Here is a 57,377-nt window from a genome sequence, read left to right on the forward strand (position 1 = left end):
GCATTTCAACCTCTCTTACGAGCGGTACATGATGAATGCCGGCTTCGGTCTGAAGCCGATCGACCTTGCGCTCGGCGCCGCGATCACCGTCATTTCCATCGAGGCGGCCCGCCGCGCGCTCGGCCTCGCGATCCCGATCATCTCGGTGATCTTCCTCGCCTACATGTTCTTCGGCGATCTCGCGCCGGGGCCGCTGCGCCATCGCGGCTTTGGGATGGAGACGGTCGTCTCGAACCTTTATGCCTCGACCGAGGGGCTCTATGGCGTCATCACCTATACGCTCGCCTCGAACCTCTTCCTGTTCCTCGTCTTCGGCCAGTTCCTCGTCCGCTCCGGTGCGTCGGACTTCTTCAACGACCTCTCGCTCGCTTTTCTCGGCCATCGGGCCGGGGGCGCGGCGAAGGCGGCCGTCGCGTCGAGCGCGGTGATCGGCAGCGTCTCGGGCTCGGCGGCGGCGAATGTCGCCATCACCGGGGTGATCTCCATCCCGTTGATGAAGCGCTCCGGCTATAGCGCCCACGTCGCGGGCGCGACCGAGGCCGCCGCCTCCACCGGCGGGACGATCCTGCCGCCGATCATGGGCACGGCGGCCTTCATCATGGTGGCGCTGACCGGGATTCCGTATTCCCAGATCGCACTTTACGCGGCGATCCCGGCGGTTCTCTACTTCCTGAACGTCTATCTTCAGATCCACTTTTATGCCCGCCGGCGTGAGCTGCGTGGTCTGCCGAAGGCCGAGTGTCCGCGTTTTCGCGACGTGATGAAGAAGAGCTGGCCGCTTTTGTTGCCGCTCCTCACCGTCATCACGATGGTCTATCTCGGCTTCTCGCTCGCCCGAACCGCGTTTTTCGCGATCATCGCGAGCGTCATCTGCTCCTGGTGGAATCCGGCGACGCGGATGGGGCCGAAGGCGATCTTCTGGGCGCTCGTCGACGGGACCAAGAACAGCCTCAGCATCATCGCCGTCGCCGGCCCGGTCTCGGTGATGACCCTCGCGATCCTTTTGCCCGGTACCGGCTTCAAGATCACGTCGATGCTGATCGACTTTGCCGGCGGCAACCTTCCGGCGACCGTCGCGATGATCTTCGTCATCGGCTACGTTCTCGGGATGGGGCTCTCGGTGGTCCCGGCCTATATCATCCTCGCCACCCTCGCCGCGCCCGCCCTCATCCGGCTCGACGTTCCGGTCATGGCCGCGCACTTCCTGGTGCTGTGGTGGGGGCAGGCCTCGAACATCACGCCGCCGGTCGCCCTCGCCTCCTACGTGGCGGCGAACATCTCGGGCGCACCATTGTGGAAGACGGGGAACGCCGCCGTCATCAAGGGGGCGGGGCTCTTCTTCCTGCCGGTCCTCTTCGTCTTCCAGCCAGGCCTCCTCTTCGAAGGCACCGCCCTTTCCATCGCGATGACCCTCCTGTCGATCATCGTCGGCATCGTCCTCGTCGCAGGGGCGATCGAAGGCTACCTCTTCCGCCGCCTCGAGCTCGTGCCGCGCATTCTCTACGCCGTGCTCGGCGTCCTCTTCATCATTGCCCACGACGCTCTCGTGGTGGGCGCCCTCGCCGCCCTCACCGGCCTCGTCCATTACGGCGAATTACGGTGGGTGGCGCGCAATCCGGCTCGTGCCGGCAAACCGATTGTCCACGAAGGAGAAGCCTGATGACCATTCGTACGCTCCTTGCCACGCTGGTGGGCGCGACCTTGTGCGCGCCCGCGGCACTCGCCACCGACATCGTGATCGGTTCGAGTTCGCCGGGTGGCAGCTATAATCTCTATGCCGGTGGTCTCGCCGCCTACCTCACCGAGAATGTCGAAGGGGTCGACGCCACGGCGCGCACGACCCGCGGCTCGGTTGAGAATGTCCGCCTTCTCGATCGCGGCGATCTCGACTTCGCCTTCGCCAACGGCACCGTGCTCGCGCAGCAAAAGGCCGGCGAATTCCAGTTCTCCGACGCCCAGTCCGACAAAATCCGCGGCATCGCCCTCATCGACCTGTCGCCGACCCATTGGGTGACGTCGGCCGATAGCCCGATCGAGGCCCCGGTGGACCTCGCCGGCAAGCGCGTGTCGATCGGCGCGGCCGGGTCCGGTGGCGCGAACACCGCGATGATGGTGCTCGACACGCTCGAACTGCCCGAGCCCGTCCAGGTCCAGAATCTCGGCTTTTCCGAGAGCGCCAACAATCTGCGCGACGGCAATCTCGAAGCCTTCGCCGGCGGCTCGGCGCTGCCGATGCCCGCCGTCGTCGACCTGTCGACGACCCAGGACATCCGCCTCCTCACCTTCGACGAGGCCTTCCTCGAGAAGCTCCAAGAGCGCGCCCCAGCGATGGAGCGTGCGGTGATCCCCGCCGGCACCTATCGCGGCGTCGACACCGACATCATCACGATGGGCAACCCGTCCACCCTCATCACCCGCGAGGACATGGACGAGGAGATCGTCTACCAGCTCGCCAAGGCGCTGATCACGGACGAGAACAAGGAATATATGCGCGCCGTCTACAATGCTTGGGAGCCGGAGCCGGCGCCCGGCCTGTGGAAGCGGATCGGCGTGCCGCTCCACCCCGGTGCCGAGCGCGCCTATCGCGAAGCCGGCCTCATCGAATAAAGGCCCCGGCTCATAAGACCGGAGGACGCGGGCTCTCGGGCAAGGCGTCCTCCAAGATCTTGGCGACGCGCAGCATCTGCGCGTCGTCTTTCAGTGCCATCAGATGGAGGCCGGCCGGCACGCCGACTGTGTAGAGCCCCATCGGCAAGGTGAGCGCGACCGCGTCCACCGCGTTTCCGACACGAACGAAGCAGTTGCGGTGCGGGTCGATCGGAACGCGTTTCCCCTTCGCCTCGGCCTCCGTCGCATCGATCGCCGGCGCCGGGAACGGCCAGGTCGGCGTGATCACGGCGTCCGCCCCGCATCCGTCGAGCGCGGCGGCGAGCGCGTCCTTGAAGGTCGCACAGGCCGCGCGCGCGGCGTCGACCTCCGCCGGCTCGAGATTCGCGGCCGCGGCGGCGCGGGCCTTGATCCCATCGCTCGCGCGCGAGATGTCCATCGCGGCGAGCGCCCGCCCGCCTTCCGCCATCGAGACGATGCCGGCGGCCCGTTCGGCCGCGATCCATCCCTCGACATCGCGCTCGACGAGATCGAAACCGGCCGCCGATGCCCGCTTCAACGCCGCCTCGAAGAGCGCGAGCGTCTCGGCATCGCACATCGTCTCGATGAGGCGGCTCGGCACGATGAGGCGCTTTTTCAGCGGCGGCGCCGGCTCGTGCGGCTCGGCCGTCGCCGCGAAGGCGAGCGCGACATCGTCGACGGAGCGGGCGATGATGCCGAGCGTCGAAAGGCTCGGCGTGTGGTTCACCTTGCCGCCGAGCGGCAGCACCCCGATGCGCGGCATGAAGCCGACCACGCCGCAATGGCAGGCGGGATTGCGGATCGAGCCGCCACTGTCGGTCCCGATATTGATGTGGGCCATGCCGAGCGCGGCGGCGACGCCAGCGCCCGTGCTCGACCCGCCGGCCGTCCGCGTGACGTCATAGGGGTTGAGCCCCATCGGCTCGAACGGGTTGGTGACGCCGTACATCGCGAGTTCGGACAGTGTCGTGTGCCCGAGGATGACGGCGCCGGCCGCGCGCAAACGCGCGACGATCGCCGCATCCGCCGTCGCCCGCCGGTCGGCAAAGATCGCCGATCCTTCGGTGAGCGGCATCCCGGCGACCGGAATGTTGCCTTTGACGCTGACGGTGATGCCGCGCAACGGCCCGTCGGGCAGATTGGCGAGTTGCGCCTCGATGTCCTCGCAAAGGTGGGAGTAGGCGCGGAAACGGTCGTTGAACCGCGCGATCTCGGCCCCGCACGACGCCACGATCTCGGCCGGCTCGATCTCTTTTTCCTCAATGTCGGTCACGAGGTCGGCGATGGGCGTGAAGGCAGGCGTCACGGAACACTCCAAGTCAGTCGGGGATCAGAGGGCTTCGGCGGGAATGCCGAGGGCTTTCAGCCGTCGCGCGGTGTCGACGAAGGTGTGGCGGGTGTGGTTCACGAACTGGAGCGCGATCTTCGGCAGCGGCCGATTACGCGAAAAGAGCGCGAGCACGGTGATGCTGACGCCGGGCTCGAACGGGCGGATGACAAGGCCGGACGTGTCGGCATTGCGCACCAGCGGCATCGGGTCGACGATCGCGATCCCCACCCCCTCCATCACGAGTTCGACGGCGGCGGCGGCGCTGTTCGTGCCGATCGCGACGAAATCCTCCACACGGCGCCGGTTGAGTGCCTCCTGGAGAAGGAGGCCGGGCGGGATCTCCGTGCTGAGCGCGATCACCGTCTCGCCGTCGAGATCGGCCGCGGTGATCGCCTCTTTCTCGGCGAGGCGGTGCTCCTTGGGCAGGACGCAGGCGAGGATCGTCTCGAACAGCGGCTCCGCGCCGGCGAGCATCTCGTCGATCGGTGCGACCACGAAGCCGAGATCGACCCGCTCCTCCTTCACCATCTGGACGACGTCGCCGGTCGCAAGGCTGCGCAAGGTGAGGCGCGACATCGGCCGCTCGGTGCGCAGGGCGGCGATCGCCGCCGGAATGATACTCGTCGCGACCACGGGAATCGCCGCGATCGAGACGTGACCGGCGCGGGTGTTGCGCAAATCCTCCGCGCGGGCGGAAAGCGCGCTCACCTGGCCGAGAACGCGTTCGATGTCGCTGCGGATCGTCAACGCCTCTTCGCTCGGCCTGATGCGGCCGCCGCTGCGCAGGAAGAGGGTGAGGCCGAGCTGTCCCTCCAACTCCCTGAGCGCCTGGCTCACGGCCGGCTGCGAGATCCGCATGAGTCGCGCCGTTTCGGTGAGACTGCGGGTCTTCATCAGGAGTTGGAACATTTCGAGATGCCGCAGGTTCGGCTGGAACATGGAACTCCTCGGCTGCAAAGCGGGACGGTAACACGCGGTCGACCGGGGTGTGACCGCAGTTCCCCTTATCGATGTATAACCTCGACTGGAGTGGTGGGCGCTATTCCCGCTCGTTATGATTCCGCCTTTCCGCGCAAGGCGATGCGCTGCCCTCCAGAAGGCCGCCCCACGACATGAGCCACGCTTCGAACCGCCCCTCCCTCCCGATCTTGACCGAGGAGGAGGTCGCCCGGCTCGTGAGTGTCGAGGATGCGCTCGATACCGTGGAGCGTACCTTCGCCGCCTATGGACGCCACCGCAACGTCTTGTCGGATCCGCCGGCCATGTCGATCACGCCGGCGGGCGGACAGGCGGTCTTCAAACTCAAAGGGGCGCATCTTCCCGATATCGGCATCACCGGCTCGCGCATCATCGCCGATCGCCGGAGCCAGGGGGAAGAGCAGTCGATCGACTATTGCTGGGTCGCTGACGGTGCGACCGGCGCCCCGCTCGGCCTCGTCTCGGAAGGGTGGCTCCACCGCTTGCGCACGGCGGTGACGGGCGTCGTCGCCGCCCGCCTCCTCGCGCGGCCCGAGAGCGCCGTCGCCGTCATCGTCGGCGCGGGCCGGATCGCGGACGAGCTGCCGGCCGCCATCCGCGCCTCCTTTCCGATCACCGAACTTCGCGTCGTCGCCCGCCGGACCGCGTCGGCGGAGGCGTTCGCGGCGCGTCATGGCGCGGCGGGCCGCATTGTCCCGATGACCGACCTGGACGTGGCGGCCGACGGCGCCGACCTCATCTTCGGAATTTCCGCCGCCGAAACGCCGGTGATCGAGGCGCGCCACATGGCCCCCGGTCGCTTCGTCTGCGGTATGGGCGGCGGGGCCGAAATCGCGATGGCGGCGATGGAGACCGCCGATCGCTTCATCGTCGACGAGTTCGACTATGCGGCCATGATCGGCTCGGTGAAGGGCTGGATCGATGCCGGGGCCGACCCCGCGGCGATCGCCGCGCGGCTCGACGCCGATATCGGCGAGATCGCCGCTGGCACAAAACCCGGCCGCGGCACGCCCGAGGCCGCCATTCTCGCCATCATCCAAGGGATGGCGTGCTGCGACCTCGCCCTCGCCCACCTCGCCCTCACCCGGGCCGGCCTCGTCGAGGCGGTCGCGTGACGACGCGGCTTCACGTCTGGTCGCCCGCCTCGCCGGACGACATGAGCGGCCTCGAAGCGGCCTTGGCCGAACTCGACGGATCCGCCACCAATCTTTGCGTCTTCGGCAAGGTCGAAGGGCCTGCGACGCTCAACGACTATGCGCGCCATCTCGCCGTCGCCCGCTGCGAGGAGACGATCCGCGCGCATGGCGGGCCGGCGCTGCTTGCCCGCACCTTTCGCCTCTTCTCCACCGGCTGCGAGGGGATCGCGACCCCGGTGATGGCGCTCCTCGCCGACGTGCCGGATGACACGGGCGACATCGACGATGCCCCGCGCCTCGTGTTCGGCGCGGCGCGATCGGCGCCGGTTCCGCTCGCCGACCGGGCGGGCCTTGCCCATATCGAGGCGACCGCCGCCACTGTCGAAGAGGCGCTCGCCGCGGCCGGCCTCTCACCGGATGACGCGGCGCTCGTTCTCGTCAAATCGCCGGTGCTGCCGATCTCGGCGGAGACGCACCCGGAGCGGCGGCGTCATGCCGGCTCGACCGGGTCTTCGCGCGGTGCGGGCGCGCTCGGGGTCGCCCTCGCGCTCGGCGAGACGGAGATTGCGGCGCTCGGCGAGGATCCCGTCGGCCGCTCACCGGAATTTTCCCGTAGGGCGATGGTCTATTCCGGCACCGAGGCGGATTGTGTGGAGGTGCTGGTGCTCGGCGAACGGCCCGGCGCGGGCGGCGATCTGCGCATTGCGACCGCGCTGCTCGCCGATCTTCTCGATACACCCGCCGCCGCGGCGCTCGCTGCGGACACCGGCGCGGCGGAACTCGTCCTCTTCAAGGCCGGGATCGGATCGGACGGTCGCCTGCGCGGTCGGCGCACCACGGTGTTCGGCTCCGACCTCACGGCCGACAAGCAGCTTCGCGCGGCGGCGAGCGGCGCGATCGGTGCCTGGTTCGGCACCACTGCCGCATTCATCAGCGGTGGTGCGGAGCACCAGGGGCCGGACGGGGCGTGCCTCGCGGCGGCGATCTACTCCACCCTCACTCCGGCAGAGCGCTGATTCCGCCATGGGCCGCCGACCACCCCACGGGATCGTTCAAGAAGGCCTCCGCCTCGGCGAGCTTGCCGGGATCGAACCCGTAACCGTCTTTCGCGGCCTCCAGCACGTCGCGCCAGGTGGCGAGATAATGAAGGTTGAGACCGGCCGCCGCGAGGCGCTCCCGCGAGCCGGGGAAGATGTCGTAGAAGAACATCACGAACGTGTGGTCGACCTTCGCGCCCGCCCGGCGCAGCGCGTTGCAGAAGTTGATCTTGGAGCGCCCGTCCGTGGTCAGATCCTCGACGAGGAGGATGTTGTTGCCCATCGGAAGGCGCCCCTCGATCTGCGCCGCATTGCCGAAGCCGAGCGGCTTCTTGCGGACATAGACGAGCGGCAGGAAGAGGGATTCGGCGATCCACGAGGCGTAAGGAATGCCCGCCGTCTCACCGCCGGCGACGGCCTGCAAGGTCTCGAAGCCGATATTGCGGCAGATGGTGGCCGTCGCGAACTCGACCAGCGCGCGGCGCAAACGCGGATAGGAGATGAGCGCCCGTCCGTCGATATAAACGGGGCTCGCCCATCCCGAGGAGAAGACGAAGGGCTGCTCCGGCCGCACTTCGATCGCATCGACCTCGAGCAACATGCGCGCCGTGGTGGCGGCGATCGCGGCGTCGGGGGCAAAGGTCGGATCAGTGGGCACAGACGGACTCCTCGTCGAATGGCCCCATTGCGCGGCCAAATTCCGATCTTTAAACCACGCCCCCTGCACCTCACTCAAGACAAAATCGAATATATACAGAAATATTTTCAACAAACTCGATCAGAGATCCAGATCAGCGATAGAATATATAAACACAATACCTGCGTAATTTCGACATGACCACGATCACGCACGAAACGCTTCTGTCCTATCTGCAGTCGGGCGCCGAATCGGCCTTCCTCACGGCCATCTTCGACCTTTTGCGTGCGCGCGACACCGACGAGCCGGGCATCACGCGCGAGGCGTTCGGCGCGGGCGAGGATGCCGCGTTCGACCTCGTGGAGGCGCTCGCCGACGCGCTCGGCCTCGTGACGACGCGCGACGCCATCGGCAATCTCTCCGCCGTATGGGGCGCCGATCAGCCGGGGCCGCACGTCATTATCGGGTCGCATCTCGACAGCGTCCCGCACGGCGGCAACTTCGATGGCGCGGCCGGGATCGTGAGCGGGCTCATGGTTCTCGCGCGCCTCGTGCGCGCGGGCGAACGGCCGGCACAGCCCGTCGAGCTCCTCGTCCTGCGCTGCGAGGAAAGCGCGTGGTTCGGGCGGGCCTATGTGGGCTCCCTCACCCTTCTCGGCGGGCTCACCGCGAAGGATCTCACCCGCCGCCATCTTCGCTCCAAGACGACGCTCGGCGACTGCCTCGCCGCCCGCGGCGTCGATATCGCGAAGGTGAAGGCCGGCGAGCGACTGCGCGACCCGGCCGGGATCGCGGCCTATTATGAGGTCCATATCGAGCAGGGGCCGGTGATGACGGCGCGCGGCTTTCCCGTCGCCCCCGTCACCGGCATTCGCGGCAACCGTCGCTTCCTGATGAACAGCATCACCGGCGAGGCCGGCCATTCCGGCGCCGTTCCCCGCTGGCTGCGGCGCGATGCGGTGTTCGCCTATGCCGAGCTGATCTCCGCGCTCGATGCGCATTGGCAGGTTCTGATGGAGCGGGGCATCGATCTCGTCGTCACCTCCGGCATCGTCGGCACGGATCCGGAGCGGCACAGCATCACCGCCATCCCGGGCGAAATCCGGTTCTCGCTGGAATTCCGCAGTCAGAGCGAGGCGACGCTCGACGCCTTCGAGGGTCTCGTGCGCGCCGAATGCGAGGCGATCGGCACGCGCCGCAATGTCGACTTCGCGCTCGACGACGTGCTCGCCTCCGCCCCCGCTTCGCTCGACGCGGCGCTGACGCGGGGCCTCACCGAGGCGATCGCCGAGCTCGGCCTCACGAGCGAGGCGCTGCCGAGCGGTGCAGGTCACGACGCGGCCGTCTTCTCCAATGCCGGCATTCCGGCCGCGATGCTCTTCGTGCGCAACGAGAACGGATCGCACAATCCGGCCGAAACGATGGATCTCGACGATCTCGCCGTCGCCGTCGACGTGCTCCACAAAACCGTTCTCGCCCGTATCGGAGCGAAACAGCCCGCCTGACGCCCCTTCAGAACGGGAAGAAAAACGGGATCGCGAGGACCGCGGCGCCGCCGACGATCACGTTCATGGGCAGGCCGATGCGCAGGAAATCGGTGAAGCGATAATTGCCGGCGCCATAGACGAGCGTGTTCGTCTGATAGCCGATCGGTGTCGCAAAGCTCGCCGATGCGCCGAACATCACCGCAACGACGAGCGGGCGGGGATCGATGCCGATCTGCGTCGCGAGGCCGATCGCGAGCGGCGTGACGACGACCGCGACCGCGTTGTTCGTCACCGCCTCGGTGAGCAGCGAGGTCAGAATATAGATCGCGGCAAGGAGGACGATCGGCGGCAAGCCCTGGAGGAACGGGGCGAGATTGTCGACCACCAGCGAAATCGCGCCGGTGTGCTGGAGCCCGGCCCCGATGATCAGCATCGAGAAGATGAGGACGAGGATCCCCGCGTCGATCGCGCCCCAGGCTTCGTCATTGTCGATGCAGCGCATCACGAGGATCGCGGCGACGCCGACGAGCGCGAGAAGGCTGAGCGGAAGCACGCCGAAGGCGCCGAGACCGATCACGCAGACGAGCACCAACAGCGCGAGCGGCGCCTTTTGGCGCCGATAGGCGCGGCCGCTCGGCTCGGTGATCGAGGCGATCTCACGCGCTTCGTCGCGCAGCCGCGCGAGCCCTTCGGCCGTGCCCTCGAGGAGGAGCCGGTCGGCCGGGCGCAGCATCGCCATGCTGAGGCTCGGCCCGAGCTCGACGCCATGGCGGTGGGCGCCGAGGACGCGCATCCCATAGCGCCGTCCGATGCCGAGCCGCGCGAGGCGGATGCCCTCGCTGCGGCGGGACGGGGTCATGATCGCCTCGGCGACGATCCGCTCCTCATCCCCATTGTCCCGGAAGCGCGGCGCGTTGCGCAGGCCGACATCGACACCATCGAGGTCGCGAAGCGTGAGAAGCTCGGACGTGGTGGCGACGGCGACGAGACGGTTGCCGGCGGTGAGAACATGGGTCTCGAGCCCGTCGCGCTTGACGGTCGTGCCGTCGATCAGGCCGAGGATCTTGAGGCCGGGCTTCTCGAATTCGGAAATCTCGGCGATCGGCTTATCGATCCCGGCGAATTCGGAGCGGATGCTGAGCTCGGTCAAAAACTCCGACTCGTCGCCCTCCGCCGCCTGCCCCCGCTCGTGCCGATCGGGAAGGAGGCGCGGGCCGAGAAGAAGCAACGCGCCGACACCGACCACCGCCGCAACGATCCCGACCGGGGCGATCTCGAAGATCCCGAACGGAGCGAGCCCGTTTTGCCGCGCGACGCCGTCGACGAGGAGGTTCGTCGACGTGCCGATCAGGGTCCAGGTTCCGCCGAGGATGGCGACATAAGAGAGCGGGATCAGAAGACGTGTCGCGGCGATGTTGAGGCTGCGCGCCAAGCGCAGGACGATTGGAATGAGGATCAACACGACGGGCGTGTTGTTCATGAGACCGGATGCGATCAGCGTCGCCGCGAGGAAGAGGCCGAGCGTCAAGGCCGGCCGGTCCTCCGCGTGGGCGAGTAGCCGGTTCGCCAGCGCATCGAGGAGGCCGGTGCGCACGAGAGCGCCGCTGATCACGAACATTGCGGCAATGGTGATCGGCGCCGGATTGGAAAATACCATGAGCACGTCGTCCGCCGGGACCAACCCGAGGACGATGAAGGCCGCCGCGCCACCCGCCGCCGTCACGTCCGGCGGAAGGCGCTCCAACAGGAATGCCACGAACAGCGCGACCAGAAGCGCGAGCGCGATATAGGGCTGGAAGGGTTCGAGGGCATCCAACATGACCTTGCCTTTATGCCATGCAAATCGAATTCGTCGCGACAGGAAAGAGCGTCCAAACCGCGGCGACGAGGCCGGTCGCGGCGGTCGCGAGGCTGACGGTCCGCACGAAGGGGGACCGGGAGCCGAGCGGGGGACGCAGGAGGGCAAGGAGGATGGCGCCCGCCACCGCGATCGTCGCGAGCCAGGCGGCGAGGAGGACGACGCGCATCAAAGATAGGCCGAGCGCATCGACATCGTACCAGGCCTGCGAGCAGGCGATGCCGTGAAGCGCATAGGTCGCGGTGAACAGCGCAAGCCATACCAGCGGGCCGATCAGGATCCGCGCGACCTCGCTCATGCGACCCATCCCGGCAGGTTGACGAGGACGATGGTGATCGCGGCGACGGCGGCGACATAGTCCGCCCAGAGCCGCACCACGCCGAGTTCGGCCCGCCGGATCGGCGAGACGTAGCCCGCCCGAACCCGTGCGATCAGGAAGGCGATCATCAGCGCGATCAGGAGCGCGTGGAAGAGCGCGTAGCCGGCGAGCACGAGAAGCGTCGCGCCATAGGCGTGGCCGGTCGGATCAGGGATCCGCGCCATCAGGAGGCCGAGCGCGACGGCCGCCGCGAGCGCACCGATCAGCGCAACGGCGAGCGCCGGCACGCAGCCCGCGCCCTTGCGGTTCGCCACCGAGGCGGCGCGGATCGCAAGCGTTCCCGCGAGCGTTCCGCCGATCGCGACCACGGCCTCGAGGATCGACGGGACCAGCCATTCCGACGGTGGCCAGCCGGGGGCGATCGTCCACAAAAAGGCATAGCCGAAGATCAGCGAACCGAACAAAGTCGCGTTCGCCGTCAGCAGGAAGAGCGAGCCCCACCATCCCGGCGATCGATCCCGCTCGGTCGCGAGCGGCAAGGTGAGCCCCTGCCCCGCCGGCTGCGGTCCCGCATCGGTCCTGTCGCCGATGCTCCAGGTCCAGCGCCAGGCCATGACGGCCATCGCGGCGAGGGCGAGCGGCGTGATCCAATAGACCTTGATCAGGAGCGACAGGAAGAAGACGCCCGTGATCGCGGCGAAGACGATCGGAAGCGCCGTGTTGCGCGGGAATACGACGATCTCCCGCGGCTCGCCGCTCGCAATGTCGACGATCATCGTCTCGCGTCGATCGGTCGGCGGATCGCCGAGATAGCCCTCGCCCCGCACCAGACGGTTCGGCAACTCGGGATCGGTCCAGAGCGGCTCACGCGTCGAAACGCGCGGCAGGCTCGCGAAATTGTAGGCCGGTGGCGGCGTGATCATCGCCCATTCGAGCGTTCCGGCATGCCACGGATTGCGCCGGCCCCGCGCCGATAGGATGACATGAAGCACCACGTCGATGAGGACGAGCGCGAGCCCGATCAGGAGGACGAAGCTCCCGATCGACGAGGCGAGATTGATCGCCGTCCAGCCCGCATCGGCGTCATAGGTGTCGATCCGCCGCCGTTGGCCGAGAAGGCCGACCCAGTGCATCGCGAGAAAGGTGCCGTGAAAGCCGATGAAGACGAGGCCGAACGCCGTCTCCCCGAGGAAGAAATAGCGCGTCCGGCCGGTGAAGTGCGGCAGCCAATAATAGAGCCCGCCGAGCATCGGGAACACGAAGCCGCCGAAGAGGACATAATGAAGATGCGCGGTGATGAAGGCGGTGTCGTGCACCTGCCAGTCGAACGGCACGACGGCGACCATCACCCCGGTAAGCCCGCCGATCACGAAGGTCGCGAAGAAGGCGAGGATATAGAGCATCGGTAGTCTGAGGTCCGGCCGGCCGCGCCACATCGTCCCGATCCAGGCGAAGATCTGCACCGCCGTCGGCACCGCGACCAAGGTCGAGGCGGCCGAGAAGAAAGCGAGCGCCATATTGGGAATGCCGGTCGTGAACATGTGGTGGACCCAGAGCCCGAAGCTCAGAAAAGCGAGTCCCACCGCCGCCGCCACCACCCAGCCATAGCCAAGCAGCGAGGTGCGGCACATCACCGGCAGCACGGTCGAGATCACGCCCGCCGCCGGGAGGAAGATGATGTAGACCTCCGGATGGCCGAAGAGCCAGAAGAGATGCTGCCAGAGGAGGCTGTCGCCGCCGAGATCGGCCTGGAAGAAGGGAAGGCCGAAGGCGCGCTCGAGCTCGAGGAGGATCGAGCCCAGAATGAGCGGCGGAAAGCCCGTCAGGATCATCAAAGCCGTCACGAGGGCGTACCAGGCGAAGATCGGCATCTTGTCGAGCGACATGCCCGGCGCGCGATAGCGCAGGATGCTGACGGTGATCTCCACCGCCGCCGAGATCGCCGAAATCTCCACGAAGGTGATGCCGATCAGCCAAAAGTCGGTGTTGATGCCGGGCGAATAGATCGCCCCCGACAGTGGCGGATACATGAACCATCCGCTGTTCGGTGCGATGCCGAGGAGCAGCGAGACGATGAGCATCGAGCCGCCGAAAATATAGCACCAGAAGCCGTAGGCGGTGAGGCGCGGAAAGGCGAGATCGCGGGTGCCGAGAAGCTTCGGCAAAAGGTAGATCGCGAGCCCCTCGAAGGTCGGGATCGCGAACAGGAACATCATGATGGTGCCGTGCATCGTGAAGATCTGGTTGTAGATCTCCGGGCCGACGAAGGCGGAATGGGGCGTCGCGAGCTGAGCGCGGATCAGCATCCCGAGGATGCCACCGATCGCGAAGAAGACGAGCGCGGCAACGATGAACATCTTGCCGAGATCGGTGTGATTGACCGAGGAAAACCAGCCGCGAAAGCCTGGGCGCGAGGCCCAGATGCGCGTCAGACGGCGATGGCGTGCGAGCCCGCTCATTCGAGTTCTCCCGCGAGAAAGGCCTGCCAGTCCTCCGCGCCGTGCGCGATGACCTCGAAACCGAATTGCGTGTAGCCGGGGCCGCTGAATTCTGAACTGAGCCCGGCATAGCGCCCCGGCGCGTCCGCCTCGATGCGCAGCACGTTGACATAACCCGGCACCGCGTCGAGCTTACCGGCAAGGCGTGGAACCCAGAAACTATGAATGACGTCGCGTGTGGTGATCGCGACATCGACGGGACGTCCGGCCGGAATATGAAGGACATCCTCGCTGACGCGGTAACCCTCCGCCACACCCGGATAACCGAACCGCCAAGCCCACCGCCCCGCATCGGCGGTGACATAGAAGACCTCCGGCTCCCCCTTCGGCAGCAATTGCTCCCCCGCCGCGAGGCCGTAGCCGAGGAGCGCGGTCAATACGATCATCGGAAAGGCGAGCCCGAGGCCGACGAGAAACACCCGCTCCGAAGCATGGGCGAGGTTCCGTGCCGGACGGTAGGCGACGAAGAGGAGCCCCATCACGAGGGCGAAGATCGCGGCCGCGCCTATCAGCATGACCCACCAGATCTGTGCGATCGTGCGCGCCGCCGGCCCCGCCGGATCGACGGTCGACAATTCGCCCGCGCAACCCGCCAGCGCCAGCGGCGTTAGCCCAAGGACACAAAGCCGAAAGACCAGCCCGCGATGCATGAAGAAGCTCAGAAACAGGCGCACGACGAAACCCTGATCGACCCGATCGAAGCGATGCCGGGGTTTGAACAAACCGAATCGCGCATCGCGATCCACGGCCACCCGATCCACGCGATGAGTGTCGCCTTTCCGGTCGCCCTTACCTTCTGCACCTTCGGGGCGGACGTTTTGTATTGGTGGACGGGCGACCCCTTCTGGGCACGCGCGGGGCTGTGGGCGGCGGGAACGGGGTTCTTGTTCGGCATGGCGGCGGGCGTCTCCGGCACGGCGGAATTGTTGCTGGTTCCCGGCATCCGTGCACGGGCGGCGGCGTGGACTCACTTCATCATCGCGGTGCTGCTGCTGGCGATACTCGGCGCCAATTGGGGCTTTCGCCTCTACGGCTATCAATCGGCCGTCCTTCCCTACGGCCTCTTGCTGTCGAGCCTTGCCGTCGTGGTGGTCAGTTTTACGGGGTGGCATGGCGGCAAACTCGTCTTCGACTACCGGCTCGGGACGTCGAGGGGGAATTGACGCTCTTGCGGGTTGGTCAGCCAATCGGGAAAGGCGATCAGGATCTCCGGCTTCGCGAGAACGAGGACGAGGATCGCGAGCGCCGGCACGAGGATCAGCGTCATCGGACCGAACGGGTTCGGTGGCGTGTGCGTCCCCTTGGTTTCGGCGACCGACACGAGGATGTGGCCGATCCAGGCGTGTGCCCCGACGAGCAACGCCACGAAGGCGAGCTTGAGGAAGAGCCACGGCACGAACACCTCGCGCAGGAAGATCAGCCAGGTGCCGCTGATGACGGTGATCACCGCCGCCGGGGTGACGCCCACGGTATAAAGGAGGTGGGTGAAGCGGCGCACGCGGGTGAAATCGGCCTGCGTGACCGCGTGCTCGTGCCGGGCGAGCATCAAGGGCAGTGCGACGAGGCCGGCGCACCAGATCGACAGCGCCGCGATGTGGACCGCCTTGATCAGCGGCACGAGGCCCATGAGCCAGTCAATCACGCAGTGCGCTCCGCAAGGCCGCTCCAGCCGCGGCGCATCAAGATGGCGGCGATGACGGCATAAGGCAGCCCCGCCGGCACCCACATGATGAGCCCGCCGAGGCGCTGATCATCGAGCGGCGAGAGGCCCCAGGCGAAAGGCGCGCTCATGTGGGCGGCATAGAGCGGATCGGGCGCGAAGGTGAGGATCGCGCCGAGCATCCCCATCTGCGCAAAGCCCGCGATGACGAAGAGCATCGCCTCGACGAGGCTCGTCTCGCGCGCGAAGACGGCGCGCCAGAACCAGACGGCGCTCGCGATCAATGTGAGCTGCATCAGCCAGTAGATCGCGACGTTCGACAAAGCGAGATCGTAGGCCGCCGGCAGGTGCCACCCCCAAAGGACGAGCGTCGAGACGACGAAGGCGGACGCGAGCCGGCGCGGGCCGGCCGCCGGAAAGGCCACGGCCAGGAGCGGCGCGGCCACCGCGACGAGCAGGATGTGATGGACGACGCGCGCCGAAAAGAGTGCAGACGACAGGGCGCAGAGCGGCGACACGAACGCGATGACGAGCACGGCGACAGCCGCGAGCCCCGCAGGACGCCGCCACAAGACCAGCGTCATCACAGCGAGCGAAAGCAAGAGAACGGGATCACCGTTCCATGCGGTCCAGATCTGCGCCGGCGCCGGTGGCGGGCCGCAATAGATCTCGTTCATCGGGCGCTCTCCACCCCGTCCGCCGTCCCGAGATCGTCCCGCCGCATCGCGTCGATCGCCTCCTCGTTCGACCCAAGCGACCGCTACGGGCATCGAAGGGCAAACCGCCGACTCGACTGATCGTTCCGTACCGTTTCGCGTTCGATCAAACGCCGGAGAAAGTGGGATTAAAATGACACAACGAGACCCGCGCGGTCAGGTTTCGTGCGGGCATCGCGCGCCCGCTCGGCGAAGGGCCGGCGGTTTCACGCCCCGCCGGCCGCGCCCTGTCAGTGCTGAATATGGCTGAGGAACGCGCTGGTGCTCGCGTGCGCCGGATTGGCGAAGATCTCGCGCGCCGGCCCGATCTCGACGATATTGCCGGCGTCGAAATAAGCGACCCGCGTCGACACGTCCCGGGCAAAGGCCATCTCGTGGGTGACGGCGACGATCGTCATCCCATCCTCGGCGAGGAGCTTCATCGTCTCGAGGACCTCGCGCACGAGGCCCGGATCGAGCGCCGACGTCACCTCGTCGAACAGCATATAACTGGGCTCCATCGCGAGCGCGCGCGCGATGGCGAGGCGCTGTTGCTGGCCGCCGGAGAGCTGGGAGGGATAATGGTCGAGCTTATCGCCGAGCCCGACCTTTTCGAGTTGGACCCGCGCCCGCTCCACCGCCTCCTTTTTCGGCGCGCCGAGGACGCGCCGCGGCCCGAGCGCCGCGTTCTGGATCGCCGTCAGATGCGGGAAGGTGTTGAACTGCTGGAAGACGATGCCGATTTTCTGGCGCAGCGTGTTGAGGTTCGTCCCCTTGGCGTGGACCGACACCCCGTCGACGATGATCTCCCCGCCCTGGATCGGTTCGAGCCCGTTCATGCACTGCAGGATCGTCGACTTGCCGGACCCGCTCGGCCCGATGATCGACAAGACCTCCCCCGTCTCGACCGTGAAGGAGACGCCCTTCAGGACCTCGAGGCTGCCATACCGCTTTTCGACGTTGTTCAGGACGATCATCGTTGCATCGTCTCCACTCTTTTCGCGACGGCCGAGATCGCGAAGCACATGACAAAATAGATCCCCCCGGCGACCGCGAGGACGATCAGCGCCTCCTGCGTCTGCGTGATGACGATCTGGGAGGCGCGCAGGAGCTCGACATAGCCGATCACCGCGACGAGCGAGGTGTCCTTGAGGGAGCCGAGCACGACGTTGATCCAACCCGGAAAGGCGATCCGCCCGGCGATCGGTGCGATGATGAACACGAAGTTCTGCAGCCCGGTGAGACCGAGCGCCCTGCCCGCCCGCTTGGTGACGTCGGGCACCGCCTGAAGGCCGGAGCGGACCACCTCGCTGGTATAGGACGCGGTGTAGACGCCGAGCACCAGGACACCGACGACGAACGGACCCCAGAAGAAGCCGCTGATGCCGAGCGCGGAGTTGATCAGGACGATCTGGATGATCAGCGGCACCGAGCGCGTGATGTCGATCAGCGGCGCGAGCAGGATGGCGCCGACCCGCGAATAGGTTCGGATGCAGCCGAGGAGGATGCCGAGGATCGTGCCGAGCGCGATCGCCCAGATCCCGAGCCAGAGCGTCCGCCCCGCCCCCTCGAGCAGATACCACAGGCTCTGCGGCCCGAGTTCGACGAAATAGGGGCTCATCGGCGCTCCCCCTTCGTGGCGTTCGGCAACAGGACACGGCTGCCCCATGCGCCGAGCGCGGTCACGATCTTGACCATGACATAATAGAGTGCCGCGGTGACGATGAAGAACTCGAAGGTGCGGAAGGTGATCGACTGGAGCGAATAGGTGACGCCCGTCAATTCATTGAGGCCGACGATCATACCGAGCGAGGTGTTCAGCAAGGACCAGATGAACTGGTTCACCGACGGGAAGTAGATGACCGGGATCAGCTGCGGCACGATCACGAACAGATAGGCGCGCGGTGCCGTGAGGCCGAGCCCGCGGGCGGCGCGGGTCTGCGTCGGCGGGATCGCCTTGAGGCCGCCGCGGATGATCTCCGCCATGTAGCCGGCATTGTTGAAGGTGATCGCGAGGAACACCGAGGAATAGGAATCGAGGCTCGGCGCGATCGCCCCAAGGCCGAAATAGAGCATGTAGATCTGGAACAGGCAGGGCGTGTTCCGCGACACCTCGATCCACGCGTTCGCGGGCACGGACAGGATCGCGCGCCCGGAGTTTTTTGCCAGCGCCAAGAAAAACGCGATGGCGCTCCCGAGGAGGAATGTCAGCACCGCGATCTGCAGGCTGACATAGGCCCCGTAAAGGAGCTCCGGTGCGGCATTCCACACCGGAGTCCAATCGAATGTGTAGGAACCAAACATGCGATCCTGGCGGGTTCGAGCGGACCGTCAGGTCAACCCTGCGGCGCGAGAACCGCGTCCGCGGTCTCCGGCACATCCGGACCGTCGAGGCCGTACCATTTCTGGTAAAGCTCCTGATAGCGGCCGCTCTCGATCTGCTCGGCAACGAACGCGTTGGCCGCGTCGAGCATCGCCGGCTCGTTTTTGCGCACCATCATGCCGACGATGTCGGGATCGAAGGGCGCCTCGCAGCAGATTTCGAACTCTGAGAATTGCGGCAGGCTGACGGTGGCGGCCGCCGCCGTCGCAACGCCGACAAAGGCTTCGATCCGGCCCTGGTCGAGGGCAAGGTTCTTTTCCGAATCCGAGTTGTAGGAGAGGTACTTGTAACCCTCGCCGCTCCAGTTCTCGTCCGAATAGGCCTTCATCATGATCTCGGGCAACGTGCCGCGGACGCCGCCGACGGTGCGCGAGGCGAGATCCTCGAACGCGCCGATGCCGTTGGCCTCTTTCGTCACCACCACCCAGGGATAGGTCGCATAGGGGCGACTGAAATCGATCGTCTGGGCGCGCTCGGCGGTGATCGAGGCGCCGGCGACCGACACGTCGACACGGCCGGAGATGAGCGCCGGGATGCGGTCGGGCGACGGCGTCTCGACGACTTCGTATTCGACACCGAGCGTCTTGGCGAGGTCGCCGCAATAGTCGACATCGAAGCCGGCGGCCTCGCCGTCGGCATTGCGGAACCCGGCCGGCGGGAAGTCGAGCATGACGCCGCAGCGCAGCGTCCCGCGCGATTTCACGTCGTCGAGGAGATCGGCATGGGCGGGGGCGGCCGAGAGACCGGCGGTGGCCAACACCGTCATCGCGGAGACGACGGCGGCGGCTGAAGCACGCGTTTTATTCGACAAGACAAGTCCTCACATGGGTTGGTGTTAACAATGACCTCACGGACGGATATCGGCCGATGGCCCCTCCTCGCCCGCCGAAAGCCGTTGCGAACGGCAACGCCCGGTCAGGCGAGCTGGAAGCCGTGCCGGAGCGGATCCCGGGAATCGACGAAGATCGTGTTGTGCCCGGTGACACGCGCCCAGCCGGACACGCTCGGCAGGATCGCCGGACGCCCGCCGACCTCCGCCGAACCTTCGACACGGCAGCGAAACAAGGTGCCGATGATGGATTCGTGAACGAACGTGTCGCCCACCGCGAGGTGCCCTTTGGCGACCCGCTGCGCCATGCGCGCGGACGAGCCCGTCCCGCAAGGGGAACGATCGATGCCCTTTTCGCCGAAGAAGACCGCGTTGCGCGCGTCCGCCTCGGGATGAACCGGCGCATCCGCCCACATCACGTGGCTGACGCCTCGGATCGCCGGATCCTCCGGGTGGACGGGCGCGACCGCCTCCTCCACGATCCGGCGGATCACCGGGCTCAGCGCCAAAATCTCGCCCGGCGTCATCGACGAGAGGCCGGCCCAGTTCGCCTGCGGCTCGATGATCGCGTAATAGTTGCCGCCATAGGAGACATCGACCGTCAGCGCGCCGAGCCCCGGCACGTCGATCGCAACGTTCTCGGCATGGAGATAGGCCGGTACGTTGTAGAGGCGCACACTGTCGACGAAACGGCCGTCGCTCTCATAGGTGACGCGCACCTTTCCCGCCGGCACTTCAAGTGACAATTCACCCGGCACCTTCGGCCGCACGAGGCCCTGTTCGAGCGCGACCGTGACCGTGCCGATCGTGCCGTGCCCGCACATCGGAAGGCAGCCGGAGACCTCGATAAAGAGGCAACCGATATCGCAATCGTCACGCGTCGCGGGATAGAGGATCGAACCCGACATCAGATCGTGCCCGCGCGGCTCGAACATCAAAGCGCGCCGCACCCAGTCGTGATGGGCGAGGAAATCGGCCCGCATCTCGGACAGTGAGGCCCCTGCGAGGACCGGCGCCCCGCCGACGACGACGCGAACCGGATTGCCGCAGGTGTGCGCGTCGACACAGAAGAAGGTGCTGTTGTCCATCCGGTGCAGCTTCCCTTTATGCAAAGCGTGAGATCGAGAACGGGGCGGGATCGACATGGGGCGGCCGATCCGCGACGAGATCGGCGATCATGCGACCCGTCGTCGGCCCGAGCGTCAGGCCGACATGGCCGTGGCCGAACGCGTAGAAGACATCGGCGCGCCGCGGCGAAACGCCGATGACGGGAAGCGAGTCGGGCGTTGCCGGACGATGGCCCATCCAGTCCTGACCGCCGGTGCTGTCGAGATCCGGCAGATAGAGCTTCGCGAGCGAGGCGAGCGCCGCGCTCCGTCGATAATTGGGTGGCGCGCGGAGCCCGCGAAACTCGGCCGCCCCGCCGATCCGCAGACCGCATTGCATCGGCGTCGCCACGAAATGGCGCTCGGCGAAGATGATCTCCCGCGAGAGCGAGACGCCCGGCTCGGGGATCGTGGTGTTATAGCCCCGCTCGCTTTCGAGGAGCACCTGGTCGCCTACCGCGCGAGCGAGCGCGCCGGACCAGGCGCCCGCCGCGACGACGAGGCGCTCGAAGGGCAATGTGCGTCCGCATGTGAGCTTCAACGCCGCCCCGTCGACGCCGACAACCTCCCCGGCGACGAAGCCGACACCGGCGGTTTCGAGATGGCGACGCAGCGCATTCACGAGGGTCGCCGGGTCGTTCACGTGCGACCATTGCGGGGTGAAGACGGCGGCTGCGGTGCGCGGGCCGAGCGCGGGCTCCATGGCGCGCGCCTCGTCACCACCGATCTCTTCCATGACGATGCCGTGGGCACGGCGGGCCTTGCGATCGGCCGCGTCGGCCTCGAAGGCGGCTTTGGTTTCGTAGCACCAGAGCGCGCCGACCTCGTTCAGCTCCTCGCGTAGGCCCAGCGTGTCGAGAAGGGCCACGAAATCCCGCGGGGCCTCGGCAAGGGCGGACGCCAGAGCGGCGATCGCCGCCGCCCGCCGCGTGGGAGACGCGGTGCGAGCCATCGCGCGCATCCAGGGCAGCATCTTGACGGCCTGCGCGGCCCCGACGCTCACCGGACCGAGAGGATCGGCGAGCCATCGCGGCAATTTCCAGAGTGTCGCCGCGAAATCGAGCGGCATGATCTCGGTGACACCGAGCCCGCCGGCATTGCCCTTGGACGCACCGGGAATCGCGGCCTCACGGTCGACGATGGTGACGGCGTGACCGTCCGCGAGGAGCGCCTCGGCGGTCGCGAGACCGACAATGCCGGCGCCGAGAACGACGATATGGCTCATCGCGCGGCGTTCTCCCACGGCAACATCCGCCCGGTCGGGGCGCGCAGGGCGGGCGACGGCGCTGCGTCCCGCCTTGCTTCACAGAACCTCACCGCGGCGCTCACAGGGTCAGTCACCTCTGCTCGATCGCCACGCCCGCCAGGATGGGCGGGCATGGCGACTTGAAAACGTTTACTTCTTCGAGTTCTGCATCATGACGTCGCACTGTCAAGGCCCCGCTCGGGTCACGCCGGTGTTACCGAAGACCCCGCCAAACCTTTAGGCAATCTGGCAGGTTTCCGGGCACCGAAGACGACTTGCACGGTGAGCCTGAAGGCGGTCGGCATGGGAACGGAGTTGAAAACGATTACGCGATCAGCGAAAGTGGCGGCTCGTGGTGGCGCCTTCCTGTTTTTCGCGTACTCGTTCCCTCCCCCAGCCGCCCGAAGGTCAGCCCCAAACGTGACCCCGTCGAGACCGACCGACAATTCCACCCCGAAACGCACCAAGGCGACGGTGCACGACGTCGCCAAGCGCGCGGGCGTGTCGATCGCGACGGTCTCGCGCGCGCTCAACACCCCCGATGCGGTGCGGCCCGAGTTGCGCGAAGAGGTGCTCAAGGCCGCCAAGGCGCTCGGCTACACCACCAACTCGGTCGGCAAGGCGTTGAGACGCCGCCGCAGCCAGGTCATCGGGACCCTCCTGCCCCGCCTCGCCGACCCGCTGTTTTCGCTCGTTGCCAGCGGTGTGCAAGATGCGCTCGTTGAGCACGACTATGTCGGTTTTCTCGAAATCTCCGGCTTCGACAACCGAAACCTTTATACGCACGCCCATAAACTGATCCAAAAGGGCGCGGAAGGGCTCATCGTCTTCGGTCGGATCGACGATGATGATCTGCTCGACCTCGTCACCAAGCAGAATATTCCGACTTTGACGGTTTATTCCTACCTCGCCGCGTCCGAAATCCCGATGATCGGGATCGACAATTATGCGGCGACGCGCCAGCTCACCGAGCTCCTCCTCGATCTCGGCCACACCCGCATCGCGATGATTTCCGGCCCGCTCGCCGGCAACGATCGCCAGCAATCGCGCACCCAGGCCTTTCAGGACTGCCTCCACGAGCGTGGCCTCGAACCGTTGATCGAGCATGTCGACGTCGAGCATGAGAGGGCGAACGGGGCCGCGGCCCTGCAGCGCCTGATATCGCGGCGCTCGGACCTCACGGCGCTCCTGTGCAACCGCGACGTCATCGCCTTCAGCGCCATCGCCGAATGCCGGCGCATGGGCCTTTCGGTGCCGGACGACCTGTCGCTCACCGGGTTCGACGATGTCGAATACGCCTCCCTCCTCGACCCGCCGCTGACATCGCTGTCGGTGCCCGCGATCGAGATGGGCCGCCATGCCGCGACGACGATCATCCGCCACCTGGAATCCGGCGATGCGATGCACTCGGCCTGCTACGACACGGAGGTCATTTTGCGCCGCTCGACCGCGCGTCCCCGCCCCGCCCGTCGCGGCTAGACCCGACCGCAGGCCGCAAGAAACGCAGCGTTGAGAAAGGCTCACTGACACATGAGTCAAATGCCGATTGACAGGCTAAAGTAAACGTTTACAGAATGAGCGGTCAGCAGCAGCGAGGCCACCCGTGCGTTTTTCCAGAATGGTCAATGTCGTCAGCGCCCACGCCGCCGGCGAGCCGAACGACGTCATCACCGGCGGTGTTCTCGACGTCCCCGGCACGACGATGTTCGAGAAGATGACGTGGCTGCAGACAAACGGCGACGACCTGCGTCAATTCCTGCTCAACGACCCGCGCGGCAAGGTCACGCTCTGCATGAACCTCATTCTGCCGTCGGCCCATCCCGAAGCGCAATTCGGCTATGTGATCATGGAATCGGATTTTTACGTTCCGATGTCCGGCACCAACACGATCTGCACCGTCACCGCCGCGCTCGAAACCGGCATGGTGGCGATGACCGAGCCCACCACGCGCCTCCGCCTCGAGGCGCCCGCCGGCCTCATCGACGTGACCGCCACCTGCCGTGACGGGCGCTGCGAAAGCGTCACCTTCGACAACGTGCCCGCCTTCGTGATGGCGCGCGACCGCACGATCGACGTTCCGGGCCTCGGCCCCCTTACCGTCGATGTCGCCTATGGCGGCATGATCTACGTCATCGTCGACGCCGCGCGGGTCGGCTTCAGCGTGAAGCCCGACGAAGCGGCGGCGATGGTCGATCTCGGCGAGCGGATCAAGGCCGCCGCGGCCGAGCAGATTCCCGCGGTCCACCCGGAGAACCCGGACATCCATACGGTCAACCAGACCCTCTTCGCCGGCCCGCTCGAAGAAACCGCCACCGGCAAGCGCTCGCGCAACGGCGTCATCGTCTCGCCCGGCCGCCTCGACCGTTCCCCCTGCGGCACCGGCACCAGCGCCCGCCTCGCCCTCCTCCATGCGCGCGGCGAGATCGCGACCGGGGAGACGTTCGTGCACGAATCGATCATCGGCACCGAATTCACCGGCGTCGTCCGCGACACGGCGATGGTCGGCGACATTCCCGCCGTCCGCCCCTCGATCACGGGTTCGGCCTGGATCACCGGCTTTCACCAGCACGTCCTCGATCCGACGGACCCCTTCCCCACCGGCTACCGTCTCAACGACACCTGGCCGGGCTCCACCTTCGCCGGCGCCAAGGCCGGCTGACCTTTCGCGATAACGCGATCTCGGCCGGCCGCCCACGCGCCCGGCCTCCTCTCGCCCCGCTGCTTTGACATTTAGGAAGCATGCTATGAGCCTACGGCCCACCGCCTCCATCGCCCCCGACACGTCGGCCGAACTCGGCCAAGTCTTCGTCCTCGGCCCCGACGACGGCAAGACCTTCTGGCAGCCGGTTCCGGCGAACGGCCAGATCGACATTCGCATCGCGCCCGAGTTCGTCGACCAGCAGACCCCGTTCAGCATCGGCACGCAGACGCTGCCGCCGGGCGGCTATGTCCGTGAGCACGCGCATCCGCACCATGACGAGGCGCTGCATTTCATCTCCGGCACCGGCAAGGCCGTGGTCGACGGTGTCGAGTATGAGCTCAAGCCGGGCGTGACGATCTTTGTCGGCCGCAACCGCCGGCATATGTTCATCAACAATTCCGAGGGCGAACTGCACTGGCTCTGGTTCATCCAGCCGAACGGGCTCGAAACCTTCTTCGAGGAGGTCGGCCGGCCGGTCGTGCCGGGCGAGCCGGATCCGACGCCCTTCCCGCGCCCGGACAACGTGCTCGAGATCGAAGCCCGCACCGCCTTCGCCCCACCGCCCAAAGACAGCCGCAAGCCCGACTGAGCGACGCCCGCCTCGGCGTGAGCGTCAGGCCCCCACGGACAACGTGGGGGTCGTGCCCCGCTGCGCCGGGGTCCGCAACGCTCGCGCCGCCGACCGTTCGATCGGGCGGCCGATCCTCGTTTCAACCGTCCCCTGGAGACATCATCATGGACATGTTCCTCAAAGACAAAGTGGTCATCGTGACCGGCGCTGGCTCCGGGATCGGCGCCGCGACGGCGAAGACCTTCGCCGAAGAAGGCGCGAAGGTCGTCGTCGCCGACTATGTCGAGGAATCCGCACAGAGCGTCGCGGCCGAGATTGGCAGCAACGCCCGCCCCTTCACCGTCGATGTGCGCAAGGCGGCCGACGCCCGCGCGATGGCCGAATTCACCGTCACAACGTTCGGCGGGATCGACGTCCTCGTGAACAATGCCGGCCGCGGCATGTTCGGAACCGTCGAGAACGCCGAAGAGGACGACTGGAACGACATCGTCGCCGTCAGCCTCAACGGTACGTATCTCTGCTCGAAATTTGCGATCCCCGAGATGCGCAAGCGGGGCGGCGGGGCGATCGTCAACACCGCCTCCAATATCGCGATGGCGATGGCGATCAAGGACCGGGCGGCCTATGTCGCGGCGAAGGGCGCCGTCTCGGCCCTCACCCGGTCGATGGCGCTCGATTTCGCCGCCGACAATATCCGCGTCAACTCCGTCGCGCCCGGCGTGATTTGGTCGAACTATTTCGACAAGATGCTGTCGGAAGTGGACGATCCTGAGGCGTTCAAAGAGGGCCTGCGCGCCCGCGCCCCGACGCATCGCTGGGGCACCCCCCAGGAGATCGCGAACGCCATCGTCTGGCTCGCCTCGGAGCGGGCGTCCTATGCGACCGGTTCGATGATGACAGTCGACGGCGGCTCGTCCGTCTGGTGAAACCAGGCCGGCGCAGCCTTGCCGCTGCGCCGGTATCCCATCGACGGGCGGGTCTCGTCCCGTCGCGCCCGCTCTCGCCCGCTCTCGCGCGGGATCGTCAGTCGAGAAGAAGGGCCGCGATCCGCGCCGCCTCCGGCAGCGCCTCTTCCATCCGCACCCATTCATGGGCCGGCCCTTGCGCCACGTTGAGGAGCCCCAAACGGCGGGTCCCTCGCATCACCGGCATATTCGCAAGGCGGCAGGCCCCGAGGCCGAACACCGTTTCCGGATCAGGATAGGCCGCGCGGATCGTCGCCTCGTCGGCCGCGACGAAGAGCTTCGCCTTACCGTGCACGATGTCGAGCCACGGGCTCGCCGGCAGAAGCTTCGAGGCGCCCGTCGGATAGATGTCGGGCACCGTGGTGTAGACGCGCTGGCCGGCGAGCCCCTCGGCCGTCTCACTGAAGCGCAGAACCGTCGCATATTGCAGCCCGCCCCATCGCTCCAGCAGCGCGCAGAGCGACAGGAAGGCGTGTGTTCGATCGTCGTCCATCAGCATCTCACGACAGGCTCGGCAGGAAGAGCGCGATTTGCGGGAAGACCGTCAACAGCGCGACCGCCAGGCAGAGGAGGAGGAAGAACGGGATCGCGGCGAGCGCGATCTTGCTGATCGTCTCCCCGGTGATCCCGCGCAGGATGAAGAGATTGAAGCCGATCGGCGGCGTGATCAGGCCGAGCTCCATCGTCAGGACGAAATAGACGCCGAGCCAGATCGGATCGAAGCCCGCCGCGATCGCCATCGGCGCGGTGATCGGCAGTGTCATCACCATCATCGAGACCCCGTCGAGGACGCAGCCGAGAAGGAGGTAGAAGACGGTGAGGATGAAGATCAGCGTCATCGGCGACAGCTCTAGCGCCGCGATCGCCGCCCCCGCCTGCTGCGGGATATGCAACAGGCTCATCGCCGAGGACAGGAACCCCGAGGCGACGAGGAGGATACCGATCATGCACGAGACGCGCACCGTTCCCTGGAGTGTCTCGCGCAGCAGCCTCACGCTGATCTGGCCGCGGAACGCGATCAGGATCAACGTCGCCCCGAGCCCGAGCGCCGCCGCTTCCGAGGGTGTCGCAAGGCCGGTATAGATGCCGCCGATCACGGCGAGGATGATTGCCGCCAGCGGCATGATGTCGAGGACACGGCGCGCGCCGGAGCGCAACGTCTCGGGCGGCGTCACGGCCTTGTCGGTCCCGCGGATGAGCGAGATGGCCGCGATGTAGGTCATGAAGAGGGCCGCGACCATGAGGCCCGGCAGGAGACCGGCGAGGAAGAGATCGCCGATGGAGACCTGCGCGAGGACGCCGTAGACGATCAGCGGGATCGACGGCGGCACCAGAATGCCGATGCTGCCGGAGGCGGCCATCGAGCCGAGCGACAGGCGGCGCGGATAATTCTGTTCCTTGAGGGCGGGCAGCGTGATGCGCCCGATCGTGGCCGTCGTCGCGGCGGTCGAGCCGCTCACCGAGGCGAAGAGCGTCGAGCCCAACACGTTGGCGTGGACGAGACCGCCCGGAATGCGCCGGGTGATCGGCGCGATCGCCTCGAACACGGCCGAGGCGATATTGCTGCGAATGAGGAGCTCGCCCATCCAGATGAAGAGCGGGATCGCCGAAAGCTCCCAGGCCCGCGCGGCGCTCCAGGTCGTCGTCTGCAACAGGAGGCCGATCCGCATCAGCGAATAGCCCGCATCGAAATAGAGCGCGCCAATGCCGATCAGAAAGATCGCCACGAAGAGCCAAAGCCCCACCCCGATCATCGCGAGGAGAAGGCCGAAGAAGAGGGCGAAGGAGAGAGCGAAATCAGGCATCGTGCATCTCTTCGGCGAAGTCGTGGGCCTGAAGCTGTCCGGTGAGAATGAGCCCGAGGCGCGCGACGCCTTGGAGGACGAGATTGCCCGCGCCGAGCATCGCCATGCCGAGCGGGATCCAGAGCGGCACCTCGGCCACCGTCTGGCTCACCGTGCCGCGCGTCCAGGCGCGATCGGCGGCGGCGAAATAATACTGCGTGAGGAGCACCGCGACGAAGATCAGGGCGAGGAGCGCGAAACACTCCGCAACGGCGCGCGCCCGAAAGCCGAGCCGGTCGAGCAGCAGGCCGACCCGCAAGTGCGTCTTGGACCGCAAACAACCGCCGGCCGCGCCGAAGATCAGCGCGGCGACCATGTAGCCGACGAACTCGTCGAGCACGAAGGTCGAGGTCGCGAACACCGCGCGCATGACGATTTCGAGAACGATGTGGGCGAACATGCCGACGACGGCGATGGCGGCGAGGATCTCGCCGAGGACCGCTCCCAATGCGGCGATCCGGTCGAGCCCAAAGGCGAGACCCTTCATGATACCTCCTGCGGCTCGGGCATGACGCGCCACGAGCGCGTCATGCCCGTGACCCGTTTATTGCGTGGCGCTGCGATAGGCGTCGAGGAACTCGGTCCCGGATTCGCCCGACTTTGCGAGCCACTCGTCGACGATCGGCTGCGCCTTCTCGCGCAGGAATCCGATGAGCTCGGGCGAGAACTCGCTCACCACCGTACCGCCTTCGTCGGCGACGTGCTGTTCCTCGGAGGCGACGAGATCCGCGATCTGTGCGCGGTTCCAAGCCTCGGTCTCGGCGGCGGCCTCCATCACGGCGGCGCGCAGATCCTCGGGCAGCTCGTTCAGCGTGTCGAGATTGATCGCGGCGGCAGCCTGGCCGACATGCGTCCCGATATCGTTATAATAGGGCACGATATTGGTCGGCAGACCGAGCGAGATGCCGGAGATCGACGCGTGGACGGCCTCGATCGCGCCGACCTGAAGCTGCGGCACGACGTCGGACCACGAAATCTGCACAGGGCTCGCGCCGGCCGCGCGGAACAGCTCCATCGCGATCGGATGGTTGACGCGAATCTTGAGCCCGTCAAAGTCCTCCGGCGCCTCGATCGCCTCGGCCGACCAGACCCCGACCGCGGGCCAGATCACCATATAGAGGAGCGCGAGATTGTCCTCTTCCATCGCCGCCTCGACATAGGGGCGCGCGATCTCCTGCATCGTCTCGGCCTCGGCGAGGGTCTGACCGATGAGGGGCAGGTTCGTCACGAGATACATCGGATTGCGGCCCGCGCCGACCTCCAGCGGGAAGTTGCCCATCGGGAGCGCGCCGGCGCCGATCGCGTCGATCATGTCGGCGGATTTGAAGCCGGCGGATCCGCCGAGCTGGTTGACGACCTCGACCCGCCCGCCGGTCTTCTCCTTGACGAGTTCGGCGAAGTGGATGTCCGCGAGGCCCGGCGGCGTCGCACCGCTATACTCGTTCGCGAGGTCGAGCGTGTACTCTTGCGCCGTCGCGGCCGATGACAGAAGCACCGCCACCGGCAATGCCAACGCGAGGGATTTGAGCTGCATCGAGAATTCTCCGGTTCGTTTTAAGGCCCCCCGAGCCGGGCGGCATGTTGGGCCGGCGACCTCCGCCGGCGGGCGGTCAGACGGCTTCGCGGAAGACCCGGCCGTCCTTCATGATGAGCGCGAGCTTCTCGGGCGCCATCAGCACCTCGATATCCTCGAGCGGATTGCCGTCGAGCGCGATGAGGTCGGCGATATAGCCCTCCCGAACATGGCCGAGCCGGTCGGACATGTTGAAGAGGTCGGTCGCGTTGCACGTCGCGTGGCGGATCACCTCGGCCGCCGGGAGGACTTCGCGGCGGATGCGGAATTCGAGCGACTGATGCCGGTGGAGCGGACCGATCAGGTCCGTGCCATACACCATCGGCACGCCGTTGCGGGCGGCGATCTCGAGCTCCTGCGAGCCGACATCGAGCACCGGCTTGATCTTGGCGTGGAGCTCGGGCGGCATCCCGACCTCGATCCCCTCCTCCCACATCGTCGAATAGGCGACGAGCGTCGGGACGAGGACCGCATTGTGCTGTGCCATCAAAGCGGCCGTGTCGTCGGAGATGAAGTTGCCGTGCTCGATCGAGCGCACGCCGCATTCGACGGCGTGGCGGATGCACATATCGGTATAGGCGTGTGCCATCACGTAAGTGTGGGCGTGCTCGGCCTCCTCGACGGCGGCGCGGATCTCGTCCTTCGAGAATTGCACGAAGTGGATCGGGTCGGTGTAGGACGCGATGCCGCCCCCCACCATCAGCTTGACCTGCGAGGCGCCGCGGCGCAGCTCGTCACGCGCGGCGGCCCGTACGGCGTCCACCCCGTCGACCACGCGACCGAGGCTCGGCACATAATAATGCGCGTCATGCACCGTCTCCCCGACGCCGCGCATGTCGCCATGGCCGCCGGATTGGGAAAGCGCCTTGCCGGAATAGAGGATGCGCGGGCCGGGAATGAGCCCCTCCTCCACGGCGCGCGCGATGCCGAAATCGGCGCCGCCCGCATCGCGCACGGTCGTGAAGCCGCGCATCAACATGCCTTCGAGGATCGGCATCGCCCGGATCGCGACATAGGTCGGCGACCAGCGCGTCAACTGGGCGAAGCTGTTGATCGGCACGATGGCGTGGACATGAGCGTCACACAGGCCGGGCATCAGAACGCGCCCGTTGAGGTCGATCGTGCGGTCGGCGGAGGCCGTCGAAATCGATCGGCCCATCTCCGCGATCCGTCCGTCGACGATCAGCAGACCACAGGTCTCGGTCAGCTCGCCTTTTTCGACGTCAAGCACAGACGCGTTACGAATGCTGATTTTGTTCACGTATAGCCTATCATTTGGGCAAACAGTTCAGGACGAATCCAAATCGAGCGCAAAGCGATAGTGAGGAGATCCGTCCCACGGCCGCGTTCATTGGCGAAGTTGAGCGGCGCTCGTGGCCGTTGACAACAGACGCAAAATCGTAAACGCATGACTTCAAGTCATAGGGGTCGGGAGAGATCGCCGTGGACAGGATGCATGCCGGCGCCCCCAGCGCACCGCGCAACGTCATCGATCGGGAAGGCATGCTGCCGCCGATCAGCGCCCTTCGCGCCTTTCTGTTCTCGGCTCAATATCGCAGCTTCTCGAAAGCGGCCGACGAGCTCGGCATGACGCAGAGCGGCGTCAGTCGCGCGATCAAGAGCATCGAGGAGCTCGCCGGGGCGACCCTCTTCGAGCGCACCGGCCACGGGCTCATCCTCACCGAGCAGGGCCGCGTCTATCTCGACGATGTGCAGACGATCGTCGACGAGCTCGGCGCGGCGACCTTGCGCCTATCGACCTTCGCCGATGCCGACGAGACGCTCTCCATCGCCACCCTGCCGAGCCTCGGCGGGCGCTGGCTCGCCCCGCGGATCCGCCGCTTCATGGCGCAATATCCCCGCATCGAGGTCCGCATTACCGCGCAGATCGGCCATTTCGACCTCGCCAATAGCGGCATCGACGGGGTGATCCATTATGGCAACGATGTCTGGCCCGACAGCCTGTCCGAGTTTCTGATGGACGAGGTGACGGTGCCGGCCTGCTCCCCGGAGTTGCTTCCGGCCGACCCCGCCCCGATCGACGCGCTGCTGCGCGAGCTCACGCTGATCCAGCACCTCCACCGCCCGACCGCATGGCGCGACTGGTTCCGCATCGCCGGCCTTGCCCATCCGCACCCGATGGCCGGCCCCCGCTTCGAGCAATATATCATGGGCATCGAAGCCGCTTTGTCCGGCATGGGCGCCATCATGATGCCGCCCTTCATGATGCTGTCGGAATTGCGCGACAAACGTCTCGCGCTGCTCGACCGCACGGTCGTGCAATCCCCCTGGGGCTACCACTTCATCTATCCGAAGAGCCGCCGGTCGAAACCGGCGCTGATGCGGTTTCGCAGGTGGTTGCGGCATGAGGCGAAGCGGACCTGGGGGGAGACGCAATTGCTGCTCGACGAGAGTGGCGGCTGACCGCCTTATTTCGTGTTCGGCGCGCTCGCCCACAGGTTCGCGACCTGACGCACGAGCTGCGCCTGACGGTTGACGCCGAGCTTGCGAAAGACCTGTTTCAGAACGTTGCGCGCCGTGCCCTCCGTCACGCCGAGCCGATCGGCGGCGTCGTTGATCGCCATGCCGCTCCCGACGAGGGATGCGATCCGCGCCTCCCCCAGCGTTAGATCGAAGACTTCACGCAGGATGACCGGATCGATCATCCGGTCGCGCTCGATCGGGGTGGTGAAGAGTAACGTTTGCGGAACCCCCTTTCCCTCGAAATGAAGCTCGTCCCGGTCCACCACCGGCAGCGCCCAGATCGCGACGCGCCCGCCGTCCGTGCCCATCACGATGCAGGGCCGCGGGTCGGACCGCTCCGTGACCGGTTCCGACAGGCTTTCCAGAAGGCCGAAGAAGCGGGCCCGGTCCTCCTCCCGTTTCGGCAGGATGCGCCCGTCCGTCCGGTCGAATAACGTGTCGAAGAGTTTGGAGCCCACGGTGTTGGCGAACAGCACGCGCCGGTCCGCGCCGATCACGAAGATGCCGATATCGACCGCATCGAGCGCCTCCCGCAGCACGCTCGAAGTCGCATTGAGCTGCACGATCCGAACCGACAGGCGAAGCGCCTGCTCGACATGGCGGCCGATGTGCTGAAGCAAGGTTTTCTCGGCCTCGGTGAAGCGCCCCTTGTCCTCCGCACGCGGCACAGAGATCGCCACGAACATGTCCCATTTCGGCAGAATGACGCAGGACATCAAATAGCCGAAACCGACACGCTTGAAGAAATCAGTATAAATCGGGATCGTCCCGACCTGCTCTTCCGGCAAAACGGTGAAATCGTCGAAAACGTCGAATCCTTCGAGATTGAGCTCCAAAGCCTTCTGTGCGTGCGCATCATGCTGCCACCATCCCTCATCGAGATAGATTTGCACGGCATCCGTCAGAGTATGGGAATGGATAAACGCAGTGTCGGAGTCGCCACTGTAATAAATAATGACAGAGCCCGCCGCATCGAAATATTCGCCGATTTTTTCTAGCACTGACGGCCATCGCTCGGGAGACAGAGCGGCAGCGTTAATAGCATAAATGACATCGCTAAACGCCTTCATAGATCCCCCTGGTCGTTCGGGGCTAATCTACATATTTTTACATTCAGACAAGCCGACTCAACGCCAAGAGAACGGTCTCTCCACCAAAAAAACCGAGACGCCGCGAAATATATCCCATTTAGGATATTGAGCGGCCCACACGCCCAAGCGTAGCATTTTTCCATCGCTGTCCTGTCATCCCTCGGTGGTCGCGGGACGGTGAATGGTCGTTGCGCTGCGGCGCTCTGGCCGGTGTGCAGCGTACATTTGCGGCCATCGCGCAGCACGCGGCCGAAGGCGGCTCGTGCCCCTGAGGCGCGACACGAGAAAGGGGAAACCGGCTTGGCTATAGCGGTCATCAACGCTCATCCCGAAACCGTTCGCTATCCTCTGATGGAGAACCCGCGTGTCGGTTTTCTCCTCGCCTTCGTCGCAGGTCTTCTCAACGCCTGGACGCTCGCGAACGCCTCCACCTTTGCAACCGTACAATCGGGCAACGTCATCCAGAGTGGCTATCGTCTGATCCAGGGGGATTGGACTGCATTTTGGTTCTCGTTCATCTCCGTGATCTGCTTCGGGCTCGGCTCGGCAGCTTGCGGCGCTCTGATGACGAGCCTGCTGCGGCGCGGTCATGTCTTCACGCCGGTGGTCCTCATCTTCGAGTGCCTCGCCCTGCTCGGACTCGGTATCGCCTCGCGAATGGGCGTGGTCGACGCGCATCTCGTCGCCTATGCTGTGAGCTTCGTCGCCGGCGCGCAAGGCAACGCCTTTCACAAGGATCATGGCATGCTCTACGGCAACGTGGCCGTGACGTTTGTCGTCCAGATGGCGTTCAACTTCCTCGTGCAGAGCTTTTTCAAGAAGGAAGGGATCAACGGCGAGCCGAACCTGATGTGGGCGGGCCTGTTTTTCTTGATCCTTCTGGGGTTTGCCGCAGGTGGTGGCATCGGCTTCTATATCGATGCGTATCTGATCGCGCATGCGTCCCTCTTCATCGCCGCCGCGATCGTCTTCATCCTGGCGCTCGACGCCTTCGAGCGCACGAAGCGCGATCCCGATCCGACGCCGGGCGGCTCGATCGCCTGAGATCGCCTGCGCCTTTCCCAATCGAGCGGCGCCGATCGATGATCGGCGCCCTCGTCCTTGCGGGCGCCTCTGTCACCCCTATCGTAAAAGCCTCAACGAATCGAAACAGATATGCATACCAATTCTCTGAATTTCTTCCTCATGCCCTGATGCCGCACCCAAAGCACTTTTAATAACTTGACACATAAAACAATTCGGACAAGATCCACCCAATTCTGAAGGAGGGTTACTTGATGGCTGAGTTGCCACAACCGATCGTTGGAACACGGGGCGCCGACGTCGCCGGCCCGCGCAACCCGGAGGTCGAGGCTCAAAATCCCGACATTTTCGTGCCGCCCGCCACCGATTCCGGTGGGATCCCGAGCCTAAAGTTCCCCTTCGCGATGGCCCACAATCGTCTCGAAGACGGGGGTTGGGCGCGGGAAGTTACGATCCGCGAAATGCCGTCGCTGAAAGAGCTCGCGGCCGTCAACATGCGGCTCGGGCCGGGCGTCGTGCGCGAGCTTCATTGGCACAAAGAGGCCGAATGGGCCTACGTGATGTCGGGGCGGGTGCGCTTTTATCTCGTCGACGAGAACCGCCAGACGCTGGTCGAAGATCTCGGACCCGGCGACCTTTGGCTCGCGCCGGCCGGCTTCCCGCACGCGATCCAAGGGCTCGAAGAGGGCACGGAATTCTTGCTGGTCTTCAATGACGGCAATTTCTCCGAGAACGAAACACTCCTCATCACCGAGCTGTTCGCCCACCTTCCCCGCGAGGTTCTCGCCAAGAATTTCGGCGTGCCGGAAAGCGCGTTCGACGGCACGCCGGACGCTGAGAAGTATATTTTCCGGATGCCCGTCCCGGCCCCCCTCGACGAGGTGCGCAAGCAGCTCGGCGCCGCGGCGATGACGGGAAGCTACGTCTTCCGCGCCTCGGAAATCGAGCCCAACTCATTCCCCGGCGGTGCGACGAAGATCATCGATTCCAAGCTCTTTCCCGTCACCAACATGGCGGCGCTGATGATCCACCTCGAGCCGGGCGGAATGCGCGAGGTGCATTGGCACCCGGATGCCGACGAGATCCAATATTATCTCAGCGGCAAGGCCCGGATGACTGTATTCGACGCGGTCAAGAATGCGCGCACCTTCGACTTCGTCGCCGGTGACGTCGGTTACGTGCCGAAGACCTTGGCCCACTATATCGAGAACATCGGCGACGAGCCGGTGCACGTCCTCAACGTGTTCAGTAAGCCGGAATACAAGGATATCTCGCTGAACCAATGGATGGCCCTCACCCCGCCCGATCTGGTCAAAGGCCATCTCGACGTCGACGAACCGCTCATGTCCTCGCTCCGGCAGGGCTATCAACCCGTCGTCGGCAAATAATCCGCACGCGCCGGCCCGCACGATCGCGGGCCGGCATCGACGTCCACCATTCTCGGATTGCCGCGCGCGCCGCGTGAGCCGGCCCCATCCCCGCAGCCTCGCCGACCGGCGCATAACATGCCGATCGGCGAGGCTCGCGCCTATCGGGGGCCGACGGCACCGACATCTCATCATGACGGACCTTTGATGTTTGCGCACAATCGCTGGCTCGTGCTCATCGCGATGACCGGCTCCCTCGCGATGGTGCTCGTCGACCAGACCGTGGTCGCCGTCGCGCTGCCGACGATCGGCTCCGACCTCCACCTCAGCCCCATCGGGCAACAGTGGATCGTCAACGCCTATCTCCTGGCGATGGCGGCATTCGTCGCGATCGGCGGCCGATTAGGCGACAAGTTCGGCGGCGTCGTCCTCTTTCGCGCCGGCATCGTGATCTTCTTCCTCGCCTCCATCGGCTGCGGCTTCGCGCCCACGAATGCGTGGGGCGAGGCGTGGATGATCACCTTTCGCGCGCTCCAAGGGATCGGCGCCGCGCTGATGATGCCGGTGTCCGCCGCGATCGTGCTCAGCGTCTTCGACAAGTCGAGCGCCGGACGCGCGATGGCCGTCTATACCGGGATCGGCCAGATCTTTCTGGCGCTCGGCCCCCTCATCGGCGGCTTTCTCACCGAGTTCGTCACGTGGCGGGCGGTCTTCTGGCTGAACATTCCGCTCGGCATCGCCTCCCTCGTCCTCGTCGCGGTCTCGAAGCCACCGAACCATCCCGATCGCACGATCCCGATCTCGATCCGCAACGCGATCCTTCTGGTGGTGGGGATCGCGACGACGATCCTCGCCCTCCAGCAAGGCGCGAGCTGGGGCTGGACCTCCGGGGCGACGCTCGCCGCGGCGGCCGTCGGCATTGCATCGTGCACCCTCTTCGCGATGCGCTCACTGCACTTCAAACCGCCCCTCATCGACCTGCGGCTCCTTGCCGACAAAGAACTCTCGACCGACCTTTTCATTGCCTTCGTGCTGCGCTTCGCGATCCTCGGCGTCGCGCTCTATTTCTCGATGTATCTGCAGGACGTGCTCGGCATGGGCGCGACGCGCGCCGGCCTCGCGCTCCTGCCGATGGCCGCGGCGCAGCTCGTCGGGTCCCAGGTCGGCGGATGGGCTTACGACAAAAAGGGGTTGCGCCCTCCCGTCCTGATCGGGCTCGGGCTCTGCATCGTCGGTATGGGCTATTGGGCGTTCGCCCTCACCTTGCTCGACTATAGCCTGATCGTGCCCGCACTCGTCGTCTGCGGGTTCGCCTTCGGCCTGACGGTTCCGGCCCCCGGCACCGATGCCCTCGCCCATGAGGCCGACGTCAACCGCAATCAGGCCTCGGGCCTCCTCCTCACGGTGCGCCAGATCGGCGGCACGCTCGGTGTCGCGATGATGGGCGCGGTGATCCTGTCCGCCGACCCGCTCGCGACACGTTCGCCGGATCATCAAGCGAGCGCGGACGCCACCTCCATCGGCTTCGCCGCCGCCGCTTGCGTCTTCCTCGTCGCATGGATCGCCGCGTGGTGGCTTCTGCCGAACACGAAAGCCGCGGGCACCGGCCGGACCGGACGCCCGCAATGAGTGACGCCATTTGCCCCCGCGGCCCCTCGCGGCACGAGACCCGGACACCCGGCATCCCTTCCGGCGAACGATCCGCCCCATGATGAACGAGGCAAACGAAGCGTCCGTGTCACCTGCCCCGCATTCGGCCCAGGCTGCCGACCCCAGCCGCCGCAACGATACGACTTACTATCTGATCGCGCTCTTCGTCGGCGCGATGACGGGCCTCATCGGGACCGCCCTCCATCTCGGCGTCGACGCGATCCTCGAGTGGCCCAAATATCTGCATCGCGCGGTCGACCTCGATCTCGGGCATTTCCTGCTCCTCACCGGCGCGGTCTCCGCGACGCTCGTTGTCCTGTCGGTCGCGCTCGTGCGCAATCTCGCCCCGGAAGCGGGCGGATCGGGCGTTCAGGAGATCGAGGGGGCGATGGCCGGACTGCGCGAGGTGCGCTGGCGGCGCGTCCTCGTCGCGAAATTCTTCGGCGGCTTTCTCTCGCTGGGCTCCGGCCTCGTCGCGGGCCGCGAGGGGCCAACGATCCACATGGGCGCATCGATCGCACAGGGCGCGTCCGAACGGCTCGGCCTCGGACCGCGCGACACGCGCGGCCTTCTCGCGGCGGGCGCGGCGGCCGGGCTTGCCGCCGCATTCGGTGCGCCGCTCGCCTCGATCCTCTTCGTCATCGAGGAGACGCGCCGGCAATTTCCCTATTCTTTAAAAACCTACTCGGCAGTGATGATCGCCTCCGTCGCGAGCGGCGTCGTGACCGAGGCGCTGACCGGCCGGCGCCCGTTCATGATGATCGAGGTACCGGACATCGCGATCAGCAGCTTGCCCGCCTTCATCGGCCTCGGCATCCTGCTCGGCTTCGTCGGCGTCGCCTTCAACCACTGCCTCGTGCGGGCGATGGACCAGGCGCTCGCCTTCGGCAGTCGCGTGTCCTTCTATGTCCTGCCGGCAATCGTCGGTTTCGTCATCGGCGTTCTTCTGATCGTCGTGCCGGAGGCGACGCAGGGCGGCGAAGCGCTCGCCGTGACGCTCACCACCGAACACATGCCGCTGATCACGATCGCAGCCGTCGTCCTCATCCGCTTCGTCATGACGATGGCGAGCTATTCGATCGGCGCGCCGGGGGGTATCTTCGCGCCGATCCTCGCCCTCGCGACCGCGATCGGCCTCTTTTACGGCCTCGTCCTCGACGTCTATGTGCCGCTTCCAGATGGGATGTTGCCGGCGCTCGCAGTCGCGGCGATGGGCGGCTTGTTCTCGGCGACGGTTCGCGCTCCCCTCGTCGGCGTCGTGCTCCTCGCCGAGCTTACGGGGGCGTATTCGATCCTCGTACCGGGCATCATCACCTGCCTCGTCGCCAATATCGTGGCCGACCGGCTCGGCGGGCGGCCGATCTACGAAGTCCTCCTCGAACGCACGCTCCGCCTCTCCGGCACGCCGGTCCCGGACGAAGCCGCCACCGGAAAGACCGACGAGCAGAAGAACGCGATCGGAGGGTGGGACCAACGGTGACGCTTGAACCAAACTCGGCGTTGGTCACCGCAGAATTCGATAAGATGATCGAGCAGCTGATGGTAGAATAGGCGCACCGATGGCGCCATGCCCATGACTTGGCGTCAGCCTCGCCGAGGAAGGGGATGGCCATGACACTCGACACTGTGGCGCTCATCATTCTCGTCGTCATCACGCTCTTGTTGATCTACGGCATCGTCGGCGTTTACGGCGTGCCTTATGCGATCGCGAAGCGGCGCAACCATCCCCATCGCGAGGCGATCGGGGCGGCGACGTGGCTCAGCCTCTTCACGCTCGGTGTGCTGTGGCCCTTTTTGTGGATCTGGGCGCTGCTCTATCGGCCGGACACCGGCTGGGGCTTCGGCACATCGTCGGCATCGTCCACCGCGTCGCTCGATGCGCTCGAACAGCGCGTCGCCCGGCTCGAAAGCGAGCGGGGATAGTCCGATGGCCGTCCTCCTCCTTCTCGGCTACGCCGCGCTCTGCGTCGCGATCTTCAAGATCCTGCGGATTCCGCTCAACCAGTGGACGGTGACGACGGCATCGCTCGGGGCGGTCGTCATCGTCGGCGGGCTCATCCTCGCGCTCAACTTCAATCACCCGTTCAGCGCACGCGCGCGGCTTTATTTCTACACGACGCCGATCATTCCGACGGTGTCCGGTCAGATCGTCGACGTCGCCGTGACGCCCAACGAGCCCATCGAGACGGGGACGAGCCTCTTTCGGATCGATCCGCGGCCATTCCAGTATCAGCTCGATCAGCGCCGCGCCGCTCTCGCCGAGGCCGAACAGGGGGTGAAGGAGCTCGAAGCCAGCAAAAACCAGGCGGAGGCCGCCGCCGAAAAGGCGAAGGCGGAGGTCACGCTCGCCCAAGAGACCTACAGACGCCAGGCCGAACTTTTGTCACGCGACGTGGTCGCCCAGGCCGCGGTCGACACCGCGACCCGCAACCTCGAGGCCGCTCAGCAATCGCTCGCCGCCGCCGAGGCCGCGGCCGAACGTGCCCGCCTCGCCTTCGGCTCGGAGATCGGCGGCGTGAACACCAGCGTCGCCGCGCTGCAAGCGGACGTGCAATCGGCCGAGTTCAATCTCGAACAGAGCAACGTCAAGGCGCCGAGCAACGGGTATGTGCTTCAGCTCTTCCTGCGCAACGGGATGACGGTCGGGCCGGGCACCAACACGATGGTGTTCGTTGACACCGATCACCCCATCTTCGCCGCGGCCTTTCCGCAGAACGTGCTGTCGCGTCTCACCGTCGGCCAATCGGCGGAGGTGATCTTCCCGTCGCTGCCCGGACGGGTGTTCCCCGCCCGGATCGACGTGTTGCAGGCCGCGATCGCCCAAGGCCAGCTCTCGGCCTCCGGTACGCTCCTCGCCTATGACGCCGGGGGACCGAACGATGCGATCGTGCGCCTGGCCCTTGAAACCGATATTCCGGTAACGGAATTGCTTCCCGGATCGAGCGCGCAGGTCGCCGTCTACAGCGACCACCTCACCGCGATCGCCATCATCCGCAAGATCTTGCTGCGGATGAAGAGTTGGCTGAACTACATCGTGGCGTGAGATCCGCCGCGCGGATCACTTGATCTCGCCGAAAGACGCCGCCGCCTTCATGATGACGTCCGCCACCTCGTCGGGGTGCGAGAGGTAGACCGCATGGCTCGCCCCGGCGATGACGATCCAGTCGCTCTTCGCGCGCTCATAATAGAACCGTTCGAGCGCGGGGCTGATGATCTGATCGTCCCCGGCGACGATGCCCCAGCTCGGCTTGGTCTTCCACGCCGCTTCGGTGAGCGGTGTCGAGAAGACGGACGCGGCGGCATAGACCTGAGAGGCGGCGATGAACGCGGCCTCGGCCTCAGGAAGATCCGGCGCGAAGAGCTTCGGAAAAAGCGTCGGATCGAGATAGGTAAACCCGTCCGGCGTCTTGATGATCGCCCCTTTCGTCTTGCCGAGGACACTCGGCATTCGCGCACCGAGGGCGGCCTCGTCCTCCCCGATATCGGGCGCATGGGCGGCGACATAGACGAGACCGGCGACCTTCGGATGAACGCCCGCCTCGGTGATCACCGAGCCGCCATAGCTGTGCCCGACGAGTAAGGTCGGCCCGTCCTGCCGGTCGAGAACCCGTTTCGTCGCCGCGACGTCCTCGGCGAACGAGGTCTCCGGCTCCTCGACCATCGAGACGCGATAGCCTTCGCGGTTCAGGATCTCGTAGACCGGCCTCCAGCCGGACGCGTCCACCCAGGCGCCGTGGACGAGGACGATGTTCTTCAAGGGCGCCGCTTGGGCGAGCGCCAGCGTTGGGGCGAGAGAGACGAGCGTGGTGATCGCAAGAGCGACGGCGACAACGTTCATGATCCGGCTCCGGTTGACATGATCCCATGGACATGGCGGCACGGCCGCGTTCGCGCCGCCCCGTGCCTCGACACAAGCGCCTCACATTGTCGTCAGAACGCCGCGACGCGCTCGATGACCCAGAACGCCGCGACACTCCCGATCGCATAGCTTGCGATGCGCGACATCGTCCCCGCATGTCGCTGGACCGCCGGAGCGACATGCCGGACGGTGGCCCAGAGAAGCAACACGGCCACGATGAAGACGACCTGACCGAGTTCGACCCCCACATTGAACGCGAAGAGCGCGAGCGGAACATCGCCCGCGGGAAAGCCGATCTCGCGCAGCGCCCCGGCAAAGCCGAGCCCATGAATGAGGCCGAACCCGAAGGCGAGGATCCACGGATAACGGATCGCCAACGGGTCGCGCCGCTCCGGCGGCAAAGCGAGCTCGTAGGCGAGGAAGACGATGGACAGCGCGATCACGGCCTCGACCGGCGGCGGCGGCAGATCGAGCCACCCCAGCGAAGCAAGTCCCAATGTCAGGCTGTGCGCGAGGGTGAAGGCGGTGACGGCCCACAACAGCCGCGCCCGGTCTCGGATCAGGAGAACGAGCGCCAACACGAAGAGAAGATGATCGACGCCCTCCAGAATATGCGTGACACCGAGCCCGACATAGCTCGTGAAGACGCTGAGCGGACCAGCCTCCACCGGCACCACGAAACCAGGCTCCGAGGCGGTGAGACGGTGCACCACCCGCTCGCCCGGCACCGGTTCGTAACGAACGAGTGCATCCGTGCGGGTTCCGTCGAGGCCAATGATCGCGATCGGTCCACCGGCGAGACCACCCGGACAGGTCGCGATCCATCCCATCGTCCACGCCCGCCCGTCATCGGCGGGCGACGCCGGCGCGTCACCGTCGCAGTGGTCCGGTAGCCGAACGGCGAGCGGCATCGGCCGGCCGGCCACATCCGGTACGCGCCAGAGGATCCGCCAACGATCGTTACCGAGGGCCGACAGGTCCAGATAGGCGGGGTCGAGGGCGTGGGCGAACGCGCTCGCAGGAAACCAGAGCCAGAGGACGAGGAGCCATGTGAGCCGGCTTCTCATCGGGCGAGAACGTCGCCGGGGGACGGAATGGCGAGCACCGCGTCGGCGGCCGGAAGGTCGAGGGTGTAACGGCTGAGCAGTGCGGCGGTGAAGGCCTCCCGCATCTCGTCCGCCTGCTCGGCGCGCCAGGTTTGGGCGACGGTCTCGCGAATGTCGGCGAGAGGCGGCAGAGCCGGCTCCGAGCGATCGTTGACGCGGACGAGGTGCGCACCGTACCCGCTCTCGACCGGCCCGCCCCATGCACCGACCGGCTGCGCCGCGAGCGCTGCGGCGAACCCTTCGCCGAATGCCCTGTCGATGGCGGGCGCGGGCGTGAGGGAGAGCGAGGCCGGCAGCATCGTTCGCTCGCCGAGAGTGGCGGGATCGGTATCGCCGGCCATCTCGCGAATTGCGGCGATATCGGCCTCCGTCGCCCCATCGGGCAGCAAGATCTGCTCGAACGCGAACCGCGCGGGGCGCGTGAATTCCTCACGATTGTCGGCGAGATAGGCCGCGAGTGTCGCCTCGTCGGGCTCCATCGCCGCCGCGCCGGATTCGGCAAGAAATTGCATTTTCAGCGCGAGGCGTTGGCGGATCACCGCGTCGTCCTTGTCGAGACCGAGCGCGAGCGCTTCGCGGACGAAGGCCTCTTCACGCGCCCAGTCGGCGATCAGCCGATCGAGCTCCGCCTCGCTCGGCGGCCGGTTCCATATGGCGGTGAATTCGGCGGCGAGCCGCCGCGCCTGGTCGGCGGAAAGATCGATCCGGTCTGGAGGAGACGCGGCCGGTTCGCCGCTCACCACGGCGAAGCCGGCAAAGAGTATCGCACCGAGCGCAAAAAAGTGCAGAAGAGGCGACTTCCAAACCTTGCCGAAAACCATGACGCCTCCAACAAAGCGTGACGGGTCCGGGGATCATGACGCATTCACGCGGCCATGACGAGGTGCGCGGGCCGGGCTGCCCGCAGCGCCCCACCGACGGCCTCACCGCGCGGGCTGGTACCAGATCGGCGCGGTATAGGCGCGCTCCTGGATGGTCAGCGGCACGGACTCGGGGATGTCGAGATGGAATTTCACCGCGTCATAGGCGGTCCAGCGCGGCGTCGGGATCTCGATCACGCGGGCATAATAGAACGCCTTGAGGGACGGATCGAAATCCGGGTCGGTCCACACCGTGCCGAGTTCGGCCGCGCCGATGGTGTTCGTCCAGCTCGGAAGCGACAGATCGACCGTGTTGCCGACCGGCGGCAGCCGGCCGTCCGCATCGCGGCTGCGCCCGTCCGACCAGGCGACGTCATAAATGCGCTCCTGCGGCGTGCCGTCGGCATCGAGCCAGCCTTTGATCATCTGGATGCGATCGAGGTTCGCACCCATCGGATCACGCAAGGCATAGACGAGGAAGGTCGGCGCCCGGGCGCCCTCCGGCGCGGCGGGAAGGTCGGCGCCCATCGGCACGCCATTGTCGTATCCGAGTTGCGCGAGATCGCGCCGAACGGCGTCCTCCTCCTTGAAGGTCCAACCGCCGAAGAGGCGCACACGCATACGCGGCCCCGTCGTCGCGTAGGCCTCGCGCCGCTCCATCGCGTCGAAGATCGCGCCGCGCGTGTTCTCCTCGGCCCACACCGCGGTGAGGCCGGAGGCGGAATATTGCCAGGTGTAGATCTTGAAGCTGTCGTCGGCGCTTTTGCCGGAGACGTGCAACGCGCCATCCTTGATCACCCGGTCGGGTGACGGCTCGTAACTCGCGAACTTGCCGAAGAAGGAGTCCTCGTCCGGGCTCGAGAATGCCGTGTGCGTGTCGGACGCGCCGACCATACCGAACTTGAACGGATTGACGCCGATCTGGCTTTCGAGGGCAAGGCCCGATTTGAGGGCGGCGCGGGCGTAACTCCCCGGCAGCATCGCCGGCGTAACCGCCTGCGAGAAATCGAGATTGCCGACGTCCCACAACTCGAAATCGGCGAAGCGATCCTCCGGCGACAGCAGCGGATGGGCCTCGCCCGTGCCCTTCATCTGCGTCACCTCGTAAAGTCTCTCCCATTTTTGCCGCGCTTCGGCATATTCCGCGTCGAGCGGCGCGCCGTCGGCGAAATCATCCACCAGCGCGAACATCATCCCGTTCGACAGGTTGCCGTTGTGGGGGATCGCCGTCACATCGCCGCCGGTGGTCGCCTCGTAATTCTCCATCCAGGCCCACAGATCGCGCGGGTCGGGCGAGCCGAGCGGCGGCGTGGTGGTGTAGGGCACGACGCGGCCAGCCCGCTCCGCCCCGTCGCGAAAGATCACGTTCCGGTGGAGGTTGTTGCCCCTCACGGGAGAGGTCCACTCGAACCCGACGAACGTCGTGAACACGCCGGGATCGTTGAACTCCTCCGCGGCGGCGATGATGTCGTTCCAGGTCCGCGCATAAGCGGAATTGCCGGGTTGATAATTGAGCGCATCGCTGAGCTCACCCTGCGAGAACTGCCCGATCAGGCGGAACATCGCGCGGGCCGCCGTCTCGCCGCCGGCATTGAAGTCCTCGTGATAGGCGCGGCCTGTCGGGTCGGCCATGATGTTGGGCGCCCCATCGATGATGTCGCGGATCGCGCCGAGCGCGTCGGAATGATCGGTCACGACGTAAAAATCGAACGGGACGCGCACTTTGAGCGGCTGACCGGTGTTCGTCATGATCTGATCGCCGCGCGCGTAGCGATAGGCGTCGCGCGGCATCAAGGTCGTCCCGGAGCCCCCGGCATCGGCCGAAAGGCCGGTGTGGACATGGGTGTCGCCGAAATAGACGTTGGTCGGATAGGCGCGGTCGGCATATGGCGAATAGGGCCGGCCCTTGAGTGTGCCGGCGACGGTGTCGACCGGTGGTGTGGTCTGCGCCTGAGCCGCGACGGAAAAGGAAGCGGCGAGCCCGATGAGCGTTGCGATCCGAAACATGATTCCAGCCCCGCAATAATGTTGCCTCAGTCGTAACCCGAACCCGGACCGCGGTCCGCGCACCCATGGGGTCGGCCGAACCAACGCACCGACGCGTCGCCCCAGCCGGCGACGCGGCCGACGGCCCCGCCATCAGCCCCTCGGCATCCCGCTTGCCCGAATACTGTCACTCGCCTCGATATTCATGTGAAAATCGGGTCGCTATGCGATCATCGGCGCCCCGACTTGCACAAGAGCAACAACAAAACTCAATATACCGCAAGTATATCACACGTTCCCCGGCAAGACGAGCATCCACGCCCGGTCACGCGACACGGCGCGTTGCGGCGGCCTCGCTGCCGGCGCGTGCGCTCTCGGCCTGCGCGGGATAACGTTATCGGCAACACCGTCATGCCGGCGCGCCGCCGCGCCGACATGCGACGGTGGGCATGACGGTCGAGGGGGCCGAATGGACCGGATCTTTGCCAGCGAGGCGCTCCTACCGGGCGGCTGGGCACGCGATGTCGCGATCGTCATCGATGGCGGGCGCATCGCCTCCGTCACCCCGAACGCCGCGCCGGATGGGCTCCGCGTCGACGCTCTCCTTCCGGCACCCGCGAACCTTCACAGCCACGCCTTTCAGCGCGCGATGGCAGGGCTCACCGAGTTCCGCGGGCCGGATCCGGCCGACAGCTTCTGGACGTGGCGGCAGCTCATGTTCCGTTTTCTCGACCGCCTGACACCCGATCATGTGGAGGCGATCGCCGCCTTCGTGCAGATGGAGATGCTGGAGGCCGGGTACGGCGCCAGCGTCGAGTTCCATTATATCCACCACGCACCGGGCGGCGCGGCCTATGCCCGGCTCGGCGAGATGTCCGAGCGGATCGCCGCCGCCGCCGCTCAATCGGGGATCGGATTGACGCTGCTGCCCGTCCTCTACCAGCAGGGCGGCTGCGATGGGCGCCCCCTCACGGCCGGTCAAATCCGCTTCGGCAACACGCTCGACGCGTTCGCCCGCCTGATCGACGCCGCCAAGACCGCACTCGCCCCCCTCCCCGACGCGGGCCTCGGCCTCGCGATCCACTCTTTGCGCGCCGTCGCCCCGGCGTCGATGCGCGAGGCGCTCGGCCTCCTCGCGGACGGCCCGATCCATATGCACCTTGCCGAGCAGGTCGCCGAGGTGAAGGAGGTCGAAGCCGCGCTCGGAGCGCGCCCCGTCACCTGGGCGCTCGCCAATCTGCCGGTCGATCCGCGTTGGTGCCTCATCCATTCGACCCAGATGACCCCGGAGGAGACGGTCGCGCTCGCCGCCACGGGCGCGGTCGCCGGCCTCTGTCCGATCACCGAAAGCAATCTCGGTGACGGGATTTTCGATGGCGTCCGCTATCTCGGCGCGGGCGGACGCATCGGCGTCGGCTCCGATTCCAATATCCGCATCCGCCTCGCCGAGGAGCTGCGCACGCTGGAGCACACCCAGCGCCTCCATCATCGCGGCCGCGCGATGCTCGCCGAACGGGCCCGCTCGACCGGCCGCCGGCTCTGGGAGGCCGTCGCCGCCGGCGGAGCCCAGGCCGCTCGGCGCCAAAGCGGCCGCATCGAGGCGGGCGCGCTCGCCGATCTCGTCAGCCTTCGCGGCGACGATGTCGATCTCATGGGCCTTGCCGGCGACACGCGTCTCGATGCGTTCGTCTTCGCGGCGGGCGATGGATGCGTGAGCGATGTCTGGTCGGCCGGCCGTCACCTGGTGCGCAACGGGCGGCACCAACGGCGCGAGGCGATCGAAACGCGCTACCGCCGTGCGCTCGCCGATCTGCGCGCCGCACTCTGACCGCCACAACCGCGGCGACGGTCTGCCATCGCCGCCCCGCCGGCACACGATTTGAGGCGACTGGATTCCGCGTGCTAGGCTCGCGCCATGAATATGATTTCAATTCTATAATATTGCGCCGGCGTGCCCCATCTCTTCGTCAACCGGCCCCGCATTCACGCTGTGCTCGCCGACCGGCCGAGCCTGCGCGAAGAGTTCAAATGGGAGACGATCAATGCGATCGTCTACAAAATCGGCGGGCTTTTGTTCATCGCCGGCAGCTTCTGCTTTTTCCCGCGCTGGAGCGCCTATGCCGATCTCGGCGCGTGGATCTTCATCGCCGGATCGCTCTTCTATCTTCTGGTGACGAGCCACGACATGGCGGAGGTTCTGCGCCTCGCGCGGGAGCGGAACGCGCCGCCGACCGTCTGGGACCGGCTCGAGTTCAGCGCCGCCGTCGCCTACCTCACCGGCACGATCCTCTTTACAGTGGGCAGCGTCTTCTTTTTGTCGATCGTCGGGCTCAACACGGCGGGCGCGTGGTGCTTCGTGATCGGCAGCGTGCTCTTCATCGTCGGGGCGACGATCAATGTGCTTCAGATCACGCAAGCCGACAGCATGATCACCTTGCAGCTCATGAACCTGACCGCGCTCACCTTCGTGATGGGATCGCTGTTGTTTACCGTCGCGTCTGTTCCCTATCTCTGGTCCGTCGACAATGCCGATGACGCGTGGATGATCGATGCGTTCGTCGCCTGGCAATATGTGGTCGGAAGCGCCCTTTTCTTTCTCGGCGGCGTCTTCAACTATTGGCGCGCCTTCATCGTCATCCGCGCCGCGGCCGAAACCTGACGGTCGGCCGTTGAATCGCGATTGACGATTCGCAATTCCGGCCGCCCCTCCTGCCCTATCCCTGCCGTTCAGGCCGCCCCAAGGCGGGCGCGGCCCTATCGAAGGGCACACCGTCATGAACTTGCCATTCCTCAAGAAACACACGGACGCCGTCCCGGTGAACGTGAGCCCGTTCGTCTCCCTGCAGCGCGAGGTCGAGCGTGTCTTCTCCGATTTCAATCGCGGCTGGCCGAGCCTTTCCTTCGATTGGCCACGCGTCTCCGTGCCCCGCATGGATATCGTCGAGAAGGACGGGCGCATCGAGATGTCGGCCGAGTTGCCGGGCCTTGAAGACAAAGACGTGCAGATCGAAGTCAGCGACAATGTCCTGACGATCAAAGGCGAGAAGAAGACCGAACGCGAGGAAAAGGACAGCGACAATTGCTATCTGTCCGAGCGGACATACGGATCCTTCACGCGGGTGATCGAGCTTCCCGAGGGCACCAAAGCGGAAGACGTCAAGGCGAAGATGGCAAAGGGTGTTCTCACCATCACCATTCCGAAGCCGGCCGAGTTCGCCAAATCCTCGTCGAAAAAGATCGCCATCGAAACGTCCGCCTGACCCCGGCCGATGCGATCCGATGCGCGCCGCCCGCCGGGGCGATGGTCCCTCCATGCGCCTCTCATGCTGGTCGAGGCCGTCAACGCCCTGGGCGTTCGCTCCGTTTTGGCTGTATATTGGCAGGGTTTGATGGACCGTGGCGCACATGGAGCAGAAACCGACCGACACGGACGGCGAGCGTGGCGCCGGACAACAGCACGTCTCAGCGCTCCGGTCCGCCGATATTGGGGACGGCGAGATCATGCGGCGATCGGCGCTGGTGATTGCACTCGGGCTCATCGCCAACGGCCTGATCCTCGCCATCGACCTCACATTGCCCCGGCAATACGCGACTGCCATCCTCTATGCCGTGCCGATCCTCGCGGCCTTCTGGCTGCCGTCTCCGCGCGCCACCATCATTCTCGCGCTCGCGGGAAGCGCCTGCTCCGTGATCGGCTATGCAATGACGCCGGTCGCGCCGCCAAGCGGTCCGATCGAAACGATGATCTACCGGATCGCCGCGCTCGCCGTCCTGTGGGGCACGGCAATCCTCGCGATCCGGCACCAGATCTCCCGGGCGCTCGCCGAACGGTCGACCACGATAGGGCGCCATCAGACCGCGCTCCTGCAAGCCATCCTCGACACCGCGCCCGACGCGCTGATCGTCATCGACAAAGACGGCGTCATCCAGTCGTTCAGCCGCTCGGCCGAACTCCTCTTCGGCTATGACGCGGCCGACGCGATCGGGCGCAACATCGTCATGTTGATGCCGCATGGCGACCGTGAGGAGCACCACCTCTATCTCGAACGTTATTTGCGCACGGGAGAGCGGCGCATCATCGGGATCGGACGCGTCGTGGAGGCCGAGACGAAAGACGGCATCACCATCCCCGTCGAGCTTTCGGTGGGCGAGGCGCGGGTCTCCAATCACCGGGTCTTTATCGGCTTCATTCGCGACCTGTCGGCCCGTATGCGGATCGAGGAAGAGTTGCGCCAGGCCCAGAAAATGGAGGCGATCGGCCAACTGACCGGCGGCATCGCGCACGACTTCAACAACCTTCTCTTGGTGATCGCCGGAAATCTCGAGCTGATCGAGGCGCACCCCGAACGACCCGACCCCATCGCGCTCAAGGAAGCGCGGGAGGCGGTCGAGCTCGGCACCAACCTCACGGCGCGCCTCCTCGCATTCGGCCGCAAGCAAGCGCTCGACCCCAAAGAGGTCGACCTTGCCGAACTCGTCGACGGGGTCGCCTCGATGCTGCGCCGGACGCTCGGCGACGAGATCGAGATCATCCTCGACATCCGCGACACGCCGGGCAAAGCCGTCGTCGATGCGGCGCAGCTCCAAACGGCGCTGATCAACCTCGCGATCAATGCGCGCGACGCGATGCCCGACGGCGGCCGCCTCGTGATTTCCGTCTTCGACACCGAGCTCGATGCAAACTACGCGCGGAACTTTCCCGAGGTCCGACTCGGCCGCTATATCGCGGTCCAGGTGACCGACAACGGCGCGGGAATGGACGAGGAGGCGCGCGAACATGCCTTCGAGCCGTTTTTCACGACGAAGCCGCTCGGCACGGGCAACGGGCTCGGCCTGTCGATGGTCTACGGTTTCGCCAAACAGTCCAACGGCCATGTGGAGATCGACAGCGCCCGCGGCCGCGGCACGACCGTCACGCTCTACCTTCCCCACGCCGAGGACGAACGGCGGCGCGCCCGTCCGGCTCAGGCCGAGACCACCGCCGAGATGGGGCGCGGCGAAACGATCCTCGTCGTCGAGGACGATCCGCGTGTCCGGCGCGTCGCGGTCGCCCGTCTGAGGGAGATCGGATATTTGACCGCGGAGGCGAGCAGCGGTCCCGATGCGTTGCGACAGTTGCGGACGATGCCGCACGTCGATCTCCTCTTCACCGATGTCGTCATGAGCGACGGGATGTCGGGCTTTGAGCTCGCGCGCCTCGCGCGGGCGGAGATGCCCAGGCTGCGCATCCTCTTCACCTCCGGCTATGCCGGCCTAGACACCGTCTCCCGCGAGACGAACATGCTGCCCGAGATGAGCGAAATGCTCCGCAAACCCTATTCGAGGCAGAAATTGGCCCGCACGGTGCGCACGATCCTCGACAAGCCGGATTGAGAGCCCGCGAGGCGGCCGCGCCGGCGCGCGGCTCTCCCGCCCGCGCTCAGGTGACCTTGATGTGGTCCTCCACCGCCACGACGCCGGGCGCCTTCCAGACGGCCGCCTTCACGAGTTCTTTCTCGTAGAGCGCCTTCACCTCGCCGCCGAGCCGCACGACCCCGTCTTTGACGTCGATATCGAGATTGGCCGCCTCGAGGTCGGCATTGCGGTGCAACGCGCGCACGATCTCGCGCTTCACCTCCGACTTTACGGCGTGCGGGACGACCTTCAGGAGGTTGCTGACCGACTTCACGCCGCCGATCCGCGCGACGTGCGCCTCCACCACCTCGCGCTGGAAGTGCCAGTCGACTTCGCCGCTGAGGGTCACGGCGCCGTCGCGCACTTCGGCCTGGATCTTATCGTGCGGCAGCGCCGGATCCCATTCGAGCACGTGGGCGATGCGCTTTGCGAGGGCGCTATCGTCATAGGGCTGCACCGTCCCGAGCACGACCCGGATATCCTCCGCGATCGAAACCACCCCGCGCACGCGTTTGACGGCGCGTTCGGCCGCCTTTCGCTCCGGATAGGTGTAGACGGTGCCCGACAGCGTCACCGCGCCGTCGACCACCGAGACCACGATATCCGACATATTGACCTCGGGGTCCCATTCGAGTTCGGCCAAGATATCGGTCTTGATGTCCTTGTCGCTGCGCATCGCGGCTGCTCCCTCGCCCGGCCTGTCGGAACGAAAGTGAATTGCCCGGCGACGGCCCACCGCTTGACAACCGTCAAGCCGCGGGCCGCCCGCCGAGCCGCCGTCAGATCGAGATGCTGCGGATGCCGGACGTCGACTTGCGAAAGGTGGCGATCTCGGTCGCGACGCCGATCTTGTAGCCGACCTGCCGGACGGTCACGATCGTGTCGGGCGGCAGCTTCTTGCGCAGCCGGGCGACGGTGCTGTCGATCGCACGGTCGAACGCATCGACATCGTCGCCCCGCGTGAGGATCAGCGCGTCCCGCGTCAGGACGCGGCCATTGGCTTGCGCGAGTGCGGCGAGGATCGCGAACTCGCCCTGTGTCAGCGGGATCGGCTGCCCATCCGGTCCGAGCAACACACGATCCCCGACGAGCAATTTCAACTCGCCGATCACATAGCCGAAACTGCCCGCTTCCTCCGCCCGTTCGCCCTCCTCCTCGTGCGGCGCCTTGGCGGTTCGACGCAGGACCGTGCGGACCCTCGCGAGCAGTTCGCGCATATGGAACGGTTTGACGAGATAGTCGTCGGCCCCGATCTCGAGCCCTACGACCCGGTCGATCACATCGCCCTTTCCCGTCACCATGATGATCGGCGTGTCGCTGGTTCGCCTCAATCTGCGGGCGATCTCGAAGCCGTCCGTGCCTGGGAGATTGAGGTCGAGGGTGATGAGATCATAGCGGCGCCGGGCCATCCGAGCCAAAAGCTCTTCTTCGTCGGCCGCTTCGTCGACGTCGAAGCCGTCCTGTTCCAGCGACCGCCGCAGCAGCGAACGGACCTTGGGGTCGTCGTCGACGATCATGATGCATGGCTGACGCATCGAAGACATTCGCCTCTCTGACAAGAGACCTTACCTCTCAACTACAACATGCCACACGTCCGCCACGTAGCAGGCAAATACGTGCGATGTCGATCTGGTTTAAGGGCGTCCCGCCGGAGACCCGGTTTCCCTGAGGACGGCACAATGATCGTTCCGAATTCCGTTCGCCCTGGCGTGGCAGAGCCGATCTGGTCAGCCCTTCCAACCCCCACGATCCGATTGGCGAGCCACGAACACCTTTTTCACGAGGGCGACCCCGCCGCCGCGATCTTCGAGATCGCGAGCGGAGTCGTCATCATTTACCGAACCGGGCTCGACGGGTGCCGGCTCATCCATGGATTGCGCTTCAAGGGGGAACTCGTCGGCGTCGGATACGGCGAGACCTATGGTGTCAGCGCCGTCGCGGTCCGGCCGGCGACGGTGCGGCGCATCTCGCGTGCCGCGCTCGACCGGGCGATTGATGACGATCCGGGAGCGGCCCGGCGCGTGCTCGAGGCGCTCACCTCTGAGTTGATGCGGATCAGCGACCGCCTCATGGTGATCGGCAGCCGCACCGCGATCGGCCGCGTCGCGGCGTGCCTTCTCGATCTGTCGGCCCGGTCGGCTGGCGGCGGGGAAACGTTCATCCTGCCGATCTGCCGCAGCGAAATGGCGGATTATCTCGGCCTCACCATCGAAACGGTGAGCCGGGCGATGACGCGCCTCAAAACGCTCGGCATCATCACCTTGCCACGGAGTGACACGGTGACGATCAAGGACCGCCCCGCCCTTCAGACCCTCGCCCATGACGACGGGGACGGCGCCGCGAGAGGCAGGCTCTGCGCCTGAGCGCCGGCACCCCGTCGCGTCAGATCAGCACGAACAGCCAACCGACACCGTAGGCGAGGCCGGCCGCGCCGGCGCCGATCGCGAAGGTCTCGAGGATCGACGTCAGCAGCGAACGCCGCGCGTGCCATGCCTTCAGAATGCCGAGGCCGATGAAACTCGTCCCCGTCATCACCGCCGCCGTCATGAACGGCGACGGCAGGCCGATCGCGAACGGCATGAGTGGGACGGAGCCGAACAGGACGAAGGCGCCGAATGTCGTCAGCGCCGCCCGCAGCGACGTGCGCCGCTGTGCGGTGAGCCCATATTCGCCGAGGAGCATGAGGTCGACCCAGGCGCGCTCGTTGGACGTCACCGCCTCGGTCGCCGCCGAAAGGTTCGGCTCGCGAATGCCCATTTTATAAAGGATCTCGCGGACCTCGCGACGCTCCCCGTCCGGCTCACGCGCGACCGAGCGCGCCTCGAACTCGCGCACCGCCGCATAACGCTGCTCTTCGGCGCGGGTGCTGAGATAGGCGCCGGAGGCCATCGAAAAGCCGTCCGCGACGAGATTGGCGAGCCCCAGGATGAGCGTCACCGCCGGAGAGAGCGAAGCGCCCGCGACCCCGGCGACGACGGCGAAGGTCGTCACGGTCCCATCGAAGCCGCCATAGATCGCATCGGCGGCATAGGAGGTGGCCGTCGGGGCGGTGAGACGGGCGCGGATCGCGGCCGGCGTGTGGTCGTGGCGCAGATCGGAGCCGGTGGAGAGCCGGGAGCGCAGGAGGCGTCGTACCGTAGCGAGCAACAGTCCGCCTCCATTGCGATGCAAACCCGATCCCTAAACGACGGGGCACAACCGGCATTGACCTCGGTCAATTCCGATCGGCCCGGTGCGCGCGCCCCGGCCGGCGACATGTCACGCATGGCGGCGCGATTGACCATCATCAAGCCGGTCATCCGGCCGACGGTCACGCTTCAGATGGCGGGACACCCCGCCAATTGGGGGAGGAGCGGCATGGAAGACCCTGTGATCGTCTGGTTGGAAAATGCGCGGCGCGGCGACGTCGCCCTCGTCGGCGGCAAGAACGCCTCGCTCGGCGAGATGATCGCGGCGCTCGCGCCGAAGGGGATCGCCGTCCCGCCCGGCTTTGCGACATCCGCCGCCGCCTACCGGTCCTTTCTCGCCGCAAACGACCTCGCGCCACGGATGCGCGACCTCCTCGACGACCTCGCGGCGCGGCGCGGAACCCTCCCCGATATCGCACGGGCGATCCGCCGCCTCATCGAGGTCGCGCCCTGGCCCGAGGCGCTCGCCGCGACCATCATCGAGGCCTATGACGAACTCTGCCGCCGGGAGGGCCAGCCGAACGTCGCCGTCGCGGTCCGGTCGAGCGCGACGGCCGAGGATCTCGCCGATGCGAGCTTCGCCGGGCAGCAGGAGACCTTTCTCAATGTCACCGGCGCCGGTCCCCTCCTCGATGCCGTGAGGCGCTGCTTCGCCTCCCTCTTCACCGCCCGCGCGATCGCCTATCGCGATACGAAAGGGTTCGATCATCTGTCGGTCGCGCTCTCGGTCGGCGTCCAGCTCATGGTGCGGACCGATATCGGCGGCTCCGGCGTGATGTTCACCATCGACCCCGAAACCGGCTTCGACCGCGTCGTCGTGATCAACGCGGCCTGGGGGCTCGGCGAAACCGTGGTTCAGGGGATCGTCGATCCAGACGAATACGTCGTCTACAAGCCGCTTCTGTCCGACACGCGCCGCGTGCCGATCACCGAGAAGCGGCGCGGCGAAAAGGCGATCAAGATGATCTACGGCGCCGGCGGGGAGCGCACGCGCACCGTGCCGACCGCGAAGGCGGAGCGCCGGCAGCTCGTCCTCGACGACGCGGACATCCTGACGCTCGCGCGATGGGCCGTCGCGATCGAGGCGCATTATGGCTGCCCGATGGACATCGAATGGGGTCGCGACGGCACCAACGGGCGACTTTATATCGTCCAGGCGCGGCCGGAGACGGTGCACGCGCATGAGGATACCTCCGTCCTCCACACCTACCGGATCGGCGCGAAGGGGAAGACCCTCCTCGAGGGCGTGGCGATCGGCGAGCAAGTGGTGACGGGCGAGGTCTGCCTCGTCGAAAATGTCGCCGATCAGGCCGATTTCGTCGACGGGGCGATCCTCGTGACGCACACCACCGACCCGGACTGGCTTCCCGTCATGAAACGGGCGGCGGCGATCATCACCGATCATGGCGGCCGCACGTCGCACGCCGCGATCGTCTCGCGCGAGCTCGGCCTGCCCGCGCTCGTCGGCACCGGCACGGCGACGGAGCGGCTTCATTCCGGCCAGACCGTCACGCTGTCCTGTGCGGAAGGCGACACCGGGTTCGTCTATGACGGCCCGGCGAGCGTGACGGCGGAGACGCTGTCCCTCACCGATCTGCCCGAGACCGCCACGAAGGTGATGCTCAATCTCGCCAACCCGGACGCCGCGTTCCGCTGGTGGCGCTTGCCTTCGGACGGGGTGGGGCTCGCGCGGATGGAGTTCGTGATCGCCAACCGGATCAAGGTGCACCCGATGGCCCTCGTCCGCATGGAGGCGGTGCGCGATGAGGCGGTGCGTCAGCAGATCGAAGCCCTCACCGAGGGGTTCGACGATCGGAGCGCCTATTTCGTCACGGGCCTTGCTCAGAGCCTCGCGCGGATCGCCGCCGTCGCGCATCCGAAGCGCTGCCTCGTCCGGTTCAGCGACTTCAAGACCAACGAATATGCCGGCCTCCTCGGCGGCAGCGCGTTCGAGCCGGCGGAGGAGAACCCGATGCTCGGCTTTCGCGGCGCCTCCCGCTACGCGGCCGACGCCTATCGCGCGGCGTTCGCGCTCGAATGCCGCGCGATCGCGATGCTGCGCCAGCATATCGGCTTCACGAATGTCGCGGTGATGGTCCCCTTCTGCCGGTCGGTGAACGAGGCCGACAAGGTTCTCGCCGTGATGGCCGAGAACGGCCTCGCGCGCGGCGACGATGGTCTCGAGGTGTTCGTGATGGCCGAGATCCCGTCGAACGTCGTCCTCGCGAAGTCGTTCGCCTCGCGCTTCGACGGCTTCTCGATCGGCTCCAACGACCTCACCCAGCTCACCCTCGGGGTCGATCGCGATTCCGAGCGTCTCGCGGCGATCTTCGACGAGAACGACGAGGCGGTGCGCTGGATGATCTCCACCGTGATCCGGGAGGCGCATGCCGCCGGCGCGGTCATCGGATTATGCGGTCAGGCGCCGAGCGACCATCCGGCGTTCGCCCAATTCCTCGTCGGTGAAGGGATCGACAGCATTTCGGTGACGCCCGACAGCTTCGTCGCCGTCAAGGCCTCGGTCGCCGCAGCGGAACGCGAACTCGCCCGCGTGCGGGCGCCGGCCTAAGACCTGACCGCCTAAGCCGCCGCGCGCTCCACGGAGAGCGCATCGGTGAAGGAGACGAGCTTCGCCGCCTCGGTGCCGTTCCGCCGGTCGGCGTCGGTGATCGTCACCTCGGCGATCGGCGCATGGCCGACGGCATGGCGCAAGGCGCGCATCACACCGCCTGATCCGGCACTCGCCCCCGTCACGATGAAGCCGACATCGCCGACCGTCCCGCTCACCTCGGTGAGGTAGCCGCGCACGGGCGGCGGGAGTGCGCCCGCCCAAACCGGCGTTGCGATGACGAGGATCGGGAAATCGGCGGGCTTCTTCGCGGGCTTGTGGACCGCGCCGACGCGGCGCATCAAAGCGTCGATCACCTTGGAGAATTTCGACCGCCTCTCGCGCGACAGCGGCACGATGCGCTCCAGCACGCCGCCAAGCCGATGCGCGACATAGCGCGCCGCGTGCGCCGTGTGACCGGTTTCGGAATAATAGACGACGAGCACCTTCGTCATGCGTGACACTCCTCGCACGGGCCGATTTGGGGTTGCCGAACGCGGGCCGGTGACGGCCTTCGGCGGACGCGCCGCCGCAGCGACTGCGCCGCCCCGACAAAATCCACGCTCCGCGCGCATCGCAATTGACGGTCGTCAACCGACAGGAGCGCCGGCTGCCGATCCTCCCCGTCCGTTCCACGCGAGGCGCGGAGCGTCATTTGCGAGAATTGCGGGAGAAGGACAGGAACGATGCCGCAGCACGAGTCGCCATGGCTCCCCATCGTCTCACCCTTCACCCTCGCACGGGACACCCCCGTCATGGCGGAGGCGAAGACGCTGTTCGGGGTGATGAGCACCGCGACGAAGGAGATCGCCTATTTCGTCAATCTGCGCATCTCCCGTCACGCCGATCTCCAGACGGCGCTCTCACGCTGCAACTCCTATGGCGAGGCGTTCGGCTGCGTCATGGAGTTCGGCCGCCTCACATCGATCGACTACCTCCAGGAGGCCGAGCGCGCGCCCCGGATCCTCGCCCACATGCCGGCCGAGGCGATGATCGACATGGACGCCAAGATGAGACCGGAACGCGCCCCCACGATCGAATAGGCGTGCGTCGACCGTGGGGGCGGACGACAGAACGGTGTATCGCGTCGGAGAGGCGTAAGGGTTTGTGACAGCGTCTCGCAACGGCTCCCATTCCGCGTGGTCGGCACGGCGCCGATGGCTCGGCGCGCAGCGCGCCGATGCCGTCGCCCAGTCGGTGCATCGCCTCCATCTGGCGGACGTTTTGCGCCGCCGCCATCCTGTCGGCAGCCTCGCCTCCCACCGCACGCTCTATGCTTA

General features: G+C 66.3%; 54 protein-coding genes (2 of these 54 cut by a window edge). 25 read left to right on the plus strand and 29 right to left on the minus strand.

What is annotated here, in order from left to right; translation table 11 throughout:
* Both L1787_RS15355 and L1787_RS15360 read left to right on the plus strand, forming a co-directional pair.
* Positions 1-1,660, plus strand: the 3' portion of a protein-coding gene (locus L1787_RS15355; RefSeq protein ID WP_235709708.1) for a TRAP transporter permease. 305 nt of this gene lie to the left of the window's left edge; 1,660 of the gene's 1,965 nt are visible here — the last part of the coding sequence; the start codon falls outside the window, past its left edge; its stop codon occupies positions 1,658-1,660.
* Entirely contained in the window at positions 1,660-2,607 is a 948-nt protein-coding gene (locus tag L1787_RS15360) for a TAXI family TRAP transporter solute-binding subunit (RefSeq protein ID WP_235709709.1), read from the plus strand. The genes L1787_RS15355 and L1787_RS15360 overlap by 1 nt, the downstream gene beginning before the upstream one ends.
* Positions 2,608-2,617: 10 nt before the next feature.
* Here L1787_RS15360 and L1787_RS15365 read toward each other — a convergent pair whose 3' ends face one another.
* Complete coding sequence (locus L1787_RS15365; protein ID WP_235709710.1) at positions 2,618-3,934, minus strand: amidase; 1,317 nt, start codon at positions 3,932-3,934, stop codon at positions 2,618-2,620.
* A 24-nt stretch (positions 3,935-3,958) separates the two neighbouring features.
* Positions 3,959-4,897 (minus strand): LysR family transcriptional regulator, encoded by a 939-nt coding sequence (locus L1787_RS15370; RefSeq protein ID WP_235709711.1) that lies wholly within the window; start codon positions 4,895-4,897, stop codon positions 3,959-3,961.
* 173 nt (positions 4,898-5,070) lie between these two features.
* Here L1787_RS15370 and L1787_RS15375 point away from each other — a divergent pair, with 173 nt between their 5' ends.
* Both L1787_RS15375 and L1787_RS15380 read left to right on the plus strand, forming a co-directional pair.
* The gene (locus L1787_RS15375; RefSeq protein ID WP_235709712.1) at positions 5,071-6,051 is read left to right on the plus strand and encodes a hypothetical protein; all 981 of its coding nucleotides are present in this window, start codon (positions 5,071-5,073) and stop codon (positions 6,049-6,051) included.
* Positions 6,048-7,088: a ring-opening amidohydrolase gene (locus L1787_RS15380; RefSeq protein ID WP_235709713.1), complete on the plus strand. Its 1,041-nt coding sequence runs from the start codon at positions 6,048-6,050 to the stop codon at positions 7,086-7,088. The genes L1787_RS15375 and L1787_RS15380 overlap by 4 nt, the downstream gene beginning before the upstream one ends.
* Here the strand turns inward: L1787_RS15380 and L1787_RS15385 are convergent.
* Positions 7,069-7,710: an orotate phosphoribosyltransferase gene (locus L1787_RS15385; RefSeq protein ID WP_235710057.1), complete on the minus strand. Its 642-nt coding sequence runs from the start codon at positions 7,708-7,710 to the stop codon at positions 7,069-7,071. The genes L1787_RS15380 and L1787_RS15385 overlap by 20 nt on opposite strands.
* A gap of 233 nt (positions 7,711-7,943) precedes the next feature.
* Between L1787_RS15385 and L1787_RS15390 the strand changes: the two genes are divergently transcribed.
* A complete protein-coding gene (locus L1787_RS15390) occupies positions 7,944-9,251 on the plus strand; it encodes a Zn-dependent hydrolase (RefSeq protein WP_235709714.1) in 1,308 nt (435 codons plus the stop codon).
* Between the two features lie 7 nt (positions 9,252-9,258).
* Here the strand turns inward: L1787_RS15390 and L1787_RS15395 are convergent, their stop codons facing one another.
* Genes L1787_RS15395 through L1787_RS15410 form a run of 4 tightly spaced genes read right to left on the minus strand, consistent with a single transcriptional unit; the run spans position 9,259 to position 14,483 of the window.
* Complete coding sequence (locus L1787_RS15395; RefSeq protein WP_235709715.1) at positions 9,259-11,052, minus strand: SLC13 family permease; 1,794 nt, start codon at positions 11,050-11,052, stop codon at positions 9,259-9,261.
* A 10-nt stretch (positions 11,053-11,062) separates the two neighbouring features.
* Entirely contained in the window at positions 11,063-11,389 is a 327-nt protein-coding gene (locus L1787_RS15400; protein ID WP_235709716.1) for a hypothetical protein, read from the minus strand.
* The gene (gene ctaD / locus L1787_RS15405) at positions 11,386-13,869 is read right to left on the minus strand and encodes a cytochrome c oxidase subunit I (RefSeq protein WP_235709717.1); all 2,484 of its coding nucleotides are present in this window, start codon (positions 13,867-13,869) and stop codon (positions 11,386-11,388) included. Before ctaD ends, L1787_RS15400 begins: the two co-directional genes overlap by 4 nt.
* Entirely contained in the window at positions 13,866-14,483 is a 618-nt protein-coding gene (locus tag L1787_RS15410) for a cytochrome c oxidase subunit II (protein ID WP_235709718.1), read from the minus strand. Before L1787_RS15410 ends, ctaD begins: the two co-directional genes overlap by 4 nt.
* A gap of 69 nt (positions 14,484-14,552) precedes the next feature.
* Between L1787_RS15410 and L1787_RS15415 the strand changes: the two genes are divergently transcribed.
* Positions 14,553-15,071 carry a DUF2231 domain-containing protein gene (locus tag L1787_RS15415; RefSeq protein ID WP_439648292.1) on the plus strand — a complete coding sequence of 173 codons (519 nt, stop codon included), beginning with the start codon at positions 14,553-14,555 and terminating at the stop codon, positions 15,069-15,071.
* Here the strand turns inward: L1787_RS15415 and L1787_RS15420 are convergent.
* The 8 genes from L1787_RS15420 to L1787_RS15455 all read right to left on the minus strand — a co-directional run bounded on the left by L1787_RS15420 (position 15,041) and on the right by L1787_RS15455 (position 21,806).
* Complete coding sequence (locus L1787_RS15420) at positions 15,041-15,550, minus strand: CopD family protein (RefSeq protein WP_235709719.1); 510 nt, start codon at positions 15,548-15,550, stop codon at positions 15,041-15,043. The genes L1787_RS15415 and L1787_RS15420 overlap by 31 nt on opposite strands.
* The gene (locus L1787_RS15425) at positions 15,547-16,245 is read right to left on the minus strand and encodes a cytochrome c oxidase assembly protein (RefSeq protein ID WP_235709720.1); all 699 of its coding nucleotides are present in this window, start codon (positions 16,243-16,245) and stop codon (positions 15,547-15,549) included. Before L1787_RS15425 ends, L1787_RS15420 begins: the two co-directional genes overlap by 4 nt.
* Before the next feature lie 269 nt (positions 16,246-16,514).
* The gene (locus L1787_RS15430) at positions 16,515-17,240 is read right to left on the minus strand and encodes an amino acid ABC transporter ATP-binding protein (RefSeq protein ID WP_235709721.1); all 726 of its coding nucleotides are present in this window, start codon (positions 17,238-17,240) and stop codon (positions 16,515-16,517) included.
* A complete protein-coding gene (locus L1787_RS15435; protein WP_235709722.1) occupies positions 17,237-17,884 on the minus strand; it encodes an amino acid ABC transporter permease in 648 nt (215 codons plus the stop codon). The genes L1787_RS15430 and L1787_RS15435 overlap by 4 nt, the downstream gene beginning before the upstream one ends.
* Positions 17,881-18,567, minus strand: coding sequence for an amino acid ABC transporter permease (locus L1787_RS15440; RefSeq protein WP_235709723.1), 687 nt, complete (start codon positions 18,565-18,567; stop codon positions 17,881-17,883). Before L1787_RS15440 ends, L1787_RS15435 begins: the two co-directional genes overlap by 4 nt.
* Positions 18,568-18,599: 32 nt before the next feature.
* Complete coding sequence (locus L1787_RS15445) at positions 18,600-19,457, minus strand: transporter substrate-binding domain-containing protein (RefSeq protein WP_235709724.1); 858 nt, start codon at positions 19,455-19,457, stop codon at positions 18,600-18,602.
* A 104-nt stretch (positions 19,458-19,561) separates the two neighbouring features.
* Positions 19,562-20,563, minus strand: a complete 1,002-nt coding sequence (locus L1787_RS15450) for a 4-hydroxyproline epimerase (protein ID WP_235709725.1) — start codon at positions 20,561-20,563, stop codon at positions 19,562-19,564.
* A gap of 16 nt (positions 20,564-20,579) precedes the next feature.
* The gene (locus L1787_RS15455; protein WP_235709726.1) at positions 20,580-21,806 is read right to left on the minus strand and encodes an NAD(P)/FAD-dependent oxidoreductase; all 1,227 of its coding nucleotides are present in this window, start codon (positions 21,804-21,806) and stop codon (positions 20,580-20,582) included.
* Positions 21,807-22,247: 441 nt separating this feature from the next.
* Between L1787_RS15455 and L1787_RS15460 the strand changes: the two genes are divergently transcribed.
* From L1787_RS15460 to L1787_RS15475, 4 genes are all read left to right on the plus strand, one after another.
* Positions 22,248-23,306 (plus strand): LacI family DNA-binding transcriptional regulator, encoded by a 1,059-nt coding sequence (locus L1787_RS15460; protein WP_235709727.1) that lies wholly within the window; start codon positions 22,248-22,250, stop codon positions 23,304-23,306.
* Between the two features lie 124 nt (positions 23,307-23,430).
* Positions 23,431-24,486: a proline racemase family protein gene (locus L1787_RS15465; protein WP_235709728.1), complete on the plus strand. Its 1,056-nt coding sequence runs from the start codon at positions 23,431-23,433 to the stop codon at positions 24,484-24,486.
* 85 nt (positions 24,487-24,571) lie between these two features.
* A complete protein-coding gene (locus L1787_RS15470) occupies positions 24,572-25,117 on the plus strand; it encodes a cupin domain-containing protein (RefSeq protein WP_235709729.1) in 546 nt (181 codons plus the stop codon).
* 146 nt (positions 25,118-25,263) lie between these two features.
* Positions 25,264-26,025, plus strand: a complete 762-nt coding sequence (locus L1787_RS15475; protein ID WP_235709730.1) for an SDR family oxidoreductase — start codon at positions 25,264-25,266, stop codon at positions 26,023-26,025.
* A gap of 97 nt (positions 26,026-26,122) precedes the next feature.
* On the opposite strand, the gene L1787_RS15480 is transcribed toward L1787_RS15475, so the two are convergent.
* From L1787_RS15480 to L1787_RS15500, 5 genes are all read right to left on the minus strand, one after another.
* Positions 26,123-26,557, minus strand: a complete 435-nt coding sequence (locus L1787_RS15480; RefSeq protein WP_235709731.1) for a hypothetical protein — start codon at positions 26,555-26,557, stop codon at positions 26,123-26,125.
* Between the two features lie 7 nt (positions 26,558-26,564).
* Positions 26,565-27,869 carry a TRAP transporter large permease gene (locus tag L1787_RS15485; RefSeq protein WP_235709732.1) on the minus strand — a complete coding sequence of 435 codons (1,305 nt, stop codon included), beginning with the start codon at positions 27,867-27,869 and terminating at the stop codon, positions 26,565-26,567.
* Positions 27,862-28,395, minus strand: a complete 534-nt coding sequence (locus L1787_RS15490; RefSeq protein ID WP_235709733.1) for a TRAP transporter small permease subunit — start codon at positions 28,393-28,395, stop codon at positions 27,862-27,864. Before L1787_RS15490 ends, L1787_RS15485 begins: the two co-directional genes overlap by 8 nt.
* Before the next feature lie 57 nt (positions 28,396-28,452).
* Positions 28,453-29,442 (minus strand): TRAP transporter substrate-binding protein, encoded by a 990-nt coding sequence (locus L1787_RS15495; protein WP_235709734.1) that lies wholly within the window; start codon positions 29,440-29,442, stop codon positions 28,453-28,455.
* Positions 29,443-29,518: 76 nt separating this feature from the next.
* On the minus strand, positions 29,519-30,712 hold the full coding sequence (locus tag L1787_RS15500; protein ID WP_235709735.1) for a metal-dependent hydrolase family protein: 1,194 nt from the start codon (positions 30,710-30,712) through the stop codon (positions 29,519-29,521).
* 221 nt (positions 30,713-30,933) lie between these two features.
* Here L1787_RS15500 and L1787_RS15505 point away from each other — a divergent pair, with 221 nt between their 5' ends.
* A complete protein-coding gene (locus tag L1787_RS15505) occupies positions 30,934-31,905 on the plus strand; it encodes a LysR substrate-binding domain-containing protein (RefSeq protein WP_235710060.1) in 972 nt (323 codons plus the stop codon).
* Positions 31,906-31,910: 5 nt separating this feature from the next.
* On the opposite strand, the gene L1787_RS15510 is transcribed toward L1787_RS15505, so the two are convergent.
* Positions 31,911-32,858, minus strand: a complete 948-nt coding sequence (locus L1787_RS15510) for a helix-turn-helix transcriptional regulator (protein ID WP_235709736.1) — start codon at positions 32,856-32,858, stop codon at positions 31,911-31,913.
* Between the two features lie 498 nt (positions 32,859-33,356).
* Here L1787_RS15510 and L1787_RS15515 point away from each other — a divergent pair, with 498 nt between their 5' ends.
* The 6 genes from L1787_RS15515 (at position 33,357) to L1787_RS15540 (ending at position 40,139) form a co-directional block, all read left to right on the plus strand.
* Entirely contained in the window at positions 33,357-34,100 is a 744-nt protein-coding gene (locus L1787_RS15515) for a YoaK family protein (protein WP_235709737.1), read from the plus strand.
* Positions 34,101-34,333: 233 nt separating this feature from the next.
* The gene (locus L1787_RS15520; RefSeq protein ID WP_235709738.1) at positions 34,334-35,467 is read left to right on the plus strand and encodes a cupin domain-containing protein; all 1,134 of its coding nucleotides are present in this window, start codon (positions 34,334-34,336) and stop codon (positions 35,465-35,467) included.
* A gap of 186 nt (positions 35,468-35,653) precedes the next feature.
* Positions 35,654-37,075, plus strand: coding sequence for an MFS transporter (locus tag L1787_RS15525; RefSeq protein WP_235709739.1), 1,422 nt, complete (start codon positions 35,654-35,656; stop codon positions 37,073-37,075).
* Between the two features lie 79 nt (positions 37,076-37,154).
* A complete protein-coding gene (clcA, locus tag L1787_RS15530; RefSeq protein WP_235709740.1) occupies positions 37,155-38,576 on the plus strand; it encodes a H(+)/Cl(-) exchange transporter ClcA in 1,422 nt (473 codons plus the stop codon).
* Positions 38,577-38,707: 131 nt separating this feature from the next.
* Positions 38,708-39,019, plus strand: a complete 312-nt coding sequence (locus L1787_RS15535) for a DUF3302 domain-containing protein (protein WP_235709741.1) — start codon at positions 38,708-38,710, stop codon at positions 39,017-39,019.
* Positions 39,020-39,023: 4 nt separating this feature from the next.
* On the plus strand, positions 39,024-40,139 hold the full coding sequence (locus L1787_RS15540; RefSeq protein ID WP_235709742.1) for an HlyD family secretion protein: 1,116 nt from the start codon (positions 39,024-39,026) through the stop codon (positions 40,137-40,139).
* Between the two features lie 15 nt (positions 40,140-40,154).
* On the opposite strand, the gene L1787_RS15545 is transcribed toward L1787_RS15540, so the two are convergent.
* The 4 genes from L1787_RS15545 to L1787_RS15560 form a co-directional block, all read right to left on the minus strand.
* Positions 40,155-40,934, minus strand: coding sequence for an alpha/beta hydrolase (locus tag L1787_RS15545; RefSeq protein ID WP_235709743.1), 780 nt, complete (start codon positions 40,932-40,934; stop codon positions 40,155-40,157).
* Positions 40,935-41,026: 92 nt separating this feature from the next.
* Positions 41,027-42,022, minus strand: a complete 996-nt coding sequence (locus L1787_RS15550) for a HupE/UreJ family protein (RefSeq protein WP_235709744.1) — start codon at positions 42,020-42,022, stop codon at positions 41,027-41,029.
* Positions 42,019-42,882: a peptidylprolyl isomerase gene (locus L1787_RS15555; RefSeq protein ID WP_235709745.1), complete on the minus strand. Its 864-nt coding sequence runs from the start codon at positions 42,880-42,882 to the stop codon at positions 42,019-42,021. The genes L1787_RS15550 and L1787_RS15555 overlap by 4 nt, the downstream gene beginning before the upstream one ends.
* 102 nt (positions 42,883-42,984) lie before the next feature.
* Complete coding sequence (locus L1787_RS15560; RefSeq protein WP_235709746.1) at positions 42,985-44,928, minus strand: DUF3604 domain-containing protein; 1,944 nt, start codon at positions 44,926-44,928, stop codon at positions 42,985-42,987.
* Positions 44,929-45,376: 448 nt separating this feature from the next.
* Here L1787_RS15560 and L1787_RS15565 point away from each other — a divergent pair, with 448 nt between their 5' ends.
* The 4 genes from L1787_RS15565 to L1787_RS15580 all read left to right on the plus strand — a co-directional run bounded on the left by L1787_RS15565 (position 45,377) and on the right by L1787_RS15580 (position 50,280).
* On the plus strand, positions 45,377-46,735 hold the full coding sequence (locus L1787_RS15565; RefSeq protein WP_235709747.1) for a formimidoylglutamate deiminase: 1,359 nt from the start codon (positions 45,377-45,379) through the stop codon (positions 46,733-46,735).
* Positions 46,736-46,858: 123 nt separating this feature from the next.
* Positions 46,859-47,566 (plus strand): YrhK family protein, encoded by a 708-nt coding sequence (locus L1787_RS15570; RefSeq protein WP_235709748.1) that lies wholly within the window; start codon positions 46,859-46,861, stop codon positions 47,564-47,566.
* A 115-nt stretch (positions 47,567-47,681) separates the two neighbouring features.
* Entirely contained in the window at positions 47,682-48,167 is a 486-nt protein-coding gene (locus L1787_RS15575; protein ID WP_235709749.1) for an Hsp20/alpha crystallin family protein, read from the plus strand.
* A gap of 145 nt (positions 48,168-48,312) precedes the next feature.
* A complete protein-coding gene (locus L1787_RS15580) occupies positions 48,313-50,280 on the plus strand; it encodes a PAS domain-containing hybrid sensor histidine kinase/response regulator family protein (protein ID WP_235709750.1) in 1,968 nt (655 codons plus the stop codon).
* A gap of 46 nt (positions 50,281-50,326) precedes the next feature.
* Here L1787_RS15580 and L1787_RS15585 read toward each other — a convergent pair whose 3' ends face one another.
* Positions 50,327-50,977: a BON domain-containing protein gene (locus L1787_RS15585; protein ID WP_235709751.1), complete on the minus strand. Its 651-nt coding sequence runs from the start codon at positions 50,975-50,977 to the stop codon at positions 50,327-50,329.
* 103 nt (positions 50,978-51,080) lie between these two features.
* Positions 51,081-51,845 carry a response regulator gene (locus tag L1787_RS15590; RefSeq protein WP_235709752.1) on the minus strand — a complete coding sequence of 255 codons (765 nt, stop codon included), beginning with the start codon at positions 51,843-51,845 and terminating at the stop codon, positions 51,081-51,083.
* A gap of 210 nt (positions 51,846-52,055) precedes the next feature.
* Between L1787_RS15590 and L1787_RS15595 the strand changes: the two genes are divergently transcribed.
* Positions 52,056-52,664 carry a helix-turn-helix domain-containing protein gene (locus L1787_RS15595; protein ID WP_235709753.1) on the plus strand — a complete coding sequence of 203 codons (609 nt, stop codon included), beginning with the start codon at positions 52,056-52,058 and terminating at the stop codon, positions 52,662-52,664.
* A 19-nt stretch (positions 52,665-52,683) separates the two neighbouring features.
* On the opposite strand, the gene L1787_RS15600 is transcribed toward L1787_RS15595, so the two are convergent.
* Positions 52,684-53,448, minus strand: coding sequence for a VIT1/CCC1 transporter family protein (locus tag L1787_RS15600; RefSeq protein ID WP_235709754.1), 765 nt, complete (start codon positions 53,446-53,448; stop codon positions 52,684-52,686).
* Positions 53,449-53,658: 210 nt separating this feature from the next.
* Between L1787_RS15600 and ppsA the strand changes: the two genes are divergently transcribed.
* Positions 53,659-56,058, plus strand: coding sequence for a phosphoenolpyruvate synthase (gene ppsA, locus L1787_RS15605; RefSeq protein WP_235710062.1), 2,400 nt, complete (start codon positions 53,659-53,661; stop codon positions 56,056-56,058).
* An 11-nt stretch (positions 56,059-56,069) separates the two neighbouring features.
* Here ppsA and L1787_RS15610 read toward each other — a convergent pair whose 3' ends face one another.
* Entirely contained in the window at positions 56,070-56,552 is a 483-nt protein-coding gene (locus tag L1787_RS15610) for a flavodoxin family protein (RefSeq protein WP_235709755.1), read from the minus strand.
* Between the two features lie 231 nt (positions 56,553-56,783).
* Between L1787_RS15610 and L1787_RS15615 the strand changes: the two genes are divergently transcribed.
* Together L1787_RS15615 and L1787_RS15620 are read left to right on the plus strand one after the other, a co-directional pair.
* A complete protein-coding gene (locus tag L1787_RS15615) occupies positions 56,784-57,140 on the plus strand; it encodes a hypothetical protein (RefSeq protein WP_235709756.1) in 357 nt (118 codons plus the stop codon).
* Positions 57,141-57,204: 64 nt separating this feature from the next.
* Positions 57,205-57,377, plus strand: partial view of an ABC transporter ATP-binding protein gene (locus L1787_RS15620; RefSeq protein WP_235709757.1) — the start only. 916 nt of this gene lie beyond the right edge of the window; the window shows 173 of its 1,089 coding nt (coding positions 1-173); the start codon lies at positions 57,205-57,207; its stop codon lies beyond the right edge, outside the window.

The sequence above is a fragment of the Acuticoccus kalidii genome (assembly GCF_021556395.1).
Taxonomy (GTDB): Bacteria; Pseudomonadota; Alphaproteobacteria; order Rhizobiales; family Amorphaceae; genus Acuticoccus; species Acuticoccus kalidii.

Coding starts and splice junctions, on each gene's coding strand:
- L1787_RS15360 (WP_235709709.1), top strand. CDS start 1,660: ATGACCATTCGTACGCTCCTTGCCACGCTGGTGGGCGCGACCTTGTGC.
- L1787_RS15370 (WP_235709711.1), bottom strand. CDS start 4,897: ATGTTCCAGCCGAACCTGCGGCATCTCGAAATGTTCCAACTCCTGATG.
- L1787_RS15375 (WP_235709712.1), top strand. CDS start 5,071: ATGAGCCACGCTTCGAACCGCCCCTCCCTCCCGATCTTGACCGAGGAG.
- L1787_RS15385 (WP_235710057.1), bottom strand. CDS start 7,710: ATGTTGCTCGAGGTCGATGCGATCGAAGTGCGGCCGGAGCAGCCCTTC.
- L1787_RS15390 (WP_235709714.1), top strand. CDS start 7,944: ATGACCACGATCACGCACGAAACGCTTCTGTCCTATCTGCAGTCGGGC.
- L1787_RS15395 (WP_235709715.1), bottom strand. CDS start 11,052: ATGTTGGATGCCCTCGAACCCTTCCAGCCCTATATCGCGCTCGCGCTT.
- L1787_RS15400 (WP_235709716.1), bottom strand. CDS start 11,389: ATGAGCGAGGTCGCGCGGATCCTGATCGGCCCGCTGGTATGGCTTGCG.
- ctaD (WP_235709717.1), bottom strand. CDS start 13,869: ATGAGCGGGCTCGCACGCCATCGCCGTCTGACGCGCATCTGGGCCTCG.
- L1787_RS15415 (WP_439648292.1), top strand. CDS start 14,553: ATGCATGAAGAAGCTCAGAAACAGGCGCACGACGAAACCCTGATCGAC.
- L1787_RS15425 (WP_235709720.1), bottom strand. CDS start 16,245: ATGAACGAGATCTATTGCGGCCCGCCACCGGCGCCGGCGCAGATCTGG.
- L1787_RS15430 (WP_235709721.1), bottom strand. CDS start 17,240: ATGATCGTCCTGAACAACGTCGAAAAGCGGTATGGCAGCCTCGAGGTC.
- L1787_RS15435 (WP_235709722.1), bottom strand. CDS start 17,884: ATGAGCCCCTATTTCGTCGAACTCGGGCCGCAGAGCCTGTGGTATCTG.
- L1787_RS15440 (WP_235709723.1), bottom strand. CDS start 18,567: ATGTTTGGTTCCTACACATTCGATTGGACTCCGGTGTGGAATGCCGCA.
- L1787_RS15450 (WP_235709725.1), bottom strand. CDS start 20,563: ATGGACAACAGCACCTTCTTCTGTGTCGACGCGCACACCTGCGGCAAT.
- L1787_RS15455 (WP_235709726.1), bottom strand. CDS start 21,806: ATGAGCCATATCGTCGTTCTCGGCGCCGGCATTGTCGGTCTCGCGACC.
- L1787_RS15470 (WP_235709729.1), top strand. CDS start 24,572: ATGAGCCTACGGCCCACCGCCTCCATCGCCCCCGACACGTCGGCCGAA.
- L1787_RS15475 (WP_235709730.1), top strand. CDS start 25,264: ATGGACATGTTCCTCAAAGACAAAGTGGTCATCGTGACCGGCGCTGGC.
- L1787_RS15480 (WP_235709731.1), bottom strand. CDS start 26,557: ATGGACGACGATCGAACACACGCCTTCCTGTCGCTCTGCGCGCTGCTG.
- L1787_RS15485 (WP_235709732.1), bottom strand. CDS start 27,869: ATGCCTGATTTCGCTCTCTCCTTCGCCCTCTTCTTCGGCCTTCTCCTC.
- L1787_RS15490 (WP_235709733.1), bottom strand. CDS start 28,395: ATGAAGGGTCTCGCCTTTGGGCTCGACCGGATCGCCGCATTGGGAGCG.
- L1787_RS15495 (WP_235709734.1), bottom strand. CDS start 29,442: ATGCAGCTCAAATCCCTCGCGTTGGCATTGCCGGTGGCGGTGCTTCTG.
- L1787_RS15505 (WP_235710060.1), top strand. CDS start 30,934: ATGCATGCCGGCGCCCCCAGCGCACCGCGCAACGTCATCGATCGGGAA.
- L1787_RS15520 (WP_235709738.1), top strand. CDS start 34,334: ATGGCTGAGTTGCCACAACCGATCGTTGGAACACGGGGCGCCGACGTC.
- L1787_RS15525 (WP_235709739.1), top strand. CDS start 35,654: ATGTTTGCGCACAATCGCTGGCTCGTGCTCATCGCGATGACCGGCTCC.
- clcA (WP_235709740.1), top strand. CDS start 37,155: ATGATGAACGAGGCAAACGAAGCGTCCGTGTCACCTGCCCCGCATTCG.
- L1787_RS15535 (WP_235709741.1), top strand. CDS start 38,708: ATGACACTCGACACTGTGGCGCTCATCATTCTCGTCGTCATCACGCTC.
- L1787_RS15540 (WP_235709742.1), top strand. CDS start 39,024: ATGGCCGTCCTCCTCCTTCTCGGCTACGCCGCGCTCTGCGTCGCGATC.
- L1787_RS15545 (WP_235709743.1), bottom strand. CDS start 40,934: ATGAACGTTGTCGCCGTCGCTCTTGCGATCACCACGCTCGTCTCTCTC.
- L1787_RS15550 (WP_235709744.1), bottom strand. CDS start 42,022: ATGAGAAGCCGGCTCACATGGCTCCTCGTCCTCTGGCTCTGGTTTCCT.
- L1787_RS15555 (WP_235709745.1), bottom strand. CDS start 42,882: ATGGTTTTCGGCAAGGTTTGGAAGTCGCCTCTTCTGCACTTTTTTGCG.
- L1787_RS15560 (WP_235709746.1), bottom strand. CDS start 44,928: ATGTTTCGGATCGCAACGCTCATCGGGCTCGCCGCTTCCTTTTCCGTC.
- L1787_RS15565 (WP_235709747.1), top strand. CDS start 45,377: ATGGACCGGATCTTTGCCAGCGAGGCGCTCCTACCGGGCGGCTGGGCA.
- L1787_RS15575 (WP_235709749.1), top strand. CDS start 47,682: ATGAACTTGCCATTCCTCAAGAAACACACGGACGCCGTCCCGGTGAAC.
- L1787_RS15580 (WP_235709750.1), top strand. CDS start 48,313: ATGGAGCAGAAACCGACCGACACGGACGGCGAGCGTGGCGCCGGACAA.
- L1787_RS15585 (WP_235709751.1), bottom strand. CDS start 50,977: ATGCGCAGCGACAAGGACATCAAGACCGATATCTTGGCCGAACTCGAA.
- L1787_RS15590 (WP_235709752.1), bottom strand. CDS start 51,845: ATGTCTTCGATGCGTCAGCCATGCATCATGATCGTCGACGACGACCCC.
- ppsA (WP_235710062.1), top strand. CDS start 53,659: ATGGAAGACCCTGTGATCGTCTGGTTGGAAAATGCGCGGCGCGGCGAC.
- L1787_RS15610 (WP_235709755.1), bottom strand. CDS start 56,552: ATGACGAAGGTGCTCGTCGTCTATTATTCCGAAACCGGTCACACGGCG.
- L1787_RS15615 (WP_235709756.1), top strand. CDS start 56,784: ATGCCGCAGCACGAGTCGCCATGGCTCCCCATCGTCTCACCCTTCACC.